Raw genomic sequence first — 57,671 nt, 5'->3', positions numbered from 1 at the left:
ATCGGTCGAGAGTCAGCCCGCGCGAGATTCGCAAATCGCGGACTCGAAAGTCCGGTTTCGAAGGGTCGGCTCCTAAAGAAAACGGACGCGTTTGAATGGGAAGATATCCTCCGCCCGATAGCTTTCCGCCTCCGACTCGAAAGTCTGGAACGGCCACATTTGGAGGAAGCACTGACTCGGAGTTCAGCAAGTGAGCACTGACTCCTCCAAACGTTGGATACTCAAGGACCGAACTCGGTTTGTATCCAGTCATCATGTAGTGTGTGCCGAGATTATGTTCTCCCAGCGGAGAGGTCATCGATCGGATGATCGCGATTTCGTTGAGGAGCGTTGCGGTTTTCGGAAGGCATTCGCTAATTCCGATTCCGGGCAGCGATGTTGAAATCGATTCCAAGGGACCACGGACTTCGCTTGGCGCATTGGGCTTAAGGTCGAAGGTCTCAAGATGGCTTGGTCCTCCGTCCAGCCAGATCAGGATGCACGATTTCGCGGGCTGTGGAGTTTGAGAATCAGCAGCGCTGCTCAGTCGCTGCAGGCGGAGTGCATCGCCAAAGCTGAGACCAAACGCCGTCAGTGCTCCTACCTGCAGAGCGTTCCTGCGTGTCCATCTCTTTTGTTCAAGTGGTAATTTCGATCGACTGTCTGACATCTTGGGAAATCCTGTTCGCTTTGCGAACGGTCAATGATTCGTCCGAAATTCCTGACACGTGCAGAGGCTCCAGACGACGTCTTCGAGGAATTCTCTCGGATTGCTGGAATCTTTGAGTTCATCACGCCAGAAACTCCATTCCTTGTCACTTGGAACGCGCCCAAGTGCACGCAGGTAAAATTCTTCGATGATCGCTTCAGTGGAGTCTTCGGATCGCAGGTGGTCTGTCAATCGACCCGTTGAGTGCGAAAGTCGTGTGTTGATGAGTTCCCCGTTGTACTGATGCAAGAATCGTGGCAATCCCCCCGTCATGCTCTCGCTTCCTTCGCATGACTCGGTTCGGTCACATCGTCCGAGAACGTCCAGTTCCTTCGATTCGATCTGAGGATAAGCCAACTCAACCGCTCGTGTTCCAAGGGGTCTGTCCCCGAATTGAGCGGGAAGTCCGAGAACGTCGGAGATGGCATCGCACATCACTTCCGCAGAGAGCGGACGACTGAGCGCGTGCGAATAAAACTGTTGATCGAACACGTTGTCTGGTTGAGGACGTGAGCTTCTTTGATAGGCGTCGCTGCTAGCGATCAGCCGAATGAGAGGCTTTAAGCGGAAGTTCGAACGGCGAAATTCGAATTCCAGTTGCTCTAGAAGTTCTGGATGAGTGGGAGGATTTGTGGAACGGATGTCATCGGTCGGTTCGATCAAGCCGCGTCCCATAAACTCCTTCCAGACACGATTGACGATCGTTCTTGCGAAGTAAGGATTCTCTTCGCTGGTCAACCAGTTCGTGAAGGTCGATCGGCCATGTTCGGCGCTTTCGAGTGTGCGTTCCCCCGGAATTCTGGGAACGGCGGCGTCCCCGGTCTTGGGATGAATGACTTCAGCGTTAGCCTTCGTTTCAACGATTCGGCCTGAAGTGACTTCTGCAAAAATGGCTGCTAAACCGTGATAGTCGTCCTGTGTCCAGTGATCGAGCGGATGGTCGTGACAGTTCGCGCAGCGCAGTCGGCTGCCCATGAAAAATTCGCTAACGAACTCGGCCTGTTCCCGCGGTCCGCTAACCGTTCGATAGAAGTTCGCGGGACCGACATCGTGCGTGTCTCCCTCTGCAAGCAACAAGGAAGCAGCGATTTCGGTGAATGGAATTTCGTCTGCGACTTGCTGATGCAGCCACGCATGATAAGTCTCAGCCCCTTCAACATCCTGAGGATCAGCTCGAATTCGCAGCCATTGCGAGAGCAAGAATGTCCAGTAGTTGGTGAACTCATCGGAGGCCAACATTCGTTCAATCGCCGCGGTTCTTTTCTCGGTCGATGAGTCACCTGCGAATTGTAAAACTTCATCAGGAGTCGGAAGTCTTCCGGTCAGATCGAGTGTCAATCGTCGAAGAAACTCGGAGTCTGAAGATTCTTCACTGGCGGGAATTCTTAATTCGGTCAACAAAGAGTTGATGGAGTCATCGATGAAATTCGAACCCTCAGTTTCCTTCTGACGATTCGAATCACTTTCGAATGGAACGAGGAAGATGACCGGAACGACTTGATCGAGAAATCTGGCGATGGCGACATGGCGTCCGGGGCGTGTTACGTGGACCCGAGACGTTTGCCAGTCGATTCGAACCGCATCTGGATCGTCGACTGTGATCACTGTCCACGGGGTGGCGTCGACTGTGGAACCATCATCAAATTTTGCGGTTGCGGAGATCGAAAACGTTGTCGATTCATCCGCTTTCGCGATTTCGTGGTGGGCGATTTCAAAAGACTCCAGCGTTCGACTCTCGTTCCGTTGAGCTCCCTGTCGAATCCATCTTCGAATGAGATCCGCGGCGTCACTCTCATCATCGAAACGCGTTCCCCCTCCGTGCAGCAGTACTTCGGTCGGCTTCGTCAGGACTAAACTTTCGTCTGGCTGGACAAGATTGACTCTGCGACCCTGAAATTCTCGGGCGAGCGATTGAAAGTCAAAACCGGGGTCACTTCCGAAGAGCGAGAGATGCAACTCTCCACGTCCGGCAGCAGCCCCATGACATGCTCCGGAGTTGCATCCGAATCGAGTCAGGACCGGGACGATTTCCGTATCGAAATCGACGAGGTCTTGTCCGGTTTCCGAAACAGAGGGCGGTTCCGCGAAGGTTGTCCCAGCACAGAGTGTCAAACAGATCCAGTAGACCCAATTCGGTCGCATGTCATTTCTTCAGTGCGATTATTGACGAGATTTTTCGGGGGAATCGCTCGGTTGTTTCTGCTCGGTTTCAGACGAGCCAAATTTCTCGGCCCAGGTCTTCAGCCATTTCTGCGCAGCTTCGGTTCCATAGTTCGGAAGCCGGTCGGAATTGACAATTGTGGTTGAGATTCGACCAAGTTGTTTTCGTGCGTCGGGGTGTTCTTTCACATAGTCTTCGATCTTCTTCGCAGCAGCGTCAACGTCGGCTTGACTGGCATCGCGTTGAATGAGATCTCGCAACAGCGGTCTCATGTTGGGGTCGTCATTATTTGACATTGTTCGCTGCGAACGACTGTCCATCCTGGTTCCATCGAGCGAGGCAAGATCCGGCACTTCACCACTTCCAATTGTGTCGACGATGGCTTTGAGAATCTTCGGACCGTCGGCTTGCACACTCGGTTGGATCAGTGCGAAGTTCGAAGTGACTTTCGCGTTTCGACCCGTCAGAACGGTCAAGGAAACATTTCGATTCAATCCGTAAGCGCCAGGGCCTTCAATTCCGTCGGGCGACAATCCGAACTCCACCGACTCCGGAAAATAACGCTGGATTCCGGTCATCCACTTTTCCGTTTCGGTTGGATCACTGGTCAGAAACACGGCAGCGCTGACCAGTCCGTCTTCGCTTCGACTTTTTGCATAGTCCATGATGGCCCGCATCAGTCCAAACGCGGGGCGTGTTCGTTCGTGAACAAAGAAAATCAAAACTGGTTTGTCACCGGCGAGTTCCATGGCATCGAAGGTCTTTCCAGCGTTCTTGCCCAACACTCCTTTGACGGTGAGCGAAGGGAGTGGCTCTCCGGGCTGAGGTCCTGAGAAAACGGGATCTTCGCTTTGGCAGACTCCAGCCAGCAAGAAAAGTCCGATGCAGGACAACGTGATAGATCGAGCAAACGCCGAGTGGTGCATGAGTGTGTCACTTCATACGAGGATGGCGGCAGGCAGGAGGTGGAACTCCTGAGAAATCGATATGCTGAGTATATGACTTTCATCAGTGGACGCCAATGTGTGTTAAACTCGAGGCTGCCGTTCGGCTGATTTTGTGGGAAGAGAAAGTCGGGTGAGCACCAGTTTCACAGCAATGAAAGAACGAAGGGCCATTTTCGTCGTCAATTTCCTCGCAAGTGAATTCTTGGCGTTATATCGAAGTTTCGAACAACAAGATTCGGCCGGATGACTGTTTGAATAAAACGACCACAGAAATAGAACAATTCGAAGGCAATACAAAATTGATGAGGCAATCTTTCAGGGACGAGATGGAGGGGTTTTCAGGAGAAGGAGTAGGCGGAAATGAATCAGAATTCACCTGAGATCGGGTTGATCGGGATTGGTTTGCTAGGGACGGCCATTGCCAACAGGCTGCTGCACGGGACGTCGTCTATTCATGGGTACGACTGCGATCCTCTTCAAGTGGAGAGTTTTGCAGAAAGCGGGGGGACGCCATCTCAGTCGATTAAAGAGGTCGCCTTGCGGTCGCAGCTGGTGTTTCTGTGTCTTCCGAATAGCGATGTCGTGGCCAACGTGATCACAGAGTTGCACGCTCTTAGGAATCAAAGTCAACAGACAGCGATTCGCACAATCATCGATACGACAACCGGTCGACCGGATGAAGTCATCGCGAATGCTGAACAATTGAAACAACTTGGAATTCAATATGTGGAAGCGACGGTCGCTGGATCGAGCCAGCAGGTGAGCGATGGATCGGCGATCATCTTTCTCGGCGGCGCCGATTGCCTGACCAGCGACGAAAGAAAGATCCTACGCAAAGTTGCTCCTCAACAATTTGAACTCGGAGCGATCGGGGAAGCGACACGATTCAAGCTAGTGCACAATCTTTTGCTCGGATTGAATCGAGCAGTTCTGGCAGAAGCACTCGCTTTCGCAGAGTCTCTTGGATTCGATGTCAGACGAACTCTGTCGATTCTTGAGCAGTCCCCTGCTGCGTCGTCGGTGATGCAGTCCAAGGGACAGAAGATGGTCAAACGTGACTGGTCACCGCAGGCAAAGTTGGCACAACACCTCAAGGACGTCGGAATCATTCTCAGCACTGCATCGGAGGCGGGGGCGCGGACTCCGTTTTCAGTGTTGCATTCCGTTCTGTTGGAACAATGTGTCCGGGCTGGGCTGGGAGATGCGGACAACAGTGCGATTCGAGAAGCATTCGATCGTCTCACTGCTGACGGTGACTAGCACACTTTCTGATTTAGTTTGCAATCGCTCGCACGAGCAAGCTCAGCGTTTTATCTCATGAAACAGCGCAAGCGAGTGCACAGGAAAGAGCAACTTGTTCTAGCCAATTAAATTTGCTTCGCGATGGGCAGCCTCGCATTGAACTCGATTGCCTCCCGAAGCGTGTGCTGTGGATCATTTCCAGAATCCGGACGTGCTTTGATCAGTCGATTGTTATATGATCGCAGGACGTTTTGCTTCGGCAGATAGCGTGAGATCACAAGTTGAAGGGAGTTCAAAGGAACTCCATATTCAATCCTCAAGTCCCGAAGCGAAATGTTGAGCCAAAGACGCTGGAGTGATCGACATTTGAGTGCGAGAAGACATCTCGCACGCTCAACAGAAAGTGTCGACGACTAGGCTGACGTGCATAGTGTGTCCCTTCCCTAACAACGATTCAACAAGGAACTGCCATGACGAACTTCGCACCACGAGTGACTCGACGCTCATTTCTGGAAACTGCCAGCGCGACTGCTCTTTCAGCGACACTCGCTCCCAGCCTGTTCGCAGCTCCATCACGATCAAGCTCAGCCGAAACAGTTGTGCAAGAGTTCTATGAGACACTCTCACCTGAACAGCGGAAGGAAATCTGCTTCGATTTCAACAATGAGCTGCGCAAGCGGATCAGTGCGAACTGGCACGTCACGAAACCTGTGATCGGTGATGACTTCTACACTGACTCGCAGCAGGCAATGATCCACAAAATCGTCAAGGGGATGACAAGTCCCGACGGGTACGAACGTCTGGTCGAACAGACCGAATTCGATGATGGAGGAATCGATTTCTACAGCGTGGCTGTCTTCGGAAATCCCAATGAGGAAAAGTTTCAATTCGAGCTGACCGGACGTCATCTCACCTTGAGAGCAGATGGCAACAGCGTCGACAAAGCCGCTTTCGGTGGGCCGATCGTCTACGGTCACGGTGAAGAAGGAAAACCGGAAGAGAACATTTACTTCTACCAGACTCAGCAGACCAATCGTGTCTTCGAAGCACTCGACAGCGATCAGCGAAAATCGGCATTGCTGAAATCAGCACCAAAAGAAGCAGCGGTCTTGACTCAAAGAAAAGATCCCCACTACCCGGGAATCCAAGTCGGGACGATGTCCGATGATCAGAAGCAACTCGTCAAAGAGACACTCGGCGTGCTGCTGGCCCCTTACCGCGAGGAAGACAAAGCAGAAGTGATGCAAATCCTCGAAGGCATGGGCGGCGTTGAAGAACTACGCATGGCCTTCTATCAGCAAGGTGATCTTGCAAGCGACAAGGTCTGGGACATCTGGCGAATCGAAGGGCCTCAGTTCGTCTGGCACTTCCGAGGGGCTCCACATGTCCACGCTTACATCAACATTGGCGGAGCGTTCTAAACCGACTATGAATTTGCACCCGCGACGAACGATTGTGCCAGTCGGTTTCTAGAGTCGACAAATTTCGACGCATTCACCGATCGTTTGTCGTGCGGTTGTTTTGAAGTGCTCACTACATTGGTCGCAACTCATGAATTCAATTCGTTGAGTTGCGACTTTTTTTCTGCGCGTTAGTGCTTCAGCATCCACTCATTCATGGCAGCGACGATACTGCAGGCTGGTAGAAGGGACTTCGTCAGAGAAACGTTCTCAGAAAGAAACGAGATACGGAAGAATCGTCCCGAGCACAACTGGATCGGAATAGTATTCCGGCCACTGATGATTCGATCCGAGGCGGTTGGTAATGTCCACCTGTCGGATTTTCTGGGCGTTGTATCCGAGGGTTCGCATGTCTCGCGATGTAATCCCTGACCGTGCGATTGCGCGTTTTGCGAAGGGACGTGAAAGCGGGTACCAGGCGAGTGCGAGGTCGTTCTGGTTTCGCAGGTTGAGTAAGCATTCCACGCGATTGAGTGCCACGCCGTAACGCTCTCCGGGATTCAACCAATTGTGGTCCATGGCTCCCGCAGCGAGAATCACACGCAGGCGACGAGAGTTGCCGATCGAACCAGTGTAGTAGTGGTCTTGAACCGGACCGCCAGATGCCAGCTGCATGGCAGCTAAGGCGACGCGGCTGCCGTGGCTGTGACCAATGACAGTCACCGGGCACGATTCCGGGATCGATGAAATCAGTGTCGCCATGTGAAAGCCGTTGAACTCGGCACGTTTGCCTCGCACGGTGACATCGACCGGGGCGATGTAAGAATAAGGTCCGTCACTGGGCCAGGTGAAGAAAATCAACTGAAGCGGCTGACCGTTGGCTGCACTTCGAAAGTAAGCTGCGGCGCGAGCGGCTTGTTGGGCTTGACTCTCGAAGGTCACGAAACTTCCATGTGAGAAGACGCACACAGGAATTCCGGGAACGAGTTGAGCCTTCAGTGATGCAAGGTTCGAGCCGACGATCTGTCCATTTCCGGGACAGTAATACGCATCCAAACCCCATGCAGGACGATTCTTGTGGTGAATGGTCTGCACACTTCTGCGGCTGCTGACGATCCAGTATCCGTCCGGGCAATAAGTCGTGCTGGGTAACGTTTCGCTCGAAGAGCCGATATAGGAATCGTTACTGAACTCTTCCGCTTCAAGGCTGACTTCTTCGTCCACATCTTCGACAGGAAGTGGAACGGTCAGCGGACCGTGATCTGATTGACGAAACTCGGGTGATGGCGATTCAATGGCAGCGAGCGTGTTCTCGTTTTCGCCGGCGATGATTGGGGAAGCAATCGTCGCGAGAAAGAGAACGCGCAACCAGAATCGTAATACATCAATTGTCCGGGTCGTACTGTCCGTCACAGTCATAGACGCGCACTGGATTCTTAGAGTTCAGTGAGTTCGTCCGTGAGCGACCGGGGATACGTCATGAGTTCCCAGACAATTCGGCCTGCACTGTGCAGATGATCAGACAGTACCGGCAACGGAGTAAATGTGATGACGATGTCGTCAAGTGGACAAACATCATCACACACCAAAGCAGCTTATCATCACGATCCACTCGAAAGTGGAAAGAAGATCAAATGTACTTTGACTCCGCTGAAAAAAGGATCGGCGAAATCGGCCGTTCGCGCTAGCAGGACTGGTCGAGAGTTGCGACTTCGGATGCTGGTCCGTCAATGACACCGCTGAAACCGCTGTGAAGTTTTGTGACGGATCTGCACATTCTTCATGCTGGACTCGTTTCGACGGTGATTCACAGAAGCTGGAACCACCTATCGGATGAGGTTCCGTCAACTTAAAAGAAAAGACCGGACGACAGCGAGGTGCAATCGGTCCGGTCGATTTATCTTTGTATCCAACCAAATCTATTCGGCAGGAATCAGTGAACCTTCACGGTCGAGATATTCAATCCAGCGACTGCTGGCCGCACGTCGTTCGACAAGCGGAAGCTGAGCGTGATAGTTGTAGGTTCTTCCGCTGAGTCTGGAGATATGGAAGAACGCCAGTTCACGGATTGCCAATTCATCATCGAGAAGCAGGCCGACAAGCTGTTGACTCACTTCTGGAGATTGGCCATCGCTCGGACCGTATCCCCATAGCATTCTCTCAAGAGCATCGACGACTTCTGATTTGTAATAGCGATTGGCTTCTTCCCTAAACTTGACGGCGTTCTGCGGATTGGAGAGAAGCCACTTCTGCAGCTCATTGATCGCGACGACTCGCGTTTCCTCATGCTCCGATTGAAGCGCGGACACGAGTTCGAGAGGATGTCCGATCAGAGCCATGGTCTTGGCTGCCATCTCGGAAACTCCGGCTCTCCGGTCGTGAATGACTGGCGCAACACTGACAAACACATTCGTACCGAATTCACGTTCGAAGGCTTTGGCGAGTTGACGACGCGCGGGAGTTTCCTGTTCTTGTGTCAGGAAGACCATGGGAATCGCTCCACCCTGAAGCTCACTTTGAGGGTTGCGGAGTGTCGCCAGGGAGAGCCACGCATTCGATTCAGAGATCTCGGTCGCTGGACGTCCTTCCGTTTCCAATTGGACTTTTCCGGAGAGTACAGCGATGCCTCCGATGAACCCGGGCGAAACGGGAGGAGGTGGAAATCCGTCCGGTTGTGGAAAATCGACTTCTACGGCCAGTCGAGTACCGGGTTCGAGGAACTTGACCGCCCATCGCTTCTGGTCGATGACGATTCCGAGAGTGACCGGTTCGATGGAGACTTCCGGTCGTTCGAAGATCATGCGACCGCGATCGATTTCCACAGCTGCCATTTCTCCTTCAAGTCGAGGGAGTCGCTGCAAGCGGGAATGTTTCATGACATCGATCGTGAGATCTTCTCCGATCGAGACTTGAGAAATGTAAGGATCCGGAACAGCAAACGTCTCATCGACAGCGAGTTCTCCCTGATTTCGGACCTGCCATATTTGATCCAGCTCGGAACTTGCGACTGAGACTCCGTCATCGGTCTGCACTGTCGCGAGCACTTCAGGCAATCGAGCCGGTGCAGGTGGGACCGGATCGGGCTTCGAGTCATCTGCCGGGGTGTTTTCATCTCCGGCGGGGACGATTGGATTGCCAGTGTCACCCGGTGCTGGGGGGACAGGGACGTTGACATTCGGGCGCGGAACTGAGTTTGCGGATGCGATTTCTTCCGGAGGCGGTGGCGGATTGGCTGAGACGTTAGTCGGCCGTCCCCCATTATTCGCTACGGGAGTTTCCGACGGTCTTTGATTCGGGCGGTCAGCAGGCGGTTTCGTCGAGTCGGCTCCTGGTTTGGCATTCTTGTTCGCAGGTCCTGCTTCGCCCTTGTCAGCTTCCTCCGGTGACGGCACGTCTGGAGTATGGCTTGCGATGATCTTTGGACTTTCCGGTGTTTCCCAGATCGACTGATCGGAAGCGACGAGGAAGACCCAGACGCCGATCATGAGTGCAACCACGAGACCGGTCCAGATTTGAGTTGACCGAGACTTTGGCCGCAGATAGTCCGGAATACCTTCGGTACGGTCTTTGGGATGATGGTTGCCAATTCCGGAGGTCATGGCTGGGGCAGTTTGAGCCTGAGATGGAACGGGAAATTCCGTCTTTCTCGTTCCGAGTGCATACATTCGATCGCGAAGGCTATCGCTCACCTCAACAGGCTGACCGACGACCATCGTGAGGATTTTGTGACACGCGGCAACTTCGGCGAGATGAATGTCGGATTGTCGACAGAGACGTTCGAATTCGACCACCTGATCGGGCTGCAGCACGTTCTCAAGATACTCGGAAACAACGTTTGGATCGGGACCGGAACCAGGGCCAGCCAGTTCCGGTGCTCCGATGCGCCGACGGCGAATCGCCGTCTGAATCTTATTGATCAGTTCAGAAGCTTCTTTGCTCTGACTGATTTTCTCACCGAGTTCTCGAGCCTGATTCGGCTCGAGCACGTCGTCGAGATAGGCAAGCACTGTCCGTAACGTCAATCGCATCTGACTACTCCTGAAAAAAGCCCTCCATAATAAGAGTGCGAGTCAGCTGCGAATTTCGTACAACTTTCTGGGAATTCTGTCTCAGAATCTCAGAAAACCTGTCATCAGCGTTTTTTCCGGTTCTGATTGCGTTTTCCTTTTCCGCCTCCGCGGGTCTGTTTCGAGGAAGGCTTTCGGCCTCGCTTGGATGACATTTTTCCGGACGACTTCTTGTTGGACTTGTCCTGCTGTGTCGATTTTTTCGGCGGACGCTTTTGTGAAGAATGAGTCAACAGGCGGAAGTTGAGTTCGCGTCTGTCGACGTCAACCCGCGCAACTTCAACGAGCACCGGGTCTCCAAGCCGGAAGGTCTCTCCGGTGCTGCGACCGACGAGCGCCATCGCGGGTCGATCGAATTCGAAGAAATCATTTCCGGGAATCGTGGCAACAGGAACAAGTCCTTCGGCGGGAATCTCGATTCCACGGCAGAAGAACCCGAAACGGTCGACACCCGTAATCACCGCGTGCAGTTTTTCACCGATCTTATCTTCGAAGTACGAGAGCAACTTAATCTTCGTGAGTTCGCGTTCCGCCTGCTCTGCTCGTCTTTCAGTGAGCGAGCAATGGTGTCCCAAGCGGACCAGTTCTTCCTCAGAGGGACGAGCATCCGCCAGGTTATCGAAGATCACTGAAGCCATCAGTCGATGGATGTGAAGATCCGGATAGCGACGGATCGGACTTGTGAAGTGGCAGTAGTGATCCTCTGCGAGTGCGTAGTGCCCCATGTCCATCGGGGTATAGAGAGCCTGCTTTAAGCTGCGGAGGACAGCATAGTTGATGGGGCGTTCTTCAGGCGTTCCGCGAACAGTCCGCAGAAGCTTTTGTAGATCCTGACGACTTTGAAATCGATCAAATGAAAAGCCGAGAATCTCGACGAATTCCTTCAACGCTTTCAGCTTTGGTTCCGCGGGATCGGGATGGGCTCGACGCAGGTAGTTCAAGCCTTCATCTGTCAGTCGGACTGCCACAGCGATGTTGGCTGCGAGCATGAACTCTTCGATGATTTCGTGACTCTCGTCATGTTCTGATTCGTGGGCTCCGCTGACGTTTCCGTCTTGATCGAGTTCCAGTCGAACTTCCGGCATGTCGAGTTCGAGCGATCCCTTTTCGAAGCGACGTTTGCGGAGAATCATCGCCAACGTGTGCATGTCCTTGAGTAGCTTACGAATCTCGGGCGAAACCCCGTCAATTGGCTCTTCATCGGCGGTGTCCAGAATCGGCATCACTTCTTCATAAGCGAAACGTTGGCTAACGCGAATTGCGCTGCGGGCGAAACGGGTTGCGATCGGGATGCCTTCTTCGCTGAACTCAATGAATGCGGACATCGCATAGCGCACGCGATTCTCCTGCAGCGAAGCAAGTCCGTTCGAGATCACTTCAGGCAGCATCGGAATCACTTTGGTCGGCAGATACACACTCGTGCCGCGTTTTTCCGCGTCGCGATCCAAGGCTGTTCCGGGCTGCACAAAGTGCGAGACATCGGCGATGTGGACGCCCAACAGCCAGTGTCCACGTTCGATTCGCTCGAGAGAAATGGCATCGTCAAAGTCGCGAGCTGTGGCGGGATCGATCGTGACGATGGTGTGATTCGTCAGGTCCTCACGGCCTTCGAGGTTGTGTTCATCGAAGTTCTCAGCTTCCAGTCGAGCATCTTCCAACGCCGCTGGAGAAAACTCTTCAGGAATTCCAAATTCGTGGATGACCATTTGCGTTTCGACGCCCGGCTGCCCACGCGTTCCGAGAACTTCGGTGAGGACAGCTTCTCCAACTTGGCCCACTGCTGGGAACCGAAGCATCTCGATGACGACCTTATCGCCTTCGACCGCTCCTTTCGCTCCCGGGTCGCCCACCCAGACAGGTTCGAGGAAGTCTTTCCCATCGATCTGCACCCAACCCGATTCGTCGTCCTCTGAGTAAGTTCCCACGAAGACATTGGTCGCGCGCTCAACGACTTCGACGACGTATCCGCACCGTTGTCCCCTGCCCTTGCGTCGTTGGAGTAGACCGATGAGAACTTCGTCTCCGTTTTGCGCATCCTGAAGGTCTTTCTTGTCGACGAAAATGTCATCCGTCAGACCGACCGGTTTTGGCTCGCGGAGGATGATGTAAGCATCACCGCTTTTGATTCGATGAACGATTCCAAGATGGTTCCCTTTCGGAACCTTGGAACGAATTCGTCCGCTGTCGCTGAGTTGAATTTCACCGCTGGCGAGTCCTTCTTCGAGAGCGGCATCGAACTTGGCCGCTTTCTTTTTCGTCACACCGAGTTTCTTGGCCAGCGTCTTCACTTTCATTGGCCGATAACCGGGCTTCTTGACGTACTCGATGAGTTGTTTCGTGAGATTCATCATAAGAAAGGCTCTTTGGTTGATCGCGCGGAGTTTTCCGGCAGCGGGCATTCTATCGTTCTGTGAAGAACTTTGCGTCGAGCCGGGTTGAAATCCTTTCGCGAATCGAAAAAACAGGACGCCCCTGCTATAAGTTGGTGCGAGTCGTTCTTCGGATACATGGTCGAGATAAATACTGACAACACGTATTCGAAATCTGTTCGCATCAATCGTGAGTTGACTCTCCACTCGGAATGTTCACACAGAATCGATGAATGTTATGACGCTTCGATCTTTCCGCTGTTTCGTATTTCTTCTGACGGTCTTCGCAGTTGTCCCCAGCACTCTTTGGGGACAATCCGAATCTAAGAACGCCGGAGATCGACTGCAGGATCTATTCGATTCCGAGTGGGATCGAACGATGCGAGAATCGCCAACATGGGCTTCTTCGCTGGGCGACCGAAGATTCAATAACCAGTGGCCAGACTTAAGCCTGGCAGCGATTGAAAAATCCCATCTCGCGGATCGAGCCGTTCTTGAGAAGTTGGAGACGATCCCAGTTGAAGAATTGTCAGAAGAAGAGCAGATCAACTACCGACTATTTCTTCGCAAGTATCAGTTTCAAGTCGATGCTCATCCTTTCGCCTGGTACCTGGTGCCTTTGACACAGCGAGGGGGAATTCAAAACGCAGGGTCGACGGCTGACAGTCTCCGATTTGAAAAGGTTGCTGACTACGAAGACTGGATTGCGCGGATGGAAGCATTCCCAAAGTACATGGATCAAACTCTTGCACTCATGCGGCGCGGGGCGGAGACCGGAGTAATTCACCCTCGCGTCATCATGGAACGAATTCCTGATCAGATTCAAAAACAGATCGTTGACGAACCCGAGGACCATCTGTTTTTCAAACCGTTTCGTGATTTCCCCGATGCCATCAGCGAGTCTGATCAGCAACAGTTGACCGAACGAGCTGTCCAAGCAATCAATGAGCAGATCCTGCCCAGCTACGTCCGATTACAGGAATTCTTCGAGAATGAATATCTCCCGAAGTGTCATCCTGAAGTGGGGGTCTGGCAGGTTCCCAGTGGAGAAGAACTTTATCGACTTCGGTGTCGTCAGTTCACAACGACCGAGCTGACGCCGACGCAGATTCATTCCATCGGACTCTCTGAAGTGGCCCGCATTCGAGGAGAAATGGAACAGATTATTGAGGAGCTGAACTTCGAGGGATCGTTCGCGGACTTTCTTGAGATGCTTCGCACTGATCCACGATTCTACTACGAGACGAGCGACGAGCTTTTGTTGGCGAACCTGGCTGTCTGCAAAAAGATTGATCCGCAACTCGTGAAGCTCTTCAAACGGCTTCCCCGAATTCCATACGGAGTGGAGGCGATTCCTTCACACATCGCTCCTGACACGACGACCGCTTACTATCGTCCTCCAGCTGCTGACGGAACTCGCGCAGGCACTTACTTCGTCAATCTCTATCGGCCGGAAGTTCGACCGAAGTACGAAATCGAAGCCTTGTCACTGCATGAATCGGTCCCCGGACATCACCTGCAGATTGCCCTCGCTCAGGAACTCGAACAGCTTCCTCGGTTCCGTCGTTTCGAGGGCTACACCGCTTTTGTTGAGGGATGGGGATTGTATGCCGAAAGTCTCGGGGAAGACCTTGGCCTTTATCGGGACCCATATTCAAAGTTCGGACAACTCACCTACGAGATGTGGAGAGCTGTTCGTCTTGTGGTCGACACCGGTATGCATCACCAACGGTGGTCACGTCAGCGAGCGATTGACTTCTTTGCCGAGAACACTGCGAAGACCATGCTCGACATCGAAAACGAAATCGATCGCTACATCTCCTGGCCCGGGCAAGCGTTAGCTTACAAGATTGGTGAACTCAAGATTCAAGAGCTTCGACGAAAGAGTGAACACGAGCTGGGAGATCAGTTTGACATTCGCGAGTTTCACGACGTTGTTCTTCGCAACGGTGCAGTGACTCTCGACCTGCTTGAGGAGGAAGTGCTCAGCTGGATTGCAGACACAAAGCAGTCACAAGTTGATGAGTAAGACTACTTGCTCTAAGAGTCAATTGACTGTCGGCCAGACACCTTGACTCAATTGTTTCAGGACTGAGTTCTCGTCAGCAACTGCGATTGGAAATCCGTTGTCGCCAAACGCGACTGTTCCGTCTCGACCGATCAGAAATACTCCGGATTCCGGTTCGCCCGTTTCAGAGACTTTCCCCCATGCTGTATGGGCAGGAAGCGGACGCGGGGCGAGATTGCTAAAGTCGACATCAGTGAGAACCGAAAAAGGAATCGGCTGTCCGAGCCGCTCTTCGGCCTGTTCGTTTGCGTACGGAGTTGCTGTGCTGACAGCCAGAATCTTAATCCCCGAAGCACTGAGCGCGGGGAAGTTTTCAATCACAGATTTGGTCCTCGGATCTCCATCGACACCTGATTCTCCATCGAAGAAAATCAGCACGATCTGATGGCGTCCCAGAAGTCCTTCCAGCTTGACGATGTTTCGTCTGTGATCAGCCAGTTGAAACTTCGGAGCAAGCCGGCGCGGGACGATGGATTGTGGCGGATTCTTTCTCCATTGGTCGATCTGATTTTCTCTGAAGATCACCAGGCTCAGAATAATCAAACCCGCGACAATGACCGCGTACTCTCGACGTCCCATGTTGTGGCTGTACCGAATGATTGAGGGAGAAAACGGGCCGATGGTGCATCGTCAGCATCAAGATCGGCGTGAATTTGATCCAAGCAATCATAGACCTGACGTTCCGGGAAGAAACCCGCAGCCACGCGAACCGTGCCGAATTCTCTCATCCGAGACAGATTGAACTCACTTTGAAAGTTCACTCTCAGAAAGTTTCTCAAGCGAGAGCGATTCTTCCGAAAGGTGGACCTTCGGTCGATCGATGTTCTTAAAGGCGCGTTCGAACTGTTTCACATTCGACACCCCGAAGAGGCGGACTTCAGAATTCTGTCCGGTTGTTGAAGACAGTGCCCAACGGCTGAGTCCTGCGAGTCCACCGTACTTCAATGCTCCGGGAAGCAGATTCGGGTCTTGAACGGAATCGATTTCGGCGAAAGTAAACCCGTTCAGGTCGATGACCGTTTTCATGGAGATCGATGACAGTCGGGCATTGTTGCGGGCTGCGATCGACGCAAGCAGCGTCCACACCCCGGATTCGCCCGTTCCAACGAGCGTGATGTCTTCGTCGCTCTTTCCGGAATTTGCAGCGACGACAGCGAGAATGTCGCGAACTCGTTCGGTCACCAGCGGGAGATTGTATCCCAACGTGTAACCGGGGAATCGTTCGTCGACTTTTGTGAGTTCCGAAATGGCGTCTTCGCCATTCTGGTAAAGTCGAGCAGTGACGACAGTGTGCCCGGAGCGTGCCAGTTTTTGAACCGGTTCGGGGATGTTCTCATCAGCATCGAACATCGAAGGAATGTCTGATGAATCGAACCAGATGACGAGACCCTTGGACGGGATGGAAGAGTCAGACACCGAGATTGTGGGGACGAGATAACCACCGTCATAAGTCACCATTCCGGTCGCGACAGTCAACCCCTCTGATTCACCGATCGAATCGATTTCGAGACTGACCTCACGAATGTCTGGTTTCAGCATGACATCGACAGCGACTCCGATGACTTCGGAACTCGCTTCTGGCGGCGATGACCACCATTGATCGATCTGTGATTGTTCTTCACGCGTCATCAACTTTCGAAGTTCGACAGCTGTGAGTGCCGACTCCGGTTGTGGAGAATCAGAGGAAAAGACAGTCGATTCCTCGATCGTCAGCGGCTGAAAATCTTTCTCTTCAAGGGAAGTTTGTTCAGGGAGATCAAGGAAATCTTTCATCCACTGATACATCACGCTTCGGGAAACTGCATTGTAGTTGTGCTTGAATTGTGGAAATGCTGTTGCCGAGACAAGGTCTGACGCTCCGTAGAGTTCATAGACCTGTTTCAACTCCGGAAGTCCACGCGTTTCGATATCGATAGTCCAGTCGTCAGCACCGGTCATCGCCATGGGACGAGGAGCCGTCAATGCTGCAATGGCGACGTTGTTAACATTGTGACGCAGGTAACTCGCATTCTCGCAGACGCAGCCTCCTTGCATCGCTGTCGAAACCATAACGGCCGGAAACGCGACGGAAACTCGGGGGTCAATTGCAGAGAGAACCATCGTTTGCGTTCCGCCTCCACTCGCGCCGGTGATTGCTAAACGCGACGTGTCGGCATCATCAAGCGATGCAAGAAAGTCGAGGGCTCGGATCGAATTCCATGTCTGAAGGCCCATCAAATTCTGAAGCCACAGCTCAGCTTTTGCGTCATTGAATCCAGTCCGATGATCGAGTGTTTTGCTATCGGCGTAACCGATCATGTCGTAGTGAAACACGATGCAGCCCATGCGTGCGAGTTGGACCATCCGGGCTTGCAGAGGAAATTGAGCGGCCGATTTGAACTTCTCAGCACCTGCGTCAATTTGAGCTTGAGCATCTCGATCGGAAGCTGAGTAGAACCGGCCATCCTGCCAATGGCCATGTGGACTCAAAATTCCGGGGAATGGACCTTGCTTGCCTTTGGGGCGATACAAACTGCCCGAAACAAACAGTCCGGGCCGACTCTCAAAGAAAACACGTTCGACGGTGTAGTCGTCTCGTTCGACGACGCCGTGAACGACCGGATCGAGCGGCTTTTTCTCCGGCATTGGCCATAGGCCGGTTGCGACCAGAATTTGTTGTCGGATTTGATCGGCCTGTTTCTCCCACTGACCGAGAGTCTCCTCGGGCTTCCATGGATGGTACGGATCGTTAAGTGTTCGAATCGCGGGGCGACCAGACCGCTCCGAAGGCTGTTGAGCCGAGCACGACGACACGAAAACTGAACAACTCAGAAACGCAGAAACCAACGAAAGGACAGCAATGCTACGAGCGGAGAAAAGTTGAGGCATGACCGACCTTTCGCAATCAGTTGGAAAGAACTGTGGTTTCGCGTCGACGTAGAAAGTGCGTACGAACTTCAGGCACAGCGACTCAAAAGCATGGCTCGAAGTTACCGAGCCTGTTTTTCAGCGACCAGGAGATGCGGAGTGAGTAATTCCGTCCAGAGTTCATAGCCAGCGTCGCTCAAATGAAGTCCATCGTCGACGAACAATTCTTCACGAGGAGTACCGTCTTTGCCGAGCATGGGGGCGTCGACATCGACAAACGTCAGGTGTTCACTATCTTCTGCCATTCCCCGAATGATCGAGTTTGTTTCTCGGACCTTGTTGATCAGGTTCCAACGTTTCAGGCTCGGTTTGACTGCGATGAACGTCACTCTCGTTCCAGGCAACGCCTTTTCGACTTTGGTGAGAAACTCTTCGAAGTCATCTGCGATTTGTTGGGGTGTTTTCTCTTTCGCAAGGTCATTATCACCAGCGTACATGACGATCTGCCGCGGCTGGTATGGCTTCACTGCGCGATCGAAGAAGTGGACCGAGTCGGCAACCTGTGAGCCGCCGAAACCTCGATTGAGGGCATCAAGTTCAGGAAACGAATCATCGAGTTTCCAGCGCTTGATGCTGCTGCTGCCAATGAACAGGATTTGCCCCTTATCTTTCGGTGACTTCACATCGTCCGCTTCAAATGCGGAAATGTCTTTCTCCCACTTCTCGAAGGGAGAATTGTCCGCGGGCGGTTGTGCGACGAGTTCACAAGCGACAACGGAAACTAAGACGGCAAATGCGAGCAATGCAAAGTTGCGACTCATGCTGAAATCCTTTGAGCTGAAGTGGCAATTCAAATGAGAACTTGAGGAATGGGTGTGAGTCTCACAGAGGCGAGCGACAGTTGAGTCGACGGTCACTAGCCCCATGGATTCACTCACGGAGGGGTGAAGCTTGATCCATCAGAATTTAGCTGTGCGATCGGTCAATTGCCAGAGAAGCAGATGAAGTCGTGCGGAGGAACCAGTTTCAACAACTGCTCTGCGGGCGATTGAACTGAGGCATGGGTTCATCTCCGTTGATGTAATCGACTATGATGAGGGAAGTCGCCTCCCCAGCGACGACGCGATCTGAGGATCGTCGTGATTTGCCCTGCCCCTGTTTCGTTCGAAGGAACTGTCCGTTGCGAACGGTATTTCTAAACATCACTGCTCTTGCGATCTTTGTTTTCGGCTTTGGATCGACTTCGCGCTCTGTTGAACCGATTGATTTCGCCCACGAAGTTGTGCCCATTCTGAAGAAGCATTGCGTGGAATGTCATGGCGGGAAGAAGGCGAACGGCGGCTTCTCGATCAACACGAGAAATGCGATTCTGGATGAAGGCTATGTCGTTCCCGGGGACGTCGAGGGTTCTTATCTGGTTGATCTGATTACTTCAGACGATGCTGACACTCAAATGCCTCCTCCGGACAAGCCTCGACTGTCTGAAATGGAAGTGGCGACTCTTCGCAGATGGATCGAAAGCGACGTTCCGTGGGAGGAGACGTTCACTTTCGCAGAATCGGTATACGAACCCCCGCTTCAGCCGAGACATGTTGAGTTGCCGCCTCCTCATAATGGGCGACAAAATCCGATCGACCGAATTCTGGATCAATATCTGCAATCGCGAAGTCGATCGATTCCCGAGGGAATCAGTGATCGACAATATGTGCGTCGCGTGTACCTCGACTTGATTGGTTTGCTTCCAACACCGGCGGAAGTGGAGGCGTTTCTCAACGACTCAGACGTCGACAAGCGAGCGACTCTGGTCAATGAGCTTCTCAATCGAAGAATCGACTATGCCGACCACTGGTTGACGTTCTGGAATGATCTTCTGAGGAACGACTACACCGGGACAGGGTTTATTACTGGAGGACGCAAGCAGATCAGCGGATGGCTTTATCAGGCACTCGTTGAGAATCTTCCATTCGATCAGTTCACGCGGAAGCTCATCTCTCCGGAGAGTGATGTCAGTCGCGGATTCATTGACGGTATTAAATGGCGTGGGGAAGTCAGCGCTGGACAGACGCTTGAGATTCAGTTTGCTCAATCGATCTCGCAGGCGTTTCTCGGAATCAATATGAAGTGCGCTTCGTGCCATGACAGCTTCGTCGATCACTGGAAGCTAGAGGACGCGTATGGCCTGGCTGCCATCTATGCAACCGACGAGTTAGTCATTCATCGCTGCGACAAGCCAACTGGAGAAATGGCCAAAGCAGCCTGGGTTTTCCCGGAACTCGGAGAAATTGATCCGCAAGCTCCTCGCGATGAGCGGCTCAAACAACTTGCAGCGTTGATGACCGACGCGCAGAACGGTCGATTCTCGCGAACGATTGTCAATCGACTTTGGGCACAGCTGATGGGACGCGGAATCGTTCATCCTCTGGATGCAATGCAGACCAAACCGTGGAGCGAGGACCTGCTCGATTTTCTGGCGGTGTATTTTGTCGAGAAGAACTACGACCTCAAAGAAGTTCTGCGTCTCATCGCGACATCCGAAGCTTATCAATCAAAGACTGAAGTGCTGGCTCAGGAATCTGATTCTGCTGACTTTATCTATGCTGGCCCCCGCGCTCGTCGTATGACGGCAGAACAATTTCTGGACGGTGTCTGGAGCATCACTGAAACTGCCCCGATTGACATCGACGCTCCTGTCATGAGGAGCGATAGCACCATTTCCGAAACAACTCCGATTCAGGCAAAATGGATCTGGAGATCTTCGAAGGATGGCGAAACTGAAACGCCCGGTCCGGAGACAATCGTCCTCCGAAAAATCTTGGAGATCGACCAGAAAGTTCAGGAGGGGGCTGCGGCCATGACGTGTGACAACGAATTCCGGTTGTTTATCAACGGACGGGAAATCGTTGCAGGTAATGCGTGGAACAAACCTGTCACGATTCCGATTCATCATCTGTTGAAAGTCGGGAAGAATAACTTCTCAGTCGTAGCAACAAACGGCGGAGATGGTCCGAATCCGGCGGGTTTCATATTTGAAGCCCGTCTGAAACTGGCAAATGGAACGACCGTTTCGCTTTCCTCGGACGATTCGTGGGAGTGGAGTGAGAACTTGCCTGCAGACCGCGAAGGTCGACTCGGTCAAGTCAAAGGCCCCTGGCACAAAGTGGCAATCGTCCCAACGCTGCAAGCCTGGGAGCAGGAAGTGGGCGGCAAACTTCAGCAGGAAGTCGCGAGGATCGAACGATTCGAAGTTCTACCAGCGAGAGCATCGCTGCTAAACAATGATGCTCTCATGCAAGCCCTGGGACGCCCGATGCGAGAACAAATCGTCTCTTCGCGTCCTAGTGAACTGACGACACTCGAAGCAATTCATCTCACCAACGATCCCGATTTTGCGGAGACACTTTCAAGCGGTGCATCGAAGTTCTGTGAGGAATATGACGGCGAAGTGAAACCGCTGATTGAAGATATTTATCTCCGTGCTTTCGGCCGACTGCCAACCGACTCGGAAAAGTCTGTCATCGTTGAAACGTTGCAAGTCCCTTACACAAAGGAAGATGTCGAAGACTTGCTCTGGGCTGTGGTTTTGACGCCGGAGTTTTTTCTGATCCGTTAAGTGTTGGTATGGATATGATTAAACAGGGCAACGCTGACTTAAATTCGAAACGCAGTGTTCTCACCCGGAAGAGTTAACCCCTCATCTTCCGTGATCATCATCGAAAACGAAGTGAGTCCGATGGAATTTCCCAAGAATCTGAATCAATACAAATCCATGGTTGCCGAAAAGGTTGCTCGGCGCCGATTCCTGCAGCAACTTTCTGCTGCATCACTCGCTGCCATGGCTTCGGGAGCACCACGGCGACTGATGGCTGAAGAGGAGCCGGTTGAGCATCCGGAACCGACAGCTGACGCCTGCATTCTGCTTTGGATGGCAGGCGGAATGGCTGCTCCGGAGACTTTCGATCCTAAGCGATATCGACCGTACGAACCGGGGCTGGCAGTTGCCGATGTACTGAGTACGTTTCCGTCCATCGATACGAACGTCGATTCGATCAAGATCTGTGAAGGACTTGAATGAGTCGCTTCTGTTATGGACAAAGCAACGCTCGTCCGCTCAGCGGTGCAGCCTGATCTGGGAAGCATTTTGCATAGCCGTCATCAATACCACTGGCACACCGGATACGTCCCGCCGCAAACGGTTGCGTGTCCACATTTGGGCTCATGGATGGCGAAGGTCCTCGGGCCCGTCAATCCGATCATGCCTGCCTTCGTCAACGTTGGACAAAGATTAGAGGGAGTCGGAGAAAAAGAGGAACTGAAAGCGTTCACGACGGCCGGATTCTTCGGAAGTGAATATGGCCCGATGAACCTCCCCTACCCCGATCAGGCAGCAGCATCTGTTCAACCACCTCCGGGAATGACCGGGGCTCGTTTCAGTCGTCGCGAAAAGTTGTATCAAAGTCTCGTGAAGAGAAGTCCGCTGACCGACTACGCCAGCGATTACCAACAAGAGTCGATGCTGCGATCGCTCGACAAGGCTTCTCGACTCTTAAGCGACGACGCGCGATATGCCTTCGACATTCATCGCGAACCGAAAGAAACATACGAGAGATATAACACGGGTCGCTTTGGGCAAGGATGCCTGTTGGCCAAGCGACTTGTCGAAGCGGGGACTCGTTTTGTCGAAGTCACGACGGAGTACGTTCCGTTCTTACATTGGGATACGCACAACAGCGGACACTCGACGGTGGATCGACTTCATCGCGAAATTGATCGACCAATTCAACAGCTGATTTTGGATCTCGACAAGTCAGGAATGCTGGACCGGACGTTGGTGATTGTTGCTTCCGAATTTAGTCGAGATGCCATCATGGAGGGGCAGCCCGGTTCCAATGCGAATGATCAGGCGACGTTCAAAGTCGACACGATGACTGAAGAGAAACACTATGGGCTGCACCGCCACTTCACCGGCGGAACGAGTGTGTTGATGTTCGGAGGCGGGCTGAAACGCGGATTCTTGTACGGTCAAACCGCCGACGAACGTCCTCTTCTCGCAATCAAAGATCCAGTCTCAGTGATGGACTTGCATGCCACCATCATGCACGCGATGGGGATCAGTCCACGTACCGGATTCGATATTGAGGGACGACCGTTCTATGTCACCGAAGATGGCAAAGGCCGCCCAGTCATGGACCTGTTTGCTTGAGTGGATTGAGACGACCTAGGCGGCGCCCATTCCCTCCATGCGGCGCCACGCGCTGAACTGTCCGAGGTGCATCATAATGTGGCCTCCGCAGTAAAATGCATGCATCGAAGAGAGAGTTGGGAACAGTTCGACGATTCGCCCTTCACCGGGATTAGGGCGTTGAAACTCAGCGTCAGGAGTCTTCTTGAGTTCGAGCATTGCGGCTTCATAACCTCGGAAGAATGATTGGACGACTTCCTCCATCGCTGGGTAAATCGTTCCGTCCGGATCATCCTGACAGGTTGCTGTTTTGGAAAAGACTTGCTGGCTCTTTTCAGAGGGTGTGAGTTTGGACGCATCTCCGCCGAGTTGCTGAACGATCAGAGTTGGATACAGACTCAGGTGTCCGAGAATGAATGCCGGGTGATTCGATTCCACTGCGACACCGCCGACACTGGCAAACCTCGCAAATCGATCTGCCGGGACGTCCTTCAAGAGGCGCTCAGCATAGCTCATAGACATCTGCAGACTGTCGGAGATTGTGGTGCCGATGGAGCGTGACATACTTAGCTTTCTACTGTGATGGATCTTTGTGTGTTTCAGATGAGACTCTAGACGGGATGTCTGCGAACAACTGCGGACTCATCGTTCGGTGATTGCTACTCGTCGTTCTAAAGTACGAACCTTGACCATCATCGACGAGTAGATTCGAAATGCGGATAGAATACGTCCGCGACTTGCAGCTATCTATTCGAACAGACGGTGAATTCTCTCTGACCTGCATGACATCGCAAGTGTACGGAGAGGTTCACCAGATATCGAGACAGCATCTCTTAAAGCTGGAAAGCGAATCAGTGAACGTTCGATGAATTTCAAATCTTCTTGATCAATCGCTTCCACGAGATCGTCAATCTCCATCGCCAGAAGCCCGCCTCGACGTCGAAGGAATTCGATCGCCCAACCGGCAGGAGTCGCACTGAACTCACCATCCCGAAGATTGACATCGGCCCCGGCTTCGATCAGAAATTCAGCGATTTCTCGATGCCCCCGAAGTGTGGCGTAGTGAAGAGGCGAGGCCCCGTGGTCGTCGAGTGCATGCACGCAACTCGGATCGTCTTCGACGGCTTGTTGGACTTCGTCCAGATCGCCGAGATGTACGGCAGAAAAGACAGCGGCAAGTGCATTGAACCCTTCCGGCATTGGACTGGCCTCCCCAGAAGTATGAACTTTCCAGAATGCGTCTTACGGTGCGGATCGAATCCGCCGAGTCGTTTTCCTCCATCGACTCACTCAACATTTCACAGCTAAAGAATCGCTTAAAGGTCGATTCTCGAATGCGATGTCTAACGAGATTATAACAGAATTCGCGTTGAGTCTCGACTCATTCCGCCAGTTCTCTGCTAATTGCAGGAAGTGCGACGACTTGAGCGGACTGCAGCAAGTTGCTGCCTGAGGCAACAGGATTTAGAGTGGAGAGCACGTTTCGACTGACAAGTTTTCAGCACGCCAAGGAGTTGTCATGCACGCAGGCTTTCTGGATCTGAATCAAATTCCTGCAGTGGAGGTCTTTCCCGGTTGCAGGCTCAGAACGCCTCACGGCAACAACCTGATGTTGTCTTATCTGGAAATGGATGCAGGAGCTGTCATTCCGTCTCACTCACATCCGCACGAACAAGCGGGGATTCTCTTGCAGGGCAAACTCGACCTGACGATCGATGGTGAAACACAGACTGTTGAGCCGGGGGCGATGTTTCTCATACCCGGCGGAGTCGAACACATGGCGGTCGCCAATCATGGCCCTGTCGTCGTGCTGGATGTGTTCAGTCCTGTCCGCGAAGACTATGCCGAGTTAATGAAATCGCACAACAAGACCGATTGACAAGTCTCTCTCGCGCTCTTCATCGGCGAATCACTCTTCCGGCAGTGACGGCAGATCTTCTCGCCATTTCAAAAGCTGTCGACGCAGTCGTTGAGTGATCCTCGGATGATCCTCTGAAACATCGTCAACTTCAGTGTCAGATGCTTTCAAGTCATAGAGCTGAACGTCGCTGCCGTCCGCGTTGATCAGCAACTTCCAACGACCATCTCTGACCGCCAGGTTTGGACTTTGATCTTCGACCAGTCCAGGTCGAAGGTAGCTCGGATCGCGGCCGTACTCCCAAAACAGTGGCCGAGTACGCTGACCTTTTCCGGTCAGTAGCTGCTGTCCGAGATCTTCTCCATCGAAGTATTCATCGGCACTCGAGTCGACACCGTTGGCCGCGAGGACTGAACTGAGTTCGATTCCTACGAGTGAGGTCAGTGTCGGGAAGAAATCGACCGTTGAGAAAATGAGTTGTTTGTTGATGGAGTTCGGAGCAATTTTTCCGGGCCAACGTGCAATCATCGGCATTCGAATTCCTCCCTCGTAAAGCGACCACTTGCGACCACGAAAACCGGCGGTGCTGCCAGCTGGGAGATGTTCGGTTTTGTAATATCGAGCCCAGGCTGTCGGTCCGTTATCACTTGTCAGAAGGACCAAAGTGTTGTCGTCCAAGCCTTCTGAATCGATCGCATTGATCAGTCTTCCAATCTGTTCGTCCATCTCAACGAGAACAGCGAAGAAGTTCTGTTCATTCGGATTGCTCGTCACGGATGCGAATTCTTCTGCGGTTCCCGGAGCGGGATTGTGGGCGTCGTGAACATCGTTCAACCACAGGTGCAGGTAGAACGGGTTTTCTTTGTTGCGTTTGATAAACTCGATGCTGCGGTCGATGTAGATCGGGGTCTGCTCATGTTTCTCGACACGAGTAACCGTTCCACGGTTTAACTTTTCACTTTGATCTGACAGCCCGCCCGGAGGAAGAATCCGGTCTCCGAGTCCTTCGAAGGAGACAAGTGACTCATCGAATCCATATTCCGTTGGAAGCGGAGCGTCGTCGACGTCTCGTCCCCCACCCTGGTGCCACTTTCCGAAGTGTGCGGTGGCATAGCCGTTCGATTGAAACGCTTTCGCGATGGTCGGAATGTCCGACCGTAAATAGTCCGCCATGCCACGAGCACGATTGCGTTTTCGGTTGTTGAGATAGGAGTTGATGAGATGACGAGACGGAAACTGGCCCGTTGTGCATGCGACTCGTGAGGGAGAACAAATCGGAGAGGCGACGTAGAAATTCGTGAGTCGTACGCCCTCTGCAGCCAGTTGGTCGATATGTGTCGTTTCCGGATAATAATCGATCGTCGACGAATCCCAGCCATCTGCTCCCAGGTCGCGGAAGCAACTCAAATCTCCGTATCCCATGTCATCAATGAAAATGAAGACAATGTTGGGAGTGGAAGTTTCCGCCCCATTAGTCGGGAAAGAGAATGTAAGAAAGGTCAGGCAGCACAGAAGTAAAGCTCGGCCAAACAGTTGGGACATACGGATTCCAATAGAGAAAAATTGCTTTGGTTTCATCAACCCTCGACCCAATCGGGCCGATGGTCGGAGTATCGCGTTCGGCTTAAATAGGAAGTGATCAGGAAAGAATGTCTTTGATCACGTGAGCCTCTTCAACGCCGGTGAGCCCGAGGTCGAGTCCCTGAAACTTCACGGTGAATCGATTGTGGTCGATTCCGAACAGGTGAAGCATGGTTGCGTGAAGATCTCGCACGTGAGCCACATTTTCAACTGCGTGGTAACCCAGTTCGTCGGTCGCTCCGTAGCTCATTCCACCTTTGACTCCGCCTCCGGCCATCCACATTGAAAAACCTTTGATATGGTGATCGCGGCCGGTTCCCCCCTTCTCTTGCGACATGGGAGTTCGACCGAATTCTCCGCCCCAGATGACGAGAGTATCTTCGAGCATTCCGCGTTGTTTGAGATCTTGAATGAGTGCGTAAGTCGGTTTGTCAGTGAGGTCGCAGCAAATGTTCATGTATCGTTCGAGCCCACCGTGATGGTCCCATCCCCGGTGATAGAGCTGAATAAATCGGACCCCACGCTCTGCCAGACGCCGCGCAAGCAGGCAGTTCGACGCATACGAACCGTCACCTGGAGTGGCTCCGTACATATCGAGAATGTGTTTCGGCTCACCACTCATGTCCATCAGCTCCGGAACGGATGTCTGCATTCGGAAAGCCATTTCGTAAGCTGCGATTCTGGCATCGACTTCAGGATTCTGAATGGACTGGTTGCGATGTCGATTCAACTCGTTGACCGCATCAACGAGTTGTCGTTGTTGTGACAGCGTGACTCCTTGAGGAGGTCGAACGTAGTAGACAGGATCTCCTGTGGAACTGAATTCGACGCCCTGAAACTGACTCGGAAGAAAACCGGAAGACCATTGACGCGAAGCGATCGGTTGAGGATTGCGTCCCCCGACGCTCGTCATGACAACGAATCCCGGAAGATCTTGAGTTTCGCTTCCCAGCCCATAGGTGATCCAGGATCCCATCGACGGACGACCGCTGATCGCGGTTCCGGTATTCATGAACGTGTGAGCGGGATCGTGATTGATCTGTTCGGTCACAAGCGATTTGACGACGCAGAAGTCGTCAGCCATTTTCTGATGCCACGGAAGAAAATCACTGACAAGTTGCCCGCTCTCCCCGTATTGCCCGAATTTCGTGAGCGGTTTCTGGCATTTCAACTCTTGACCCTGAAGTTGCGCGATGGGCTGCCCAGCTGTGAACGACTCTGGCATCGGTTTTCCGTGCAGTCGTTCAAGTTCGGGCTTGTAGTCGAATGTTTCGAGGTGAGAAGGTCCCCCCGCCATACACAGGAAAATGACGCGTTTGATCTTCTGCGGCAAATGCGGGAGACCAGCTTGTCCGCCAGTTTCGGTCGCTCCTGCCTGGAGCTGATCGGAGAAAATCAGATTCGAAAGCGCAGCGCTCCCTAGGCCGACTCCCGAACTGGAAAGAAATGTCCGTCGATTGAGGATTTGATGAAACATTCTGAAAAACAACCGTTAGTATCGTCTTGTGATCGGAGTACAGCCCGTCAATGGGACGTCACACTTTGCAATTGTAGGTTGTCACATCAATGATCGTCGAGGTGATGGACCGATTTTTCATTTGGGATTGTATGAACTTCACGCGTCAACACCCGCGTCTGGATGATGTTGCTCGATCTCGTCGCACAGCATGGGGAACTGCACCACTGTCAGTGTTTTCCCGGGAATTGCTTCACGAAAAGCTGTCCACTCTCGTAGCAACAAAGTTATGGAATCCGCACCAGATCCTTCCAATCGAGGGCTCAGCGATTACATTGTTGGCTTAGAAAAGTTGTCTCAACTTCACTCCTCAATCGAATCTCGATTCCCTTGTCCCTTTCGATTGGAAAGACTTGAGATGACGCCTTCAGGGAATCACACTGTCCGGTAATTCGCTTGGACCAATCAATCCGATCATTCACTGTGTTGGAGTGAGAGAATCGCTGACACAGTTCGAGAAATACGCAATCCTTCAGCCTGAGCCATAAGCTATGTCGACAGAGTCGATTTCATTTCGAGGAATTCTTCCCCCGCTGATCACTCCGTTGCTGTCACGTGATGAAATTGACATCGCTGGAACACATCGTTTGATCGATCATGTCATTGCCGGGAACGTTCACGGGTTGTTCGTCCTCGGGACAAGCGGGGAAGCTCCGAGTTTGAGTCATGCGACTCAGCGAGAGTTTTTGAAAGTCGCGGCCGATCAGATTGGCTCCAGAGTCCCAATGCTGGTGGGAGTGACAGACACGTCGCTGTCGGAATCGATTGAGTTTTCCAACTACGCTGCGGAATGCGGAGCGAACGCGGTTGTGTTGGCGACTCCTTATTACTTCCCAATGCACCAAGACGATTTGAAACGCTATGTGACCGAATTCGCAAGCGAAGTTTCGATTCCATTCTTGCTGTACAACATGCCCAGTCACACAAAGGTCAGCTACGAGATCGACACCTTACGCGATTTGCTGCAGCTACCGAATTTTCTCGGCGTCAAAGACAGCTCCGGGAACATGCAATACTTCAACAAACTCGTCGAGTTGAAGCAGGAACGCGAAGACTTCGTCGCACTGATGGGCCCAGAAGAACTTATGGGACAATCTGTGCTCATGGGCGGAGACGGCGGTATCTCCGGCGGTGCGAATCTGGTTCCTGAGTTGTATGTCAGTCTCTATGAAGCTGCGGTGACTGGTGACCTTCGTGAAGTGCTTCGGCTGCAGCAACAGGTGATGCGACTTTCACGCAAGCTTTACGAAGTGGGGGCACCTCCGACTTCATACTTGACCGGAATCAAAACGGCGCTTGGCATTCGAGGAATCTGCAGCGACCGGATGTGTGAACCGCTCTATCAGATGCCTGCAGAAAAGCAGCAGACCATCCGCCGTCATCTGGAAGATCTGGGAATCGTTGACCGAGTTGCATCCTGATTTGTGATCGAATGCAAGAAGAGAATTTCGAATTTGAGCCCGCTTCACACGAGGCATTTATTAATGAACAGGACAATCAAACAAGTCGTGGGTGCGTAGATCGATGAGTGATGAAGTTTGGTATCAGGACGGCCTTCAGTTTTCGTGTTCGCAGTGTGGAAACTGCTGCACGGGGACACCGGGATATGTCTGGGTGACTGACAAAGAAGTTGAGGCAATTGCCGAATATCTCGACAAGCCTGTCGGTGAAATCCGTCTTCTCTACACACGTCCCGCTCGAGGAATTGTGTCGCTTCGCGAGTACGCCAATGGAGACTGTATCTTCTTTGATGGAGAGAAACGCGGCTGCCAAATTTATCCTGTTCGACCAGCTCAGTGTCAGACATGGCCCTTCTGGCGAGTGAATATCGATACGCCTGAAAAATGGGAAGAAACCAAAAGGGTCTGCCCGGGAGCCGGTCAGGGAGAATTCGTGAGTCTTGAGTCGATTGAGAAGCAGTTGGATAGAACGCATCTCTAAAAGACACGCCAGCGAAGAGCTGAGGACTTGAAGAGATATGGATCGCTCTTGTGATGGTGAGCAGCACAGTCCTATGATTTGAGAAACACTTGCCAGTGGACGGACCCATGACTTCAGTGAAACAACTCCTCGCTTTCGGGATCTTCTTGAGCTTCTTCTGGGGAATGCAATTGCCCCATGTTCACGCGCAGACTCCGAGAGATCAGACGATACTCTCCATCGACATTCTTCTCCCGCGTAACTCCACCGACATCGTCAGAGCCCAGGAATGGGGAAGAGTTTTCGAAAAGCTTGGCCATAGTGTTCGGATCTCACGGCCGGTTGGAAACGAAGAGCCATCGATCAAAGAAACTGATCGAGGCTCGCTGAGAGTCGTTCGTCTCATCGGTGCGATGGATCGAGATGGTCAACTCTATTTCCCTGACGTTGTCTTCAAAGTTGGCGAGTCCGACAAACTCAAAGCCTGGCTCGATGAACTGATCGTCTATGGAGCACAAGGTGCACCAGAGGGAAAGAAGCTTTGGGGATTAAATCAAACGCAGTTCGAACAAGTCTTGAAGCAACTGTCCCAGCCGGTCGAGTCGGCAACTCTCGATAAGCCATTTCAAGACGCCATCGCGAGTTTTCCATTCGCCAAAGACGTTCCGCTGGTAGTTGATCCGAAGGCACAGAAGCAGTTTGATTCCGTCCAAGATCAGATTGTGAAGCAGGAGTTCGCAGGTCTCACACTCGGGACAGCTCTCGCAGGCTTGCTGAATGACTTCGATTTGGGATTCATGCCGTTGCGAACTCCCGATGGAACGCTGCAGCTATCAGTTCGTCCTAAAAAAGAGCTGAGCAATGGCTGGCCGATCGGATGGAAAGTGGATGACATCACTCCTCGCAATCAGATCGCACCCGCTTTGTTTGAATTTGTACGGACCGGTTTCGAAAGCCGACCGCTTTCCGAAGTGCTGGCCGCAATCGCCTCACAGACCAAAGTGCCGATCGTGATCGATCTGCCAGCATGTGAAGAGAAGAGCATCGACCCCGCAGCTTCACTGGTCTCTTACCCTCAAAAGCAGACAGCCTGGGCTGTCGTTCTGGCATCCGTTGTAAGGCAGGCCAAGCTCACTCACAGCATTCGACAGGACGAGTCCGGGAAGCCAGTCGTTCTCGTGGCACCTTTCGTCCCCTATCGTCTCGAAGAACGATAGTCGGAAGTTTTGACGAGAGAAGTGTCGCTTCCCTTCCCTGCCATACCCGCAGAACTCAGTTGAGCAAGAGATCTAGGTTCAGCATCTCAACCGACGGCAACCTGACCGACTGAATTGGTCCAGTTAAGTTCGTCAGGAGATTCGAAGATTGACCACCGGTCAGAGCTGAGGTTGGAAAACCTCGAAGCAATCTCAGCGCGGCTGTAACGATGATATCCGTCGCTGAGGTAACGGATCGCGACGTGTGAGACCTGATCTCTGAATCGTTCGGCGATCTCTGCATAGAGTTCAGCGTCGCGTTCTCCCGAGTCGCCACACAGTACGAATTGACGTGCGGGAAAGCTGCGAAGCAGCGACTCAATTGTTTTTCGCTTCGATTCGTATGCCGCCTGGCGTTTCCAGTTTCGTCGCAACTCGCTGAGGCGAACATTTCTTAAGTGCAAGCTCCCAGCTGGGAACGAATCTTTGTCCAGCCACGACACAAGAGGATCATAAAGCGGCCACGGACTTGAGGAAACGTAATGAAAACTCGTCCCGAGAGAAGCAAGTCGCTGATAGGTTTCCGGCATCCCCGGAACGGCTTGGAACTCACGAGTAAACGTATTTGCAAGCAATTCGCGACGATCAGCTACGTTGGTGACTTTGATCGTGTCATCGATATCCGAGATGACAGAGACCCCCTCGGGAGCAATCAGTTCGACTTCGCCAGCGAAGAACCGATCATCATCTTCAGGCAGATGCACGCAAAGCTGCACAAATCGTCGACCGAATTCATCGACTTGAATTGATGGCTCGAGTTCCGTTTGTGAGACGGTCACCGTGGTCCGAAAGTGCCCGTCTGGCGTCGACTTTGGCAAGACGAAAGCTTGTTCAGCAATTGCGATCGGGACAGAGATGTTGGCTTTACTGACGTTCAGAAAAAGATCGGCACGATCACGGAAGAGCCGATGGATCTGGGCATCTTTCTCCGGTTTCACTACCCGTTTGAAGAGGTGCAGCAACACCGTCTTTCGAATATGACGACGCGTGGGGGCATAAATCTTGCCGTGGATCTCGAGATGCCAACACTTCCCAGCGGGGCTGTAGAACGCGTAGCTGCGAAAGAAAACAACGCTTTCTCTCGCGCGCACGGACCGTTCTTGAATACCTGGCAGAGAGTTGACTGGGATCGATTCCGCCATAAGTGTCGTCAATGGTTATTGAAGTGAGGGTGGAGTGCTGTTTCACTTCGACAGGAACACGCTCTGCCGAAACTTACTTTTCAAAGTTGAAAACCCACAATTCTCTGCAGAGTGTACCATTTTCGGTCTCGGTTCGTCACGCCAATTCCTGTCAAGTTGCCGTCATCTCTCCAAGAGTTTTCAACGGGTTGATTTCGGTGATTCTTGCAAAATTGCGAACAGTTTTTGAAGTGGTTTCCACGAAGTACACGAGCAGACTGTCTGAGAAAAGTCCCGCAACTGCAGTGAGTTCACTCGCACGTTCGACCCGCATTAATCCTCATTCGGCGGCCGACGCATCCGTTTCCGATCTGAGCGTTTCTTCTTCTCTCGCAGACGTTTTTCTTTAGCCCACTTCGGAAGACGAGATGGCTTACGTTTCTTGGCGGGTGCTAACGACTCAACGACCATTTGTCGCAACCGGTTCAAACAGTCTCGTCGATTTCTTTCCTGATCACGAAACTGTTGGCTGTTGATTCGCAGCACGCCCTCTTCTGTAATTCGATTTCTCTCGCGCACCAGGAGTCTTTTGAGGACATCTGGAGGAAGAGTTTCATTCGCTTTCGCGTTCCAAAAGAGTTGCGCTTGCGAATTGACTTTGTTGACATTCTGACCGCCCGGACCCGAACTGCGCGCGTAACGAAATTCGATCTCCGCTAACGGAATCTTGATTCTGGAAGTAATCGAAAGCTCGCTCATTGAGTCGCACGCAGCTAATTGTTCAGATCGGTATTCTCGCGAAAGTTTGAGAAGCTGAGACTGTCGAAGTAGAGAGGGTTCGCTTGTTTCAGCGAAGAATCACGTCTTACATCGATGATTCAGCGAGAGATCGTATCAGACCCCTGCCCGCTCGATGAACCCTGATTCGCAACCGATGAGCTCAAAGCCAGTGCAACGCATCAAAAACTTTCTTCACAAGAATCTCTGCGACCGACCGCTTTCCCCTATCCAAATCGCAGATCGTTTTGAACAATTTCCGATGAGACTCTTTCAACCGTGTCCCCAAGCAAGCTTCATGAACGATGAATCATTCACCAATGAAGATTTTCTTAGCGTGCCTGTTCTGCCTGCTCTCCTCGGCATCAGTCTGGTCCCAGGATGAACCGAAACAACCGGCCGAATCTCCTCGCCCACTCAACAAATCGGAAACGGTTTTGATCGACAAGCCGAACAATCGGCTTCTGTTGAAGACCACGGTCTGCTTGCGAGAAGGTTTGCTGGAGATGCTGTTGTGTACGAAGCAAACGAAAGAACACGAGTCAATTTTGACGATCGACGCCCCTGCCTCACTGATCCATGCTGGTTTGCTCGGGTTGGGAGCGGTTCCAGGAAAGCCGGTCCAATTCCGCCCCGAATTCAAGCCACCTCAAGGTCAGGTCATCGACATCTTCGTCAACTGGACCGACAAAGAAGGCAAGGAGCATCGTGTTGCCGCTCAGAAGTGGGTCCGTTATGCCACGTATCGCTATTTCGAAGCTCCGCTCGCGAACCTCCCCTCCGGAGTTCCTGTCGATGTCGGAGACGATTCTCTTCGCTATGACTCGATGAACAAACTTCTCCTCTGGTTCGGAACAATGTCCGAAAGCAAACGAGACGAATTCCTCAGCCACAGCGACAATGAAGAATATCAGCAGGCCATCAAATCGATTTTCGATTCAAGCCAGGCCCGACAGATGAAAGCCAAATTCATCTTCGCAGGAAGTGGTTTCACCAAGCTGGACGACGGAGAACTCTACTACCAGGCAGAAGCCGGAAGCGTGATTTGCGTCGCGAACTTTTCTGACGCCATGATTGACGTCAACATCGAAAGCACCGCAAGCGACGCAGTCGGCCGCTCCTTCGAACCCTACTCAGACAGGATTCCAGAAGTCGGCACAGAAGTCACAGTCGAACTGATTCCCGTCCCAGCCGAGACCAAAGAGTAAGCCAGCTGACTCAAGCCAATACCGCTCTACCCCAGCAACCAATCGATATGGCCCAGATCCATCACGAAAACTGACCAAAATCAAACCACATATTGGATTGCGGACACGTCAAAAAGTCGTTAAGTTCCCCTCCCAAGCACCCCTAGCTCAATTGGATAGAGCACCGGTCTACGGAACCGGAGGTTAGAGGTTCGAATCCTCTGGGGTGTACTTCACTAAAGTGAATTCAGCAAAGACTTTAGCTTCAAAAGCTCCTCAGCAGACAGTTGGGGAGCTTTTTCAATTCCCCCCACTAATGGAGTGGATTCAAGGGTGGAAAGCTTCTCATTGAGCTCGGTTGCAGCGGATTGGGCAGAACGGAATGCTCCGTAGTGTTTTTCCGTTGTTGCAAAATCCTTGTGCCGCATCACAATCTTTAGTGTTTCTGCGGACGCACCGGCATTGATGAGCCGCAGAGCACAACCCTTTCTGAGGTCATGAGCACTGGCAAACTTTTCTCGCTTGCCTGAGTCTGCTCGCTGAACCAGAACTCCCGCTTCTTTCCCAATCATCGCAATGACTCGACTCACTCGGTCTGTCGAAAGTCTCGTCTGCGACAGCTTGGAATGGTGGTGACGTTGTCGTTTCGCATTCATTCGTTTCTTACGTTCTTCAAGCTGAATCAGGAACACCTTTCGGCAGCGATAGTTCTTGAGCATTCGAATCAGCCAGTCATTGAATCCGGAGACTTCCACCACCGCGACGAGCGATTCTCCGTCGCGAACGCGGTCGCGAGTGAATTTGTCAAAGAACGATTGCACCTTTTCCGAGTTTGTCGAAACCTGCTGGGCCTGAATGTCGTCTTCAACATCGTTGCGAAGCGAGATGGTGAGCTGACGTCCATGCTGATCGATTCCAGGGTCTATCGTCGCTGCGGTTCTTCTGCTGAAAGGAAGTGGTTGGGAATTCCCACAGCAGTTAGGGGAGCCGCTTTTCTCCCCAAATGCCACTCTTTCATTCATATCAGAGGGATATCGTCAGAGTATTGGCATTTTTTAGATGACAGTCCTGGTTAATCAGCGTTTGACATCGAGAACCGCTTGTCCAAACAATGGTCGTTTCGGGATTCTTTATTCAGGGTGACGTCATGACGCGAATTGTTTCCGCTTTGATCCTCACGGTTTTGATTCCCTCTGAATCCTGGGCGCAGGTCAATGCGGGGCAAGGACTCGGGCAACTGGTTGTGGAAGACCCTATCTCGAACGAGTGGACTCGCCTGGAGATTGGTCGGTATCACGTGAATGTCGTCGTGCAGGCTCCTGTGGCGTTGGTGCAAATTGATCAGTCATTTTTCAATCCCTTGGGGAGACAATCTGAGGGAACGTTTGTCTTCAATTTGCCACCCGGTGCATCGGTCTCTCGGTTTGCGATGTATGTGACTGACGATCAACTCATTGAAGGAGAGCTGATCGATCGCACGAAGGCGGACAACGTTTACACTTCGATCGTTAATCGACGTCGTGACCCCGCTATCCTCGAGCAGATCGGAGACAATCTGTTTCGTGTTCGTGTCTTTCCCATCTTCGAGCGCGACACCAAGCGAATCCTGCTGGACTTCACCGTTCCACTTGAAGAAATTGAAGACCAGTACCACTTCGAACTCCCGCTGCTGTCGGACCTGAATCCTGTTTGGGATCTCAAGATTCAGGGAGAGATTTCTAGTCCGGTTGCAGCAGACTCTCTGACCAGTCAATCACATCCCGATCTTGAGGTCACATCCGATCCGGTCACCAATGCCGTCCGTTTTCAGTTTGAACAACAACACTTAAACCCACCTCCTTCCTTTCACATGAGTTTTCAAACTCCCGTGGAGCCCGCTCCGGGTGTGGATGCGTATGTCAGCACCGATGCTGGTAAACAGCAGATGTATTTTCTGGCGGCACTCCCCCAAACGGAGTTGCCTGCTGTTGCTCAAGATGACTCACCCACCGATGTGCTGATTCTCGTCGATACCTCGATGAGTGCCGGGACATTAACCAGCCATCGTGCTGCTGTGCAGACGATCCTTAGGGATCTTCGAGATGAGGACCGAGTGCAATTGGGGTGTATCGATATCGATTTGCGAATGCTGACGAATACGTGGCAGGAGAAGAATTCGCAGAGTTTGAAGGAAGCGATGGCGGAGTTTGGTCGCGAGGTGAGTCTCGGATCGAGTTATTTGAGGACTGGTGTTTCTAAAGCCTTGCAATACATATTGCATCATCGCGACCCAGAACGTCGAGTCCATATGATCTACGTTGGTGACGGGGTCAGTAGCGGCGAGGGGTTGGAGGAAAACGAATGGTTGACGCCCAATATCGACGATCTAAAAAAAGAAGAGGTCGCGTTCTCTGCGATTTTGACTCCACCCCCTGTCGACTCACCACGGTTTCATGTGCCGAAAGCGATCGCAAAAACAGGTGGCCGAGTATTTAATTCGACATCCAAGATCGATCTCGCTTCTTTGCATACATGGCTGCAATCCGGGTTTCCTTCAGCGGTCCTTGTTGAGAATGTCAAGCTGATCGATAACGACGAAGATGAATCCAGTTCGAAGGCTGCAGAATTGTTTTCCGATCCCTATTGGGTTCCAGGGAAGTCTTTCTACATCTATGGAGCATCAGAGCCACAAAGTCGCATTCGCTTGAACCTTTCCGTTGGTGGAGTCGAGAAAAGTTACGAGTTTGATGTCGATCAGGAAACGGATGGTTACGCTTCAGTCTTCACCGGCCGATTATGGGCTCAACGCAAGCTGGAAAACCTGCACATTGACGATCCCGACGAATTGCGCAAGCAATCAATTCGACTTTCTCAGCGCTGGAGTCTGATGACGCGTCACACTGCGTTTCTTGTATTGGAAAGTGAACGAGACTATGCCCGCTGGGGGATCAATCGCACTATTCGTCAGCGCTACTGGAAACCGGCTCAGGCGATCGTTTCCCTGCCTTATCCGCAGCGTGTACTCAATCTACTGAAGACACCGCCAGAGGAGCGTTCAACAAGTACACCAAAGAATGATGTGTCAGAATCAAAGCCTACGCGAATCAACGCTGAACGATTCTTGCAGGCGGCCCGCAAAGCGATCGCAAGTAATAGACCGACACTTGCTCAGAGCAATCTCCTCGTGGTTGTGCAGTCCGGAACTGCCCAGCAGCAGGAAGAAGCGAAACAGCTCCTGCAGGAACTATCGCCGCGACTCGATCGGATTAAGGCTTTGGTCGATCTCGGATTACAACGTGGTCAATTCGACCTTAATCATCAGGTGAATTTCCCGACTGGCGAATTCTTCCCGTTTCTGGTGGGAGCCGGTGGAGTCAGCGATCAATTTCGCAAGCTTCATCCGCACGTTGACATGATGATGCAGCGAGTTCGGCCACCTCAGGAACCGATCACACTGGCAGAATTCAAAGATTTCCTGATTAAGGAGACAGGAATGAACGTGATCATCGATCGAGCAGAGCTGTCGAATGAAGGGATCAGTGAGGCTGACAAAATCTCATTTGCTGGTATTCACGAAATCTCGTTGCGCAATCTCCTTAATCATCGTGTGTCGGGAGTCCAAGGTCTCGAATTGACTTTCTTGACGCACCCGCACTATCTCGAAATCACAACGCATTTTAAGGCTGAGGAGGAGTTTCAGTCGAAGAGCTATTCAGTGATCGATCTTGTCCGGACGGACCAACTTCCGCATCCAGGGTTACTCTCGAATCCGTATCTGGACGCCGACAATCAGTTTGCCAATCGCGTGAGGGCGAAACTCGACAAAGCAACCTCAGTCGAATCTGGCTCGATGAAGGTCTCGGAATTTGCAGACTGGCTGCGGGATCAACTCGCTGAGAATGTGATTCTGGACACGTTGGAACTCAGTTCCGAGGGAATTGGTACTGGCGATCAACTGGAAATCCCGGCACTTAAGAATATTCCAATCAGAACCCTTGCCGAACTTGCCCTGGAGCAGGCTGATTTGGAGATCGAAGTTGATCGCGAAACCGTCATCATCACGACACGCTTTGCAGCAGATGATCATGAGAGAATGGAGGTTCATTCCGGAGTGGGCGTCGTTTACGACATGGCTCAAACGCATAATCGTTTCGGCTGGAAGCGACCAGGAGCCTTTGGTGGGTATGGCGGTGGCGGCGGTGGATTTGGCGGTGGTGGATTTGGCGGTGGTGGATTTGGCGGCGGCGGTGGATTTGGCGGCGGCGGTGGATTTGGCGGCGGCGGTGGATTTGGCGGCGGCGGTGGATTTGGTGGCGGCTACGGTGGTGGCTACGGTGGTGGCTACGGTGGTGGCTACGGCGGGGTTAACCTTGGAGGTTACGGTGGCCTTGGAGGATTAGGGAGCGGCCACGGCGAGTCGGGAGTTGAAGGCGAGGAAATTGGAATCAGTGGTTTCGGCTCCGGGACCGATGACTCGTTTTATACGGGCGAAGATGCAGGAACGACCGAGGACTCGGCTACTGCACAGGCTGGGAATGATCCAATCGAAAGCGATCTCGATCTGGAGTGGGTTGTGTCACCTTACTCAATGTTGACGGGAGCTGTTCTGAATTTTGATTCCAGTATCGAGCTGATCCTCGATCAGACTTCCGGCCCATGGGTGAGTATGGACGGAGAAGGTGGCGAGATCGACTATTTCAGCGCAGGGAATCTTTTCGTAGTGCGCAATACCGAGAAAGTCCACGACGAGCTTCGTGAATTCCTTGCCCAACTTCGCAAGATCCCTGTGGCGGGCCGGCAAGTCAGATCTTTGGAACTGCCTCTCATCACCGAGGCCACTCCTCGTGGCTGGGATGCGTCAGAAGTTCTAACGATGCTGCTTTACACAAACGGTCCATGGATGGATGTTCATGGCGAAGGTGGCACGCTTCTTCTTCATCAGCCGTCGCTTTCACTATTGGTGAATCAAACTCAATCGGCGCACGAGGAAGTCGATCAACTTCTCACGTCATTGAGACGAGGGATGTTGCTGAATCGCTATCAAATCGAACTGCTGAAAAACGGCCAGCCATTGCCGGTCGACCTGCAGTGGAGTTCAGGCGTCACATTGACAACGCTTCCCGTCCTGCCTGCATTGGATGATGCTGAGGCAACAGAGCACGAATTGAAGATGCTCGAGGTGCGCCAAGTCGGTCCGTCCGCCCAATCCTGGCAGCGAGTCGACAGAGATTCTGAGGAAATCGAAATTGCCTGGAATGATGGTCGTGTGCGGCTGCATCTGCCCGATCTGGAAGCGCGTTCAGAAGGCAACTTAGGGACCATTTCATACCACAATCTGACAATCGCCGAACACGGTCAATGGGGAGAGGCGATTCGACTAATGGCGGACAGTCTCCTGCCCTGGCAACCGCACCGCAGCAATGAGGAGCTCGCTGCTCAATACGAGGTGACAGTCAAGAAAGAGACGGAAGAAGCTCGGACACTTCATCTGAGACATCGCAAGTCCTCCGCAATCGCAGTGGAGATGACGTTCTCAAAGAAAGAACTGGGACGCCTCCTGTCCTGGGAAGCCTTCGTGGCCGACGAGTTGCTTTACGGACTACATGTCGCGATCAAAGACGAAGTCGTCACGATTACGGCGAAAGACTCTCAGGGAAACGTACTTGCTCAATGGATCGGCAACGAAACCGATGCCGACCTCTCGATTGACGATCTTGACGTCGTCGACGAGGACATGCTGTTTGTTGATCGGACCAACGTCGAAACCGGAGTCTTTGAAGAAATCCGCCAGCGTCTTTTGGCCTACGACTACTCGGCAGCAGCCCTGCTTCTGGAAACCCAACTGAAAGCAGCTCCCCGGCAACCATTGCTAAACTTTCTTTTCGCATGGTGCTGCGAGTATCAATCTGACCAAATTCCGAATCGCGTCACGAGGCAACGTCAAGCGATCCAAAACGTCCTCACTTCTGATGCCAGCAACTTGATCAATCTGGTGACGATATCCAATTTCCAGGGATGGAAAGATCGAGAAATTTTGAAACTGCTGCTCTCTACACCAGCGGACTCGCGGAGTCTGGCAATGCAAGAGGCCATGGTGCGACTGGCTCAAAATCTCCAGCGACCTCAGGAGGCTCTGGAACTGCTTGAAACCATTCTCAGTGATTCCTCTCAAGAGACCGATCCCCGTAGACTGCAACGAATCGATCTTCTGCTCGAGTCTGGCAATTTCGTTGAGGCAACACAACGTGCGAATGATTACATAAGGCTTCATCAACAGGAGACGACGGACGCTCTCGTTGAAATTTACGCAGATCTGGCCGGCCGCTTTGCGTTTCACAACCAGTTCGACACAGCTGATGATTATGCCCAGCAGGCACTGCAACTCACGCCGGATGCGAAATCAAAGTCCAGTTTGTTTCTGCGATTTCTGCATTGGGCTGCAGGAGAACTGCGTGTTCGATATCTCGCCGAAGCTGCGGATTTGAGTTTCGAGAAACATCCTCTCGACAACTTTCCGCTGCAATCTTTGTTAAGCGAATTAAAGCCGGGCGACGTCGATGCGATTCGACAACTCGCTACGAATTCGACAAACCCGGTCGTGCAAACCGAATTCCTGATTCGCGTTGCTCAGTACACACCAGACAACGAGGAGGCCGCAACGATTGTCCGTGAATTGTTTGAGAAGCACAGAATTTCTTTCGGGCCGTCAGTCAGCAGAGAAAGAATCTCGAGGAGAAAATACTTTGATGAAGAACGAGAAGCCTGGGCTTTAAATATCATGGCTGGTGGAGGCGAACATGCTTACGTCATCGAGCACTTTGAAAACCGCCTTCGCACGGGAGAACGACTCGAAACCACACTCCTCACGATTCTCGCCAATGCTTACGAAACAGCTGGCGAAACCCGCGACAACCAGCGTGCAAGAACTGAGAACGATGGGTTGAATACGACACGTCCTCCTCAGCGTCGATCCTCAGGATTTTTCTAACAATGATCGAAGTTCTCCAGATCTGATGAGAGGTTAATTCAGATCCCGTTTTTCGTTGATTGGCAAGTGAGTTGAACGTTGTGTGGTTCGAGGAGGAACTCACATGTCAATTCTCCCTTTCGATGAGGCCGCGATGACGGCGGCCCAACAAGACAGGGAGCACGACGGACGGAATTGCTATTCTCACGGATTCCGAGTCGCATATGAATCAACAGTTGAAGCGTTGAGAGTTTCGAACTGAGTTCGTCATTTTTGATGTTAGCGGTTTGATACGAGTCAGAAACTCCTTTCCGCAAATGAAATCAACTCACCCATGGCAGAAGACTGAAAAACGGGCATGCAACTCTGCATGAGGTTACTTTCGTACATCACTCTTTAGATTTATCCCCTCACCAGTGAGCGAAAACTGACTCTGTGCGATGGTCGGTCCAAGTGAAAGCGAAATCGAACCTTGGAGAATCTCGAGTTCTGTGAGAATTGGAAAAGTAGAAGGAAACCGATTTCGGTCTGCGGAATCGGAGGCAGCTTCTTAGACCGTGGGAAATGGGTTGATGGGTACGGTCGTTCTCAATCGCAGTATTTGAGTAGGCCGAGTTCTCGGAGTTCCATTTCGATTTCTTGTGGATCGGTGCTTTCGACCAGAAACGCGACTTCTTGTTTGAGCAGGTTGGCGAAGAGTTGTCTGCCCCTGACGAGGTTCTGCCGGACAGCTTCTGGAGTCATCGGCTCAGCGGATAGGTCGCTGAGTCGCTGCGATGTCTCCGCCGAAGTGAGGTCGGGGTGTTGAGCGCGGAACTTCAGGATTCGGGTCAACGTGGAACTGTTTGCGTCGTCTAATCGTTCGAGCGCAGCCCACGTTCGGCGGATGATTTCTTTACGCAGGATCCGATCGAACTCATCCAATTCCTGTCCTGAGGTTTGGCTTCGCGAGAGCTCTGCCGACATGGACTCAAACTGTTTCCGGTGAGTTTTTTGACGCCGGTGATTGTCTCTGATGAGGTTCGTGAGAGAAGTCTTGAGGAAGTTGCGGAATCGACCCTTTTCTGGTGAAGCGGAACTGAAATCGCCCCGTAGGAATCTGAATGCAAATTCTTGCGTTAAATCGTTCGCAAGATGTGGATCTCGCACTCTCATCAAAAGGTATTCAAAGACCGCATTCGCGTAGCGGACGAGGACGAGATTTTGAGCTTCGTTCGCGAGCTCTCTGGAGTCGGAATTCGAAGCGACCAATTCGGTCCAATGTGTCGTCAATTCGTTCAACTGGACCATTGATCAACCAATCTTCCCGCTCCTGCAAGGGACTTTTCTCTCAGAATACGGATTCCGACGTCAAAGAGACACAAATTTCTCATAAATCTTTGACCAGCAAATCTTACGCCATGTTTCGCATTTTACGCGGCTTCGCGATTTTGAACTTTTTCTTACGATTCGATGTCACAGGCCTCTGGTCGCTGCGTAGGGAATTGAGACGGGTTTATTTCGTCGCGACAGCGCGGTGGAACCGCGTGGGGGGAGTTTGGGATCGGTGGCGGATTACATCTGAAGAATGCCCCACTTGAGGTTGTTGCCCTGCAGTTTTTTGGAGGGCGCAACTCCGTCCCCGATCCCGCCTTCCCCTCGTTTTTACAAACGACTTCGTACGGATCCCATTCTGTTTTCCCTGTTGCGAGACATATTTATGATTTCCCTTTCACGATCAGGCTTTCAACTCCTCAACGTTTTTCTGGGCTCGCGCCGACGGCGCCGTGGATCGATTTCTCGAACGGAAACGTTTGAAGATCGCGTGATGCTCACGACATTCACCGTCAATACAGACCTTGATGTGGTCGACTCGAACGACGGACTGACTTCCCTTCGTGAAGCTGTGACAGCTGCCAACGAGTCAGAGGGAGCAGACGATATTGTCTTCGATGGGGTCGACAATCTGGTCCTGTTGAACGGCGATCTTGTGATCACAGAGGATCTGGTTATCGATGGTGGCATTTCCGGAGTCTCGATCGACGCTGCCGGGAACAGTCGGATCTTCACGATTGAAACAACCGACGAGGTGACTCTGGCTGGGCTCGAATTGACGGGGGGAGATGCTGAGGATGGTGGAGCGATCTACAACAATGGCAGTCGACTGGGGATTCTCGATTCTGTTCTGACAGGAAATACTGCTTCGGGAACCGCTGGGAGTGGCGGTGCGATCTTCAACCTGTCTGGAACGGTTTTCATCGCGAACTCCGTGATCAGCTCGAACTCTGCTGTTCGTGCGGGCGGCGGAATTGAAGACCAGTCGAATGAAGCGGACGCAGTGACCCTGGTTGATGTCAATCTCGACAACAACGATGCACTGGGCGGAACGGCTCCGGGGAATGGAGGAGGATTGCACATCACAGGATCGGGTGGAGTCTTCATCAGCGGAGGCACCGTCAATGGGAACTTTGCTGCCCGTGAAGGTGGCGGATTGTGGAACGGCACTGGGCTGATGACGATCGAAGGCACGGAGATCGACGGCAACGTCGCATCGGGTGCTGCCGCCGATGATGGTGGTGGAGGGATCTTCAACAATGGTGGGGCGGTGGAAATCCTCAATTCATCGATTACCAACAACGTCGCAGATGGGGCAGCAGGGAGTGGAGGAGGTATCCTCAATGTCATTGGCGGAACCATTTCAGCCAATGAGTCACTTATCAGTTTCAACACGGCAGTTCGAGCCGGCGGTGGGATTGAGGATCAATCCAATTCACAAGACGCAATCGCTTTGACTGACGTCAACCTGGACAACAACGGCGTTGGTAGCGCACCTGGAAACGGCGGTGGCTTGCACGTCACCGGGTCAGGAAACGTTTCAATCAAAGGTGGAACCGTCAATGGAAACTTTGCTGCGCGCGAAGGTGGTGGACTTTGGAATGGCACCGGGCTGATGTCGATTTACGGAACTGAAATCGATGGCAACATTGCGTCTGGTGACGCTGCCGATGATGGAGGAGGCGGCATCTTCAACAACGGTGGGACCGTGAGCATCACGAAGTCCTCAATCACCAACAATTTGGCTGATGGGGTATCCGGAAGCGGTGGCGGAATCTTCTCGACTGATGGTGAGGTGACCGTTACGAAGTCAACGATTTCGGGGAATGATGCTGTTCGCGCTGGTGGGGGAATCGAAATTGTCGACGGTCAACTGACGTTTGAGCGCAGCTGGCTGACAGACAACTCCGTCTCGAGCAACCCAGGAAATGGTGGTGGACTGCACGTAACCGGAATTGCCGACGTACTGATTAATCGCAGCGATGTTGTCGGCAACTTTGCTTCCAGCGAGGGAGGCGGATTGTGGAACCAGGTTGGCAGCACGATGACGGTTTACAACTCTAAAGTTGAAGGCAATATCGCCTCAGGAAACAGCGCGGACAACGGCGGTGGTGGAATCTTCAATAACGGCGGAACCCTGAACGTCGTCAAATCGACGGTTGCTTACAACGTTGCGAATGGAACGTCTGGCAGCGGCGGCGGAATCTTCTCAACCGATGGAGCGGTCTCCATTGAACGATCATCGATTAAGTCAAATGACGCGAATCGCGCTGGCGGCGGAATCGAAGTGATCGATGGTGATGTCGAAATCAACAAGAGCTCGCTCCAGGGAAATCGTGCACTCGGAAATCCGGGTAACGGTGGAGCATTTCACGCGACTGGTTCAGCCGACGTGTTGATTGAGAAAACCAAAGTGGTTGACAACTTCGCTGAGAATGAGGGTGGTGGTTTGTGGGCTCAGAATGGCGGCAACATGACTGTCATCAAGTCAAAGATTGATGGAAACTGGACCAACGGAGACGGTGGAGGCGTGTTCGTGAACGGAGGAGTGGTCAGCATCATTCAATCGAAGATTATGCGGAACTACGCTCAGGACAACGGCGGCGGCCTCTTCGTTCGTGATGGTGGGGATGTCGAAGTTTCAAAGACTAAGATCCAACGGAATGTGGCTGTCGACGGCAGAGGCGGCGGAGTCTTCAACGATGGTGATCTGACCCTGGAACGATCGAAGATTAAGAGGAATGATGCAAGCGGTCGTTCGGACGATCTGTTTGAAGGTCTGAATGGAGACACGGATGTTGATCGTCGCAGCAAGATTGGAGTATTCGGAAGCTTCTAACGGAACGGCTCATTGCTGATCCAATCAGGCTGAGCACTGATCTTTATTCCCGATATTTGAACCCAACCGGAGTCCTGCGACCTGCATTGCAGGCTCCGGTTGTTTTTTCTCTCCACAGCTCATGATAATCGATTCTTAATAAGTTTGGTCTCAAGACTCGACGAAAGCCAACATGCTGTGAGTAGCTCAAATCCACAACACGATTCCGAGGTTGAACTCGATCCGGCTCCAAGCTGGTACGACGAGTGCGAATTCGAGTCGACTGCTGTGCAAGCGCTGCGGACCGGACACGTCGGAAATCCTACTCCCACAACGGGACCGCTGGAGGGGCAGTTTCTCGGAGACTACCAACTCATCGAACGAGTTGGCGTTGGTGGAATGGGGTCTGTTTACCGTGCTGTTCATGGGAAATCGGGGCAAACATTTGCCGTCAAAGTTATCAATATTCATCTGATGGCCCGACCGGAACGTGTGGCTCGATTTCTTAAAGAAGCCAGACTGCTGGGCGAAGTGAAGAGTCCCTACGTCACTCGAATGGTTGAGGTGAACGAGGATCAGGGCATTCACTACATCGTTATGGAGTTTGTGTCGGGGAACAGTCTATCCTGGCACTTAAAACATTCCGGTCCCCTGCCTGAGCGGACAGCGTTGCTGATTGCCTCGCAGATCTGTTCTGGACTATCAGACCTCCACACACGCAAGATCATTCATCGCGATGTCAAACCTGGCAACGTCATGATTATGTCGGATCGTCTCGACCAACTTACCGACAAGGATCAAAATGTATCTGTGAAGCTGACTGATCTGGGTACCGCTCGCCAAATGATTGCCTCTGAAGATCATGATTTAACGACGTCTCAGGTGCTCGTTGGAACGCCATACTATATGGCCCCAGAGCAGTCGCGAAGTCAGTCAGAGGTCACTCCTGCAGCAGACATTTATTCACTCGGAGCTGTGCTGTATCACATGGTCAGCGGACGTCCTCCGTTCGAATCGGACGATCTCATCGATCTCATCGATCTGATCGACTTGCACCGACGCGTTGATCCACCTCCGCTGACGATGGGTGATTCCAAGGTCAGTGAAGGCTTCAGCCAATTGGTCATGAAGGCCATGTCGAAGCGGCCGGAGCACAGGTACGTCGACGCGAGCGACATGCTCGAAGATGTTAATTTACTGTTGCGAGGAGAGCCGATCAGAATCGGGACTTTCCCGCGACTTCCGCTCCGTGATCTGCGGATCGCGATGTGCTACGAAATCTCCTGCAAATTGAAATCGTCACCTTCCCAACTGTGGCGATATATTTCAGATACTCCGCGAATCAACCGCGCCGTGGGGCTCCCGCCCGTCGAGTTTTCTTCGAGCGTCGCTCAAAATGGAGACGTCACTCAGGTTGGAAACGTCCGTTTCGCCGGGTTCAAGATGTCATGGATCGAACATCCATTCGAGTGGATCGAAAACCACCGGATGTCGATTTTGCGAGAGTTCGCACACGGACCTTTTGACTGGATCTACAGCGACGTAGAATTGAGGCCCGCAGCTGGCACTGGAACAGAGTTGCGGCAAAGAATTCATGTCCAGCCGAACGGCGTCGCTGGGAGAGTTCTCGCCTGGATTCAAGTTGGATGGATTACAAGACGAGCCTTTTCTGCGGTGTACAATCGCATCGATGGCTTTCTTGAGAATCGTCGTCGAAGTTGCTCTGTCGCGGATGCGTTTGAATCCGCACCTCGATTGTCCCGACGTTCAAAAATCTCGCTGGACCAAGCGATTCTGAAATTGTCAGAGCGTCCGATCAGTCGAGAACTTGTCTTCAAACTTGCTGACTTTCTGGAGCAGGCTACCGACCCGGAAATTGCCCGAATTCGTCCATTGGATCTTGCCGAGTCGTGGGGCTATCCGGAGGACGAGTTGATTGATGTCTGTCTGTACGCAGCACACGACGGTTTGCTCGACTTACAGTGGGAAATCCACTGCCCTCATTGCCGCGTTCCAGTTGCTCGTCGTGATTCCTTGGAGCACGTCGAAGACTCTGGGCGTTGCGAAGTCTGTGATGCCGAGTTTCCCACCGACTTGGCTCATCGGGTTGAAATGAATTTCTCAGTGAATTCCGAAATTCGAACAGCGGACTTTCGCTCTTACTGCCTTGGTGGCCCTGCCCACTCGCCGCATATCGTCGTTCAACTTCGCCTCATTGCTGGTGAGAAAGCTGAAGTCCCTCTCCAATTGAAGTCCGGAGAATATTCGCTTCGCATTCGACAGACGTCCCAAAACGTCGATATCTCCGTGCGAGAGACTTGTCGAGAGTCTCACCTGGAACTCGCACTTACAAACAGCTTCAAAGACGACATTCGGATTCTCTCTGCAGGTGAGCAACTCTTGACGATTGAGAATCAATTCGAGCGTGATGTGCAGGTCCGACTTGAGCGAAGACTCAGGCAACATCGGTCGATCAGTGCGATCGAAGCAACAGGATTTCCGCTGTTTCGACAGTTGTTTCCAAGACAGGTCGTCGGTATCGACCGGCCCGCGACAATTCCAGATCTGACTTTCATGATCTTCGAGTTCTCCTCCGATGATGAGTCCTCAGATGACTTGGCACAGGCAGAACGCACTCAGGAATCGTTTCGACGATTCGAAAGTGACGTGCGCGAATTCGGTGCCAAAGTCCTCAAAACGATGGGCCAGCGGGGACTCGCTACCTTTCCGGACTCTTTCGCGGCTATCACAGCTGCTCTCCAGCTGAATCCGACGAAATGCGGAATTTCACGAGTAGTTATTCACCGCGGCGACGTCACGATTGCGACGATTAACGGTCAATTGGATTTCTTCGGAGGCAGCGTCAAGCTGGCGAATGAATCATTGGATTCTGCTGGACACGGCGAATGCCTGATCAGCGACGCAATTCATCGAGACGAAGTCATGAAATCAGTGAGACTCACTTCGAAAGCCGTTGAGTCAACAGCGTCTGGTCACGTGCTTCGACTCTCTTGAATGGCGAGATGATATGTTTACGAAGTGATTCTTGAGAATCAATTTTCTTGGTCCAGGGATCGAGCTAGTTACGCGGCAGCACGAGAGGAAGATGGCAAATCTGCAACCGCTCGCCATGGTGATTGCTTTGAGTCAGGAATGTTGCTGACATACTGGGAACTGTCCCTGCATGTAATTTACGGGGCCAATTTGGAGGGCTTGTCTGGTCATTCAAAGAGCGGAGCGAACGATCAAGACAAAGCAAGACTTCACTGTGCAGTATCGCCGTCAATGCCCTACCCCAGCAGCACGATTCGGACTTGAAGAGTTTTGCACGAAGGAGTGTCTGATAGAGTATTGGAGACGGCACTGATGGAAAAACCGGGTGTTTTCTGTAAGACTTGGAACGAATGGATCAAAAGGGCATGATTTCGAAGTGTCACAATACTCGATTGAGTTTTTGTGTCGTGCAAAATCGCAAGGTCCGTTTTGAAACCAGAAGCTTTTCACAACGGAACCGTGGGGATTAACGCTCTAAACCAACATGAGACCTAAACCTCTTTCGGAAGCCCCGCACTGAGCAATCACATACCACTATAAACGAACTCCAAAGTTTCATGAGACAAGAACGGACGACTATGTACATCGATAACTTTGGAAAGCTCCTTTTAGTCTCTGTGCTGATGCTCAATTCTGAGGTTGCGGAATCGCTGGCCCAAGCTCCGCTGGCTGTTGAACGTTCAGTGATTGCTCATGGCAACGAGAAGTGGGACTGGCTGCAGGTACGAACTGGATATGCGGACAGGACGCCACCCATTTGTTTGACAACGATGTCTCTCACTGGAAAAGAGAAGACGCATGACTTTCACGATATCTTTTTGTCTGTCAGCACCGACCATGGAGAGAATTGGTCAAAGCCGCGGGCGATTCCGTCGCTGCGGAGGACCAAACTCGACGACGGGTATGAGATCTCTGCAGGTGATCTTTGGCCAAAGTGGCATGCTGCGACAGACAAGTTCTTGATCACAGGGAAAACATTTGATTTTGAAGACGGGACTCGTGAGGACCGGGTGAAGACCAAGGTTTCTTACGCAGTGATTGACCCGGAGACGCTGGAGTGTGGACCGCTAAAATTCCTTGAACTTCCCGACACTGACCATGAAGGTCGTCCCTTACGTGCTGCCAATGCCGGTTGTAACCAGCGTGTCGATCTGGCGAACGGTGACGTCCTTCTCCCCATTCGCTACCTGAAGGATGTGACAAAACGCAACATGACAACAACTGTCGTTCGCTGTCGATTTGATGGGACAACACTGACCTATCTTGAACATGGAAGTGAACATTCCCTTCCGACTGGACGAGGATTGTATGAACCGTCTGCAGTTCAGTTAGGTGATCAATTCTTTCTCACCATGCGTGCGGATGACGGTGCTTATGTCTCGAAGAGCCGAGACGGATTGGATTATACGGACCATATTCCGTGGACGTTTGACGATGGAACTCTGCTTGGAAGTTACAACACTCAACAGCATTGGGTTACGCTGGAAGATCGGCTGTTTCTGGTCTACACACGCAAAGGGGCCGACAACGACCACATTATGCGACATCGTGCTCCGCTCTTTATTGCAGAAGGCGACCCCGAAGAGTTGCACGTAATCCGTTCAACCGAACAAGTCCTTGTTCCTGAGAACGACGCCACTCTTGGCAACTCTGGTGTCTGCCAAGTCAGTGAGAATGAAGCTTGGGTAACGGTCGGAGAAGGTCGGGTTAGCAGAGGAAAACGATCTGGCGAATTCAACAAAGTCATCCTGGCCAAGATTCGTGTCGACGACAGCGAGTGATCTCAACTGGAAAGCAGATCGACCAGGACTGAGGTCTTCTTAACCGATTTCACCGGTGGAGGTGGAAGAAGAAGCTTGCCGTCAAGGAAATCGTCTTAGTATCGACGCTCGGCATGTAAAAGATCCCGCCGCGAAGTGCGATGCCGGGGATCACTCTCCTTAAAATCTGTACGAATTCCGATCTGCACACGCAAGAAATGCAGCTGGTGTTCGTTCCTGATAGATAAATCGAAAGAAGAATTCGATCCCGACGAGAGACGCAGTGAAATCTCACTGACGATCTAGCAATTCGTCTGTATCGATGAACTCTACGTTTTCTCAGGTCCACAGGGCTCACTCATGATCGGCCCGTTTTCGGGAGGCTGCTGCAATGGTGCAATCTACTGTCGATTCAGCATCGAACAATCGAATTGAGATCAATCTGCAAAGCGTTGACGACTTTCGGGATTCAATGTCAACCGTTGACAGTGTCTTCGGAAAAGACGCCAAAATTGTTTTCTGCGAAGACGAAGGGAAAGTCTTCGCCAAGAAGCTTAGTTGGCCTCGTTGGCCGCGGTTTCACTACTGCAATGATCGGGTCGGAGCAAGACTTGGCGACCTGTTGGGAGAGGAAGGCGAGAAGCTTGCGGATAAGATGAACTCCACATTTCTGTGCTGTTTCAGAATCAAGAACAGCCTCAAGGTGAGCGAATTCGGTAGTGCCGTCGACAACTATAACTTTCAAAGAATCAGTCATGAGAAACATGACACCGCTGGCTTAACGGATGGCGTTGGACTAGGTGAGACGCTGGTAACTTCGAATGGGGATTCCTCGATTGATGTCCGGAATCGGACCTATTCTTCATCAGTTGAAACTCGGGACGAGACCCAAGAGACACCGAAGCCCTCAACAACTGAGGTCGATGAAAACGCACCTGAGGAGAGTAATCTAAATCGTAAGGGGTCGCTCTCGGAGTCTTTGAGTGAGTCCGGGACAGTCGTGAAAAAAGAATCGATCGTCGAAGATGACTCGGATCTTGATAAGCCGCTAGGACTTTATGTTCCGGACGAAACGCCACTCCCGAAACTTCAATTGAATCTGGATGGCATCGGCAATGGTTTGAGTCGACGTGAAGAATATTCAAACTCGGTTGAGAAACTTGGAAAATCACTTGTTGGGTTGGAAAGCACTCCACAGCAAACAGTCAGTGATCTCGCGGACGCTGTCGAAAAATGTGAGCGGATGAAAGAGATTGACTCGCAGTTCTTCAATCGTCGTGAGAGCGATGGAACGTTTCTCCAACAACTTTCCGAGATCGGAGCGTCTCATTCAGACAGTATACAAGAACAATTGTCTGACGAGGGGCAGAAAAGTTCGCCTCTCCCACAGATCATTCGGTGTGTCGAAGGTCTCAGAGCTTACTTACCTGAGGAGCATACCGAGTTGGAAGACGCTTCTCAGATTATGACGTGTGTCAATAACTCGGCGGTCCTGGCTGCTGGTTTCATGTGCAACCAGAAACTTGAGAACACGGTCGATCGCCTGAAAAACGATGTGAGAACACTTGTCGACCAGCAAAAGAACCAGGCGCCAGCGGAGTCGATCGACGAACTGGCAGACCGTCTTCAAGTCGATAAGACCTACCTGTCCACCGTCATTGATAAGCTCAATGTTGATTGGAAAGTCTGACCTTCGACTTAAGATTGTGGTGGCCAGTTCACCCGCAACTCTTCTTTCTCGCTTTGAAGTTCTGGAACAGCATCGGTGAATCCGGTGCCGACTTCTTGCCTGTTTCAATTTCGTACATGTAGTAACACGTTATGAACCGCAGAGAAAATATTACTTGCCGCCTTCGAGAGGTGGGTCAATTCTTGGAATATGTCACTTTCGTGATTCAGCGATCAGAGTCGGAATGGGTGATCGCATTCGATGACTACGACAAGATTTTTGTGCATTTCGAAGAACAACTGGGAATGCTCACGTTTCTGTCGGTGATTGGTGAACTTCCGGAGGATACGAGTCCCAAGCTACTTAAGCTTGCCCTGACACTCAACGGTGCGTGGTCTGAGACGGGAGGCGTCCAAATGGCGTTCGATGATCAGAATCGGTTGATTCAGATTCTAAGAGTTCCAGAACACGTCGATGAGCAAACCTGTCTTCAGATCGTCGAAGATCAGCGTGACAAGTCGAAGGTGTGGAAAGAACTGATTGATACCCACTTCAACGACGTTGCCCTCGGGGACGGCGAGAAGCAGACCAAGGATGCTTTCATTCAAGTCTGACGACCGAGAACACTATCTCGATACGTGGACATCGACTTCGAATTCCGATCTCAGCGATTTAGAATTTAGCCAGGAGTTCAATTCGTGCTCCAGGTGTCCAGTGTTGGCCGACCTGCTTCGAAGCAAAGCCGTCGATCACCAAGATCCAGTGTTGGTCCAATGCTTTTTGATAGCGTGTTCCGAATCCGAATTCAGCTGCGACATTGTTCGTCGGTTGGCGTCCACCGACTTCGAAGATGATCTGCTGCTTCGTGTGATCGAAGAAGAGTTGATACCCAAGGCTGCCTCCAACAACATCGCTCGCTTGATTGCTCAAAGGTGCTCCAAACCGTCCCAGCCCAGGAGCGGCGAAGAGGATTCCTGTCTGCCCGAGTGGACCTCCCGCGAGTGTGCCTCGCATTGGCGAAGTGAATTGATCAATCGCCCAGAACCCATTGAGATAAATTAAATCGACAGTATGGTGTGGCGTCCACGAGGTTTGAGAGAAAAGTAAGACTCCGCGACCGGATGCAGACGTTTCTCCGTCAGTTGGTATCGAACCCAACACATGAACAGAAGTGTTATATGTGTTGTGGAATCCATGGAGCCGTTGAATCGCACTCAGGCCAAACGCTAACTGGCTGCCAAACGACGATTGCGAATGTAGGTACGCGATGTCCGCATTGATCGTCGACAGAGCAAAGTCACTTTCCGTAAATAGTCCGACTAACTGTGCGTCAGAATCGAGCTGATTGTTGTTTCGGTGGATTTCGTCCCAGACATAAACACCAGTCATTCGCAGATTCAGAAGACGGTTGCCGGAGATGGTATTCCGCGTGGCTGTCACAGCGTCAACTCGATCTTCGTTGATGAGTAGTCCCTGCTGGAAGGACATTGGCTGCCGACCGACTGAGAATCCGATGTCGAAACGATGACGATCGTGGGGATCAAGACGAGGGAAAAGTTCCCCGAAATCGCCTTCGAAGAACAACGTTTGAATATCGGCATTCCATCCGTCTATGACCTTCCCATCCTGAAAGTCATAAGACAAGAATCGACGACCGGAACTCGTTTCTTCATCAACTGGTCGCAGGCCAAGTAACACACGTTCGGTTCCGGACAAATTCAACTGAGCAAACAAATCGAGTCGCTGCGCGATCTCAACGACATCTGAAGATTCGGTACGTTCAAGGTAGTTGAATCCGGTTCGATAAGTACCGAAAACCCACAGTGATGGTCGCCAGACGGCTCCCGTTGGCAACTCAATGCCTTGATTCAGTTGCCCGGGCGCGAGGAAACTCTCGTTCAACTCGATGAGTAGATTGGGGCGTTCCGGAATCTCTTGCAAGCCGATTGGGTAAGAGACCAGCTCCGTGTGAACGGTATCATGTTCGCTGCAGGTGACGGTCTCACTGAGTTTCGCCAGTGGTTTGTTGAACTTGGTTAAAAAGTCCGGGAACAGCTCAGCACAGTGAAGAAAGTGGGATTCGTCAGCAGGTTCCAAATCAGGAAGATATGGAACCCATTCCGCGTGATGCGTCTCGAATTGGCGATCGAAGAAAGTCTCTGCTTCGTCTGGGGCAACTTGACCATTCAGGTCAGACGAGAACAGTCCGGCTTCATTGGGTGTTGGTGAAATCTCAATGAGATGAACGGAATCAACGGTTGTCTCAGCATCCGAAGGGAATGGCTGTCGCCGGACCGGATTCACATTACTTTGACTTCGATCAGAGATCCGAACGCGACCTTCGGGGGCTCCGTTCGGTTGGAGATGACCGAGGTCTCTCATGTGAACAATCCCCGGCGCATACGAACTCGGCAAGTTATCGTTCGCCTGAATTCGCGCAGCGGAAACCGCAACCAGACACAATGCGAGGGCAGATTTGATTGATCTCCGTTTCGGCACACATGCCCTTTCAATCACTGAATGAACTTCATCATTCCAAATGGTTCAATGTACGGCCAACTGTTCTTGCCGGGTTACTTGACTACTTTAGTCCGTTCATAAAGTACAAGATGTCCAGCAACCACTGCGTTCGCGACCTCTCGAGCACTCATCCCATAGTCGAAGCCAACGCTGGAGATTTCGTGAATCAGATTGACCGGCACCATTCCAGCGATCAATTGAACTCGAATTGAAAGCGGACCTGATCGATTGGGAACGGAGTACTCTGCATATCGATGTCCACCGACTTCGATGTTTTGTTTCTGCTTTCGTGCACTTGTTGGACGTCCGAGAACCGTAAACGGGCGAGTCTCCGGGCGGAGATAGGGGAGCGGATCGAGTGAGTATGGAATGTTTAAGACCTGTTCGCGTTCGCCTCCTCTGACATTGCGAGTGATGAAACGAGACTGCAGAGAGAACAGGTGGCGATCAAGCGGGACTTCTCCATTGTGAACGTAGAGGGAGTGGCTGTCGCGCAGGTCTCCGTTCGGGTCGAGATCGCCAGACTGAAAAATCAGGCAGCCATTGGAGTCCCAGACTTGGGTGCGAACATAAACGAGTCTCTCAGCGTCGAAGCCGGTCGGTACTCCATGTCCGTCAGTAATGTTGCTGACTGGAACACGGAATTTGAAATCTTTCCCAAAGCGTCTTACGACTTCGATCTCTCCCAAATGGTATCCGGCGCGCAATAATTGGTGTCGCTGCAAGTCCGCTTCTCGCAGCAGTTTCTTCTGATCGTCGAGGATCCTCCGTGCCCGCCGGCGACGGTTAGAATCTTTCCATTCAAGTGGGAAGATGTTGTCGTCCTGGACTTTGGCTTCAAACTCGTCTTGGCCCCAACCTTCGCGGTCGTTGAACATCAACCACTCCTCAAGTGTCGCCAATCCTGTTTCCCCAGAGTGGTCCCCAGGTTCGCGAACAGCTTCGATGTTGTGAGGAAATATTCCGGGATGAACGATCGAATAATCCGGTCCGACCATCATGTGGTTGGTGTGCTTGCGTGAGGGGGTTGGGCGGTTTCCAACGATGGCTGCCGGGGCACAGTCGTAGCCCTCAGCTTTCCCGGGAGTTTTCCCCATGTGGCAGTCTTGGCAGTTTTTTCCGCAGTCCGCAGCTGGGGAGTGTTTAAACTCGCTGAACGCGTCTTCAAGTCGAAATCCGTTTGGTGCGAAGACATCGTGGCAACTCCCGCAAAAACTTGATGTTGTCATCTCGAAGAAACGGACAGACTCTCGATGGATCTTGCGCGACGGGAGTGAGGTGTCCGAAGTCGTCGACAATGCTCCGTACTCGTCCATGTGCGAAAGAACTTGTTGCAGAATGTCACTTCCACGCGGACCATACACGGCATGTGTGACATCGCCTGGGACAAGTGCCTGACGCCCTGCCCCCTTTCCCCAAGCCTGGTTGACACGATGGCAGCTGATGCAAGTCACTCCTTCCCGTGCTGCGGTATGGCGATAAAGGTTGCTCATGTTGATCGGTTCGTTGAGAGCCATTCCAACTGGCGTATGACAGCGAATGCAGAAGTCGCCCAACGTCCCGTTGGTTAGTTCAATCAGCTTGTTTGACATTGCATTAAACACAGGACTGAGCTGTGCATACGCATGCGGAGAGACCGACCATTCGCGGAAATGCTGTGGATGGCATTTCGCGCACGCCTTCGCTGATGGATACGGATCGCAGCGAAACAACTCTGAGTGGGCGCAGTCGACTGCTTGATTGAGCACCTGAGAATGATCAGCGACAGAAACTAAGTCTGCCTCTTCGAGCGACTGACTGCTCCAACGTGCGTTCTCTGCTGCGACATCTTGAGCGCGTGCGATATCTACTGTCGCGAATACGGCAAGAGCGACGAGCGCCAACGTAAACAAGCGGCCGTTGAGTTTATGTAAGAGTATCGATCGCACAGTTCGTTCAGAGCCTCCCTGCTCGTGACGCTATCATGTCGGCCGCAAATGTTGCTTAGGTCCATTCACTGCACGTTGGTGCGACCGACTCACTGCCAAACATTTGCTTCTTCAGGCGACGAAAATTCTGTTCTTCGTGTACAGAAAAACTGACAGACGAAGCTGAGATCGCAATTCGGTGGAAGATGCGACGCGTATTTTGAGAAATTTTACCGACAGGCAAAACCTGCCAGAGGATTGAACTTGCAAGGCTTCGGCAGTGACCTCTTCGAATCAGCTTCGGCAAGCGAAATGAACTGTTTCAGATCGCTGATCCGATTTGCAAAAAACGCGAGTCAATGGTGTTTCTCAACATCAGAAATTCGCTTTCGTCAAACAAATCCAAATGTTCTTTCAACGATTGAAAAGCTGACAAAACGTTGTTGAACACTGCGTTTTTTGGGCGTTCATGGACATACATCTGAGCTGAAGTTTGTTGAGTCAGCTCAACAAGATGAGACTACTGAAGGTCATCCAATGCTCATTCTCAGCATACTTATGAGTGCGACGGCGATTGCGAAAATCACCAGTTTGGTCTGGCAAGCGAGGTCCAAGAACGCTCTCAACCTTCCTGGTCGAACTCATGCGATTCAGGAGGCACTCAAAGGTGACTCGCCAATGGAAAAGTCTATCGCGTGGATGGGCTTCCGCACATTTATCGTCAGCAAGCGAGTTCAAGAGTCTGAGAACGTCATCTCTTTGCACCTAGTACCACAGGATGGAAAAGCCCTGCCAATGTTTGAGCCTGGGCAGTACATCATGCTGAGACTGCATATCCCGGGACACAAGAAATCTGTGAAGCGGTGTTACTCGCTCTCTGCGAGCCCTTCTTCTGAATTCTATCGGATCACCTTGAAGGTTCTTCCGGATGGATTGGCAACGACTTTCATTCAAGAACAGATTCACGTTGGAGCGACTTTGGATGTCTCTGCGCCAAGCGGGAAGTTTGTCGCGTCGACTTCAACCGAAAAGCCGTTGGTCCTCATAGCAGGCGGGATTGGAATCACGCCGTTCTTGAGCATGGCAGATAGGATAAAAAACGAACCAGATCGAAAGGCAGTACTTGTCTATTCCATGAAAAATGGTCGCGAGCATGTTGCTAGACAGGAACTTCGAAAGCTGGAGAGACTTTGCCCAAATCTCAAAGTCCTTACGATTTACACTGCGCCTGATCGGACGGATTCGCTCGGAGTCGACTACGACGGCAGCGAGAGAATCAGTATTGCTTCGGTGTCCCGGTGGGTCGATCCCGCTGGCTCAGAATTCATGATCTGTGGGTCATTGGCGATGACACAATCTCTCAGCGAGCAACTTAAAGAATTCAATGTGCCTGACGAAATGATCCACATTGAAGGGTTTGGAAATCGACAGCGTCCGCCTTCGTCTCAGCCGGAATTAGATTCGGTGAACAATCCTCCGGAAACAGCGTCTGCAACAAG

At 52.0% G+C, this 57,671-nt stretch carries 35 protein-coding genes, 1 tRNA gene and 1 pseudogene (2 of these 37 running past the window's edge); 18 read left to right on the top strand and 19 right to left on the bottom strand.

The annotated features are described in order from the left end of the window. The 3 genes in view from AB1L42_RS01825 to AB1L42_RS01815 are tightly spaced (at most 30 nt apart) and all read right to left on the bottom strand, a layout consistent with a single transcriptional unit that may run on beyond the window. Positions 1–649: the beginning of a DUF1501 domain-containing protein gene (locus tag AB1L42_RS01825; RefSeq protein WP_367050542.1), read on the bottom strand. It extends 719 nt beyond the left edge of the window; 649 of the gene's 1,368 nt are visible here — the first part of the coding sequence; it begins with the start codon at positions 647–649; its stop codon lies beyond the left edge, outside the window. Positions 650–679: 30 nt separating this feature from the next. Next, positions 680–2,830, bottom strand: coding sequence for a DUF1553 domain-containing protein (locus AB1L42_RS01820; RefSeq protein ID WP_367050540.1), 2,151 nt, complete (start codon positions 2,828–2,830; stop codon positions 680–682). 18 nt (positions 2,831–2,848) lie between these two features. After that, the gene (locus AB1L42_RS01815; RefSeq protein WP_367050538.1) at positions 2,849–3,775 is read right to left on the bottom strand and encodes a hypothetical protein; all 927 of its coding nucleotides are present in this window, start codon (positions 3,773–3,775) and stop codon (positions 2,849–2,851) included. A gap of 381 nt (positions 3,776–4,156) precedes the next feature. Between AB1L42_RS01815 and AB1L42_RS01810 the strand changes: the two genes are divergently transcribed. Both AB1L42_RS01810 and AB1L42_RS01805 read left to right on the top strand, forming a co-directional pair. Then, positions 4,157–5,056, top strand: coding sequence for an NAD(P)-dependent oxidoreductase (locus AB1L42_RS01810; RefSeq protein WP_367050536.1), 900 nt, complete (start codon positions 4,157–4,159; stop codon positions 5,054–5,056). Positions 5,057–5,508: 452 nt separating this feature from the next. Further along, a complete protein-coding gene (locus tag AB1L42_RS01805) occupies positions 5,509–6,459 on the top strand; it encodes a DUF3500 domain-containing protein (protein ID WP_367050534.1) in 951 nt (316 codons plus the stop codon). 249 nt (positions 6,460–6,708) lie between these two features. Here the strand turns inward: AB1L42_RS01805 and AB1L42_RS01800 are convergent, their stop codons facing one another. From AB1L42_RS01800 to rnr, 3 genes are all read right to left on the bottom strand, one after another. Then, a complete protein-coding gene (locus AB1L42_RS01800; protein WP_367050532.1) occupies positions 6,709–7,857 on the bottom strand; it encodes an alpha/beta hydrolase in 1,149 nt (382 codons plus the stop codon). A 500-nt stretch (positions 7,858–8,357) separates the two neighbouring features. Continuing rightward, positions 8,358–10,466, bottom strand: coding sequence for a hypothetical protein (locus AB1L42_RS01795; protein WP_367050530.1), 2,109 nt, complete (start codon positions 10,464–10,466; stop codon positions 8,358–8,360). 104 nt (positions 10,467–10,570) lie between these two features. Then, a complete protein-coding gene (gene rnr, locus AB1L42_RS01790; RefSeq protein ID WP_367050528.1) occupies positions 10,571–12,856 on the bottom strand; it encodes a ribonuclease R in 2,286 nt (761 codons plus the stop codon). Between the two features lie 256 nt (positions 12,857–13,112). On the opposite strand from rnr, the gene AB1L42_RS01785 reads away from it, so the two are divergent. Continuing rightward, positions 13,113–14,903: a DUF885 domain-containing protein gene (locus tag AB1L42_RS01785; RefSeq protein ID WP_367050526.1), complete on the top strand. Its 1,791-nt coding sequence runs from the start codon at positions 13,113–13,115 to the stop codon at positions 14,901–14,903. An 18-nt stretch (positions 14,904–14,921) separates the two neighbouring features. On the opposite strand, the gene AB1L42_RS01780 is transcribed toward AB1L42_RS01785, so the two are convergent. The 3 genes from AB1L42_RS01780 to AB1L42_RS01770 all read right to left on the bottom strand — a co-directional run bounded on the left by AB1L42_RS01780 (position 14,922) and on the right by AB1L42_RS01770 (position 18,610). Further along, positions 14,922–15,521 carry a redoxin domain-containing protein gene (locus AB1L42_RS01780; protein ID WP_367050524.1) on the bottom strand — a complete coding sequence of 200 codons (600 nt, stop codon included), beginning with the start codon at positions 15,519–15,521 and terminating at the stop codon, positions 14,922–14,924. A gap of 165 nt (positions 15,522–15,686) precedes the next feature. Continuing rightward, positions 15,687–17,735: a hypothetical protein gene (locus AB1L42_RS01775; RefSeq protein WP_367050522.1), complete on the bottom strand. Its 2,049-nt coding sequence runs from the start codon at positions 17,733–17,735 to the stop codon at positions 15,687–15,689. Positions 17,736–17,911: 176 nt separating this feature from the next. Continuing rightward, on the bottom strand, positions 17,912–18,610 hold the full coding sequence (locus tag AB1L42_RS01770; protein ID WP_367050520.1) for an SGNH/GDSL hydrolase family protein: 699 nt from the start codon (positions 18,608–18,610) through the stop codon (positions 17,912–17,914). Between the two features lie 359 nt (positions 18,611–18,969). Here AB1L42_RS01770 and AB1L42_RS01765 point away from each other — a divergent pair, with 359 nt between their 5' ends. Then, positions 18,970–21,399 (top strand): DUF1549 domain-containing protein, encoded by a 2,430-nt coding sequence (locus tag AB1L42_RS01765; RefSeq protein WP_367050518.1) that lies wholly within the window; start codon positions 18,970–18,972, stop codon positions 21,397–21,399. Positions 21,400–21,519: 120 nt separating this feature from the next. Then, a pseudogene (locus tag AB1L42_RS01760) lies at positions 21,520–22,989 on the top strand (DUF1501 domain-containing protein). 15 nt (positions 22,990–23,004) lie between these two features. On the opposite strand, the gene AB1L42_RS01755 reads toward AB1L42_RS01760, so the two are convergent. Together AB1L42_RS01755 and AB1L42_RS01750 are read right to left on the bottom strand one after the other, a co-directional pair. Further along, positions 23,005–23,532 (bottom strand): DinB family protein, encoded by a 528-nt coding sequence (locus AB1L42_RS01755; RefSeq protein ID WP_367050516.1) that lies wholly within the window; start codon positions 23,530–23,532, stop codon positions 23,005–23,007. Positions 23,533–23,715: 183 nt separating this feature from the next. Beyond that, positions 23,716–24,168 (bottom strand): ankyrin repeat domain-containing protein, encoded by a 453-nt coding sequence (locus AB1L42_RS01750; protein ID WP_367050514.1) that lies wholly within the window; start codon positions 24,166–24,168, stop codon positions 23,716–23,718. 319 nt (positions 24,169–24,487) lie between these two features. Between AB1L42_RS01750 and AB1L42_RS01745 the strand changes: the two genes are divergently transcribed. Continuing rightward, entirely contained in the window at positions 24,488–24,847 is a 360-nt protein-coding gene (locus AB1L42_RS01745) for a cupin domain-containing protein (RefSeq protein ID WP_367050512.1), read from the top strand. Between the two features lie 30 nt (positions 24,848–24,877). On the opposite strand, the gene AB1L42_RS01740 is transcribed toward AB1L42_RS01745, so the two are convergent. Both AB1L42_RS01740 and AB1L42_RS01735 read right to left on the bottom strand, forming a co-directional pair. Next, a complete protein-coding gene (locus AB1L42_RS01740; RefSeq protein ID WP_367050510.1) occupies positions 24,878–26,368 on the bottom strand; it encodes a sulfatase-like hydrolase/transferase in 1,491 nt (496 codons plus the stop codon). Between the two features lie 97 nt (positions 26,369–26,465). Continuing rightward, positions 26,466–27,884: a DUF1501 domain-containing protein gene (locus AB1L42_RS01735; protein ID WP_367050508.1), complete on the bottom strand. Its 1,419-nt coding sequence runs from the start codon at positions 27,882–27,884 to the stop codon at positions 26,466–26,468. A gap of 530 nt (positions 27,885–28,414) precedes the next feature. Here AB1L42_RS01735 and AB1L42_RS01730 point away from each other — a divergent pair. The 3 genes from AB1L42_RS01730 (at position 28,415) to AB1L42_RS01720 (ending at position 31,060) form a co-directional block, all read left to right on the top strand. Further along, positions 28,415–29,344, top strand: a complete 930-nt coding sequence (locus tag AB1L42_RS01730; protein WP_367050506.1) for a dihydrodipicolinate synthase family protein — start codon at positions 28,415–28,417, stop codon at positions 29,342–29,344. A 103-nt stretch (positions 29,345–29,447) separates the two neighbouring features. Then, positions 29,448–29,864, top strand: coding sequence for a YkgJ family cysteine cluster protein (locus tag AB1L42_RS01725; protein ID WP_367050504.1), 417 nt, complete (start codon positions 29,448–29,450; stop codon positions 29,862–29,864). A gap of 107 nt (positions 29,865–29,971) precedes the next feature. Beyond that, positions 29,972–31,060: a hypothetical protein gene (locus AB1L42_RS01720; protein ID WP_367050502.1), complete on the top strand. Its 1,089-nt coding sequence runs from the start codon at positions 29,972–29,974 to the stop codon at positions 31,058–31,060. Positions 31,061–31,146: 86 nt separating this feature from the next. Here the strand turns inward: AB1L42_RS01720 and AB1L42_RS01715 are convergent, their stop codons facing one another. Both AB1L42_RS01715 and arfB read right to left on the bottom strand, forming a co-directional pair. Then, the gene (locus tag AB1L42_RS01715) at positions 31,147–32,241 is read right to left on the bottom strand and encodes a phosphatase domain-containing protein (RefSeq protein ID WP_367050500.1); all 1,095 of its coding nucleotides are present in this window, start codon (positions 32,239–32,241) and stop codon (positions 31,147–31,149) included. A gap of 312 nt (positions 32,242–32,553) precedes the next feature. Next, entirely contained in the window at positions 32,554–32,979 is a 426-nt protein-coding gene (gene arfB, locus AB1L42_RS01710; RefSeq protein ID WP_367050498.1) for an alternative ribosome rescue aminoacyl-tRNA hydrolase ArfB, read from the bottom strand. A gap of 338 nt (positions 32,980–33,317) precedes the next feature. On the opposite strand from arfB, the gene AB1L42_RS01705 reads away from it, so the two are divergent. Further along, positions 33,318–34,205 (top strand): YdjY domain-containing protein, encoded by an 888-nt coding sequence (locus tag AB1L42_RS01705; protein ID WP_367050496.1) that lies wholly within the window; start codon positions 33,318–33,320, stop codon positions 34,203–34,205. 136 nt (positions 34,206–34,341) lie between these two features. Continuing rightward, positions 34,342–34,415 (top strand) — tRNA-Arg (locus AB1L42_RS01700). A gap of 5 nt (positions 34,416–34,420) precedes the next feature. On the opposite strand, the gene AB1L42_RS01695 is transcribed toward AB1L42_RS01700, so the two are convergent. After that, positions 34,421–35,194, bottom strand: coding sequence for a site-specific integrase (locus tag AB1L42_RS01695; RefSeq protein ID WP_367050493.1), 774 nt, complete (start codon positions 35,192–35,194; stop codon positions 34,421–34,423). 137 nt (positions 35,195–35,331) lie between these two features. Between AB1L42_RS01695 and AB1L42_RS01690 the strand changes: the two genes are divergently transcribed. Further along, positions 35,332–41,151: a VIT domain-containing protein gene (locus tag AB1L42_RS01690; protein WP_367050491.1), complete on the top strand. Its 5,820-nt coding sequence runs from the start codon at positions 35,332–35,334 to the stop codon at positions 41,149–41,151. A gap of 567 nt (positions 41,152–41,718) precedes the next feature. On the opposite strand, the gene AB1L42_RS01685 is transcribed toward AB1L42_RS01690, so the two are convergent. Continuing rightward, a complete protein-coding gene (locus tag AB1L42_RS01685) occupies positions 41,719–42,420 on the bottom strand; it encodes a sigma-70 family RNA polymerase sigma factor (RefSeq protein WP_367050489.1) in 702 nt (233 codons plus the stop codon). A 409-nt stretch (positions 42,421–42,829) separates the two neighbouring features. Here AB1L42_RS01685 and AB1L42_RS01680 point away from each other — a divergent pair, with 409 nt between their 5' ends. From AB1L42_RS01680 to AB1L42_RS01660, 5 genes are all read left to right on the top strand, one after another. Then, positions 42,830–45,283 (top strand): CSLREA domain-containing protein, encoded by a 2,454-nt coding sequence (locus AB1L42_RS01680; protein ID WP_367050487.1) that lies wholly within the window; start codon positions 42,830–42,832, stop codon positions 45,281–45,283. A gap of 177 nt (positions 45,284–45,460) precedes the next feature. After that, positions 45,461–48,277 (top strand): protein kinase, encoded by a 2,817-nt coding sequence (locus AB1L42_RS01675; RefSeq protein ID WP_367050485.1) that lies wholly within the window; start codon positions 45,461–45,463, stop codon positions 48,275–48,277. A gap of 617 nt (positions 48,278–48,894) precedes the next feature. After that, on the top strand, positions 48,895–50,097 hold the full coding sequence (locus tag AB1L42_RS01670; RefSeq protein WP_367050483.1) for an exo-alpha-sialidase: 1,203 nt from the start codon (positions 48,895–48,897) through the stop codon (positions 50,095–50,097). Positions 50,098–50,467: 370 nt separating this feature from the next. Further along, positions 50,468–51,766, top strand: coding sequence for a hypothetical protein (locus AB1L42_RS01665; RefSeq protein WP_367050481.1), 1,299 nt, complete (start codon positions 50,468–50,470; stop codon positions 51,764–51,766). A gap of 131 nt (positions 51,767–51,897) precedes the next feature. Beyond that, a complete protein-coding gene (locus tag AB1L42_RS01660; RefSeq protein WP_367050479.1) occupies positions 51,898–52,359 on the top strand; it encodes a type III secretion system chaperone in 462 nt (153 codons plus the stop codon). A gap of 58 nt (positions 52,360–52,417) precedes the next feature. Here the strand turns inward: AB1L42_RS01660 and AB1L42_RS01655 are convergent, their stop codons facing one another. Together AB1L42_RS01655 and AB1L42_RS01650 are read right to left on the bottom strand one after the other, a co-directional pair. Then, on the bottom strand, positions 52,418–54,127 hold the full coding sequence (locus AB1L42_RS01655; protein ID WP_367050477.1) for a hypothetical protein: 1,710 nt from the start codon (positions 54,125–54,127) through the stop codon (positions 52,418–52,420). 191 nt (positions 54,128–54,318) lie between these two features. After that, positions 54,319–56,193: a multiheme c-type cytochrome gene (locus AB1L42_RS01650; protein ID WP_367050475.1), complete on the bottom strand. Its 1,875-nt coding sequence runs from the start codon at positions 56,191–56,193 to the stop codon at positions 54,319–54,321. A gap of 516 nt (positions 56,194–56,709) precedes the next feature. Between AB1L42_RS01650 and AB1L42_RS01645 the strand changes: the two genes are divergently transcribed. Next, a protein-coding gene (locus AB1L42_RS01645; RefSeq protein ID WP_367050473.1) for an FAD-binding oxidoreductase crosses the window boundary here: on the top strand, positions 56,710–57,671 show its 5' portion. 262 nt of this gene lie beyond the right edge of the window; the window shows 962 of its 1,224 coding nt (coding positions 1–962); its start codon is at positions 56,710–56,712; its stop codon lies off the right edge, out of view.

The organism is Thalassoglobus sp. JC818 (assembly GCF_040717535.1).
In the GTDB taxonomy this organism is placed as follows: Bacteria; Planctomycetota; Planctomycetia; order Planctomycetales; family Planctomycetaceae; genus Thalassoglobus.
This window is presented reverse-complemented; position numbering and strand designations above follow the sequence as displayed.

Bases quoted from the DNA above. Each gene is read 5' to 3' on its own strand.
- AB1L42_RS01820 (WP_367050540.1), bottom strand. From the start codon at position 2,830: ATGCGACCGAATTGGGTCTACTGGATCTGTTTGACACTCTGTGCTGGG.
- AB1L42_RS01815 (WP_367050538.1), bottom strand. From the start codon at position 3,775: ATGCACCACTCGGCGTTTGCTCGATCTATCACGTTGTCCTGCATCGGA.
- AB1L42_RS01810 (WP_367050536.1), top strand. From the start codon at position 4,157: ATGAATCAGAATTCACCTGAGATCGGGTTGATCGGGATTGGTTTGCTA.
- AB1L42_RS01805 (WP_367050534.1), top strand. From the start codon at position 5,509: ATGACGAACTTCGCACCACGAGTGACTCGACGCTCATTTCTGGAAACT.
- AB1L42_RS01800 (WP_367050532.1), bottom strand. From the start codon at position 7,857: ATGACTGTGACGGACAGTACGACCCGGACAATTGATGTATTACGATTC.
- AB1L42_RS01795 (WP_367050530.1), bottom strand. From the start codon at position 10,466: ATGCGATTGACGTTACGGACAGTGCTTGCCTATCTCGACGACGTGCTC.
- rnr (WP_367050528.1), bottom strand. From the start codon at position 12,856: ATGATGAATCTCACGAAACAACTCATCGAGTACGTCAAGAAGCCCGGT.
- AB1L42_RS01785 (WP_367050526.1), top strand. From the start codon at position 13,113: ATGACGCTTCGATCTTTCCGCTGTTTCGTATTTCTTCTGACGGTCTTC.
- AB1L42_RS01780 (WP_367050524.1), bottom strand. From the start codon at position 15,521: ATGGGACGTCGAGAGTACGCGGTCATTGTCGCGGGTTTGATTATTCTG.
- AB1L42_RS01770 (WP_367050520.1), bottom strand. From the start codon at position 18,610: ATGAGTCGCAACTTTGCATTGCTCGCATTTGCCGTCTTAGTTTCCGTT.
- AB1L42_RS01755 (WP_367050516.1), bottom strand. From the start codon at position 23,532: ATGTCACGCTCCATCGGCACCACAATCTCCGACAGTCTGCAGATGTCT.
- AB1L42_RS01750 (WP_367050514.1), bottom strand. From the start codon at position 24,168: ATGCCGGAAGGGTTCAATGCACTTGCCGCTGTCTTTTCTGCCGTACAT.
- AB1L42_RS01745 (WP_367050512.1), top strand. From the start codon at position 24,488: ATGCACGCAGGCTTTCTGGATCTGAATCAAATTCCTGCAGTGGAGGTC.
- AB1L42_RS01740 (WP_367050510.1), bottom strand. From the start codon at position 26,368: ATGTCCCAACTGTTTGGCCGAGCTTTACTTCTGTGCTGCCTGACCTTT.
- AB1L42_RS01735 (WP_367050508.1), bottom strand. From the start codon at position 27,884: ATGTTTCATCAAATCCTCAATCGACGGACATTTCTTTCCAGTTCGGGA.
- AB1L42_RS01730 (WP_367050506.1), top strand. From the start codon at position 28,415: ATGTCGACAGAGTCGATTTCATTTCGAGGAATTCTTCCCCCGCTGATC.
- AB1L42_RS01725 (WP_367050504.1), top strand. From the start codon at position 29,448: ATGAGTGATGAAGTTTGGTATCAGGACGGCCTTCAGTTTTCGTGTTCG.
- AB1L42_RS01720 (WP_367050502.1), top strand. From the start codon at position 29,972: ATGACTTCAGTGAAACAACTCCTCGCTTTCGGGATCTTCTTGAGCTTC.
- AB1L42_RS01715 (WP_367050500.1), bottom strand. From the start codon at position 32,241: ATGGCGGAATCGATCCCAGTCAACTCTCTGCCAGGTATTCAAGAACGG.
- arfB (WP_367050498.1), bottom strand. From the start codon at position 32,979: ATGAGCGAGCTTTCGATTACTTCCAGAATCAAGATTCCGTTAGCGGAG.
- AB1L42_RS01705 (WP_367050496.1), top strand. From the start codon at position 33,318: ATGAAGATTTTCTTAGCGTGCCTGTTCTGCCTGCTCTCCTCGGCATCA.
- AB1L42_RS01690 (WP_367050491.1), top strand. From the start codon at position 35,332: ATGACGCGAATTGTTTCCGCTTTGATCCTCACGGTTTTGATTCCCTCT.
- AB1L42_RS01685 (WP_367050489.1), bottom strand. From the start codon at position 42,420: ATGGTCCAGTTGAACGAATTGACGACACATTGGACCGAATTGGTCGCT.
- AB1L42_RS01680 (WP_367050487.1), top strand. From the start codon at position 42,830: ATGATTTCCCTTTCACGATCAGGCTTTCAACTCCTCAACGTTTTTCTG.
- AB1L42_RS01670 (WP_367050483.1), top strand. From the start codon at position 48,895: ATGTACATCGATAACTTTGGAAAGCTCCTTTTAGTCTCTGTGCTGATG.
- AB1L42_RS01665 (WP_367050481.1), top strand. From the start codon at position 50,468: ATGGTGCAATCTACTGTCGATTCAGCATCGAACAATCGAATTGAGATC.
- AB1L42_RS01660 (WP_367050479.1), top strand. From the start codon at position 51,898: ATGAACCGCAGAGAAAATATTACTTGCCGCCTTCGAGAGGTGGGTCAA.
- AB1L42_RS01655 (WP_367050477.1), bottom strand. From the start codon at position 54,127: ATGAGAGACCTCGGTCATCTCCAACCGAACGGAGCCCCCGAAGGTCGC.